Genomic DNA, 56,502 nt, shown 5'->3' with positions numbered 1-56,502 from the left:
ATTGGCCGACCTGCATTTGAATTACGAGACGGTGCAGCCCTATCCCCTGACCATCGAGGCCAAAGGGCCGCTGGCCGATGCTGATTACCGCGTGGAGAAGATGAAGTTCGCAAAAAAAGGCGACAAGACAACCGTCATCTACAACGGCAAGATCACCCTGCGCGCCATCCCCGAAGCAGCCTGGGACTACGTGGTCAACGGCAAGGCCGCGCTGGACTGGGTGATGGAGCGCCAGTGCGTCAAAACCGACAAAGCCAGCGGGATCGTCAATGATGCCAACGATTGGGCCATCGAAACCATGGGCAATCCAAAATACCCGTTGGAGCTGTTCCAGCGCGTGGTGACGGTGAGCCTGGAGACGCAGAAGATTGTTGCTGCGCTACCCTCTTTGAACATCTGAGCGGTACGTGGCTGTTCAAAATGAAGCCAGAGGCAGAAACAAGGTTCGCGGCGCGTCTGGCAAGGCAATAAAGCCGTGATGCTGGTAGAAATCCGCTGCCGCCTCGTCCTTGGCATCCACCATCAGGGCGAAGGCGGCAATCTCCGAACGGGCGGCACGGTCGAGCGCATCGGCCAGCAGCGCACCGCCAAGACCTTGCCCCTTGAATGCCTGATCGACAGCCAGGCGGCCCATGCGAACTGCAGGTACGGTCGGGTAGCGTGGCAGCTTCTTGCCCGTGCTGGCCGGAAGATCGGCCAGCAGAAGGCTTGCCGATGCCAGGGTGTAGTAACCAGTGATGCGCTGCCCGTCCGCCAAGGCCACGAAACAGGCAGCCACGCGACGGCGAATGTCCTGCGTGACTTGCTCGCGCAGGTAGCGATTCAGCGGCTCGGAGTTACTATTGAATCCGCTGCGGTCATGTGCCACATCGAGCGGCGCGAGTAGGAACGGTGCGCGGCTCATTCAGTGCGCAAGAGCTTGCTACGGCGAGCGAAGGCACGCTTCAAAGCCGGGGCCGGTTTCGGTGGCGACAACAGGGCTTGCGCAAAACATTCCTGATCGGCCAGAGACAGGCGGATGACTTCGGCTTGCTCGATAGCGCGCTGCGCGGCGTCCTGCACGGCAGACACCACGAAATCGGTCATGGTCCGCCCCTGAAGTTCGGCGGCACGCTTGAGCATCGAGTGCAGATCGGTACTGATTCGGGCTTCGAGACGAGCGGTAGAGACGGCGACGGGCATGGTTTTATCCTCCTGATGCAATCGTACGGCGAATTGCCGTACATATCAAGGCGAAATTTTCGGTGGTTCTGGCTCACATGCGGCTTTTGGCGCACCCAAAAAAAAACCACCCCCCGCTTGCGCGAGAGATGGTTCAAGGCTGACGTTTCAACCGTGCAGCAGCTTCCTGGCCAGTGCCACTTCCAGGCTGTCGCCCGAGTCGTTGAGCACGTCCAGGCCGCTGTCCGGCATGTCGCCCGACGTGGACTGTGACACGGCGATCTTCTTGCCCATGAGCCTGAGGCAGTCCATTTGCGTGGTGCCCGCATAGCCCAAGTACAACACCTTCACGGGCAGCTTCTGACCAATGCGCCATGAGCGCCTGGATGCCTGCTGGACGGTATAGACGTTGTAGCCCGACTGCATGAACACGATCGTCGGGAATTCCAGCAAGTCCAGGCCGGTTTTCACGAGCTCGGGGTTGCAGATCATTACGTCGATACCGCGCTCCACCTGGTCGGCCACCCAGTCCTCGCGGCGGGCAGCGTCCACACTGGCGCGCAGCACGCCGACCTTCAGGCCTTCCTGCTCCAGTTGCGACTTCAACCGGGCCGTGGTGTCACGGGTGCCGGAATAGATCGAGTAGGCCAGGACTCTGCGGCCATTGGCCTTTTCTTCCTTGCAGATGCGCAGCAGCTCCAGTTCCTTGGGCGAAGATTCACCTTCAGAAAACACGGCCGGCTGCGAGTACAGCACCTTGCGGGAACGCGGATGTTGCACGCTTTCAAAACGGAACGCGCAATCTGGCCAGGCCAGCAGCACGTTCATCACGACACCCAACAGGCTGTTGTCGTGCAGTACGAGGGCATGCTTCAACTCCTGCACCAGAATGCTCTGCATGCGGCGATAGGCCTCGCCCTGCACTTCCGCCATGGGCACCTCCAGGAACTGCTCTTCGTAGGGCGGCAAGACCTTCTGGCCAATGTCGCGCAGCTTAAGGAACACGGTGGTCGGCAGCACGTAGCGCATGATGCCCACCGGGCCGAAGCCTGGGGCCTTGCTGGTGCGAACCGTCATCTGCTTTCCCTTGGCCGTGCGGTGCGAGGGGCCGCTGGACTCCTTGTACACGTCCTTGAGCACGCCATGCTCACGCATGAAGGCCATGGCCGCATTGCCCATCGAGCCGGTCTTGGCGGGTTTGAACCCGTCTTCGATCATGCTGCCCGGATCGAGACGCCACAGCAGGTGAAACAGATCGTCGGCATAGCCGCCCATGAGGGTGCCGGTCAGCAGCAGTGTTTTTTGACACTGGCTGGCAAGCACCCCCATGGCCTGGCCCTGGGCCGAACCCTCGTTCTTGTACTCGTGCCCCTCATCGACCACCAGCAGGCCAAAGTAGCCCCGTGGCAGGTAGCGCTTGATGAACTCGGTGGCCTGGTAGCCACCCTCCCCTATGCTGAACTCAAAGTTGGCGAGGCTGCGCTCCATGCGCGCGGCCTGCCGGTCACTGAACACCAGCTCACCGTTGTCGTCCATCAGGTTGACGAACTCATAGACGTTGTCACCGAGCATGTCGCCCAGCGCCTTTTCCCCAAAGATGGAGAGTAGGCGCCGGGCGGTCTTGTCGCCAATGGTGGGCATCTGCTTGAGGGCGGACAGCACCAGGTCGTACATGGACTCGATCGGCTTGCCGGCGCGCATCAGCGTCCACAAGGCGCTGCCGCAATGGCTGCACTTGAGACGCCGGTCGCCTAGCGTGGCCTGCGCAAACTCGGACGACACGGGCATGGGATGCCCTTCATCGTCCTCGCGCGTGATCGGCGCCATGCAATCCGAACAGGCGGCCACCGTGAACGTCTGTCCATCGACGTGCTGCTTGCGCGTGATGAACGACGGCTTCCAGTGAAAACCCATGCGCATGCGCACCCGTCCCAGGATGAAGAACTCGGGCTTGCCGGTTTTCACCCCCAGAGCGTCGCGCAGCATCAGCAGCTTCCTGAGCGTATCCGCACCGTTCAAGATCCAGACCTTGGCATTCGGCACGGTATCGAGGATCTCGCGCCGCCACTTGTAAACCAGGTGCGGCGGCGAGATGACCAGGGTACGCGGGTGCGTGCGTTGCATCACGGCCGCCGCGCAGATGGCCATCATGGTCTTGCCCGTGCCCATTTCCGCGTTGATGACGGCTGCAGGCCGGTTCTCATCGACCAGCAGCTTCACCGTGGCATGCACGGCATCGGCCTGGGCCTTGAACGGCTGGCGCTTGAGTCCGTCAAGAATGGCCTGGCGCGCGTTCCAAAGTGTGGTTCTCTCATCGATGGCCGGATCGAACACCGGAGGGTTCTGCGACTTGACCTGCTCCAGCAGGCCGTCGCCAAATTCTTCGATGAACTGTGCCAGTGCCAACTGCGGCCCGGATTCACCGTTTCCGGTGTCCTGGAGCTGCTGCTGTGGATCGGACAGGGCCTGTTCGAGTTGGCCGCCGACAGTTTCACATTCCATGTTTTCCATTTCGACTCTCCTTCAGTTAAAAAAACGGAGAGCCAGCACGGGGCCGGACTCCCCGCACGGGTTGATGAAAAATGCACCCACCTGCGTGGGCGCCGATGCTCAGGCGGCGATGGCCTCCTGAATTCGAGAGGCCTCGACCGACTGGTGGCCGAGGCTTGCCTGCAGTGCTGCACCGCCCTCCTCCAGCCGCAGAACGCCCATGCGGACGCTGCTGCTGATGAAGGCGGTGAAGTGGTCGCTGAGACTGACGCGCATCGCGGTCATGTTTCCAAGGGCTGGATACAGCCTGCTATCCAAGGCCTGGATGGCCTGCTTTTCCCGGCACCACTGGAACACCGGCTCGCGCCAGTGCTCTTGCAGCGCCACGGGCGAGAGCAGGTTGACCAGCTGCCACAGTCGATGGCGATAGTCCTCGGCCTGCTCAGCACTGCGCCTGGCCGCCGAGGATGAGTGCAAGGCCCAACCGATGCGATTGGCGCGGTCGGGTGAGCGCATGCCTCTGTCAAACAACCACATCTGGTTCAGCGGGCCAAACAGGTTCTGCCGAGGCAGCTTGCCGGCGTGCTTGTCCAGGCGCTTCACATCCCCCACATCGACACGGTGGCGCTCGCCATCCTTGCCGACCAGGTGAATCTGATTGACGCCACGCTGGGAGGCCCCCAGCTCGAACGCGGCGAGCATCTGCATCAGCACACCATCGCGGCCATAGACCGACAGGAACATCAGCCGCCCCTCGCTGTCGCGCAGGCAGGCATCGGCCCAAATGTCGGAGAACTCCTCGATCTGATAGAGCGTGTGGTTCAGCATCTCAGGCTCCTTGCGCTGCCTGCTGCAGGTAGAACTGCTCGACCTTGGCACGAATCGTGTGCAGGTTTTCAAGCGCGCGCTCGTGCTGCTCGGTCACCCGGGCCTCGGTGATGCGCGGAGGGTTCGATACGGCGATGACCGCGCTGTAATCAACGCCTAGGCGGTGCTCCAGGATGGCGCCTCGGCGCAGGTGGACACTTGCACAGGTTGCCAGGCCATGGCGCGCCTCGCGCCTCTCGGTAATGATGCGCAGCACGCCGTTGTTGCCCAGCTCGATCAGGGACAAACCCGCCCAGCCATAGGCATCGCGGTAATAGGACGTTTTGACTTGCATGGTGACTCTCCTTGGATTGCAGGCGAAGTCACCTCCCCACGGGGAAGTGATCCCCGCCAGGGTTGATGGAAAAATTCAGGCCTTGCTGTAGTAGGCCTCGACCTTTGAACGAATGGCGTCAATGCGTGCAATGACGGCCGCGTGCTGCTCACGCACGGCTTTTTCCGTGATGCGCTTGGGGCTTGTCAGCTCCAGGCGCTCGTAGAAATCGCCCGTACCGGCCAGGCCGGCGGCGTGCGATTTGAAGCCACGCCCGTCGTGCCGCCAGACGGCGGCCCGAGTGGACAGGCCGTTGCCGAATGCACGCCGGCTGGTTTCGATGATGAGTTCCTGGTTGCCAGGCATCTCGACCGTGGTCTTGCCGTTCCAGCCTTGGCTGTCGCGGAAGTAGGTGGTTTGCATGAGGGCTCTCCTTCAAAAAAATGCCGGATAGCCCTGCCCCATCGGGGAAGGAATTCCCCGGCGGGTGGTGGTTGCAGAAGTACCCGGCCAGCTTGCGCCGGCCTGCGCGTTTTCAGGGTTGAACGCGCGTTGAGACCATCATCCTTTTGGTCAGATGGTTTCCCCGAGCGTCCGCCATGCGGCGGGCGCTCGGGGAACCCATCGGGTTCCCAGTGGGTTGAAAGGAAGTTGAAAGGAAGGTTCAGCGGCTGACGCTCAGGGACGACTGCAATGCCTGCAAGCCATCCCTTACCATCCAGAACAGGGTTTCATAGTCATGGCCATCGGGCACCTTCTCCGAGCGATTGAGTTCGTCGTTGAAGGCCTGCACCTGGCGCAGCAACCTGTCTGCCCGGTGCTGCGGCGAGTCGGCCGGGCTGTCGCTGTCGGCCTGGGGTTCGGATGAAGAACCGGAACGCTTGCCGTATTTCGCGCCCATGCGATCACGGATTTCCTGGGCGCAGCGCACCCAGGCATGGCCGGAAATCAAAGGGCGGTCGATCGTTTCGGGATCGACCTCCGCCACTGCCTCGGCGCGCTTCATGATGGCGTCGATGATGAAGACCTGCGCCAGCGCCCCGCTGTTGTTGAAGTTCATCAAATCCACGATGAATTCGACGTTGGTCAGAGAAGTACCGTTGTTCATTTGCAAGCTCCAAAAATGCGTGTGAAGCCTGCTGCCCTGCGGGGAAACAGGCCCCACGGGGTTGAAAGAGAAGTGCGTTGTGCCTGCCGGTCAGTCGGCGCGATCCACCAGCTTGTCCGCAAATGCTGCCAGCGCCCTCGCCTTCGCAGCCTCACGTTCGCCATGCAGCACCAGCGCGTGGTGCCTGCGCACCTGGTCGCGCCAGGACTGGCATTGCACGGGAGTCATGTCCAGGAATTCCAATGGACAGCTGTAGTAGCAAGGGCCCATGGCTTCCTCCATGGACTTGCAACCCCAGCCATATTGGTCACGATCCAGCAGGTCACACCTGATGAAGTCGAGGTACTGCCCGGCCTTCAGGTGGGCAACACCATCCTGTAGCGCGGTGATGCGCACCACCGACCACAACACGTTGTCGCGATCGGCGGAGTCGAGCGTTTCCCGGCGGGCATACTCGGACTCGCGCGGTTGCAACAAGTCATTGATCAATGCCGTGCGGCTCAAATCGGTAAATAGCCATCCCATGGCGGTTCTCCTTTGCAAAAAAATGCCGGAGAGCCGCCCCTGGCCGGGACAGACTGCCCCGGCGGGTGGTTGACGAAAAATACCCGGCCAGCTTGCACTGGCCTGGCGCGCTTTCAGAGTTGAGCGCGCCTTGAAACCGTTCCTTGGTTTGATGCAGAAGGTTTCCCGAAATGGCCTGGTGCAAGCCATTTTGGGAACCCCTCCAAGAGGGGGGGGGATGAATCAGCGTTGCAAAGCGCTCATCGCCAGCATCGGCTCCTGAGACACGATTTTCAGCAGTGCCGAGGCCGGCCCCGTGGGGGTTCGCCTCTGTTGCTCCCAGTTTTGAAGTGTCTTGATGCTGACATGCATGAGGTTGGCAAAATCACCCTGAGACAAGCCAGTGCGCTCGCGCACCTTCTTGACATCCAGAGAACTCATCGTGAAGCGGCGCGAAGCCTCGGCTTCGCCTCGCTTGATCTGGCCAGCTTCTTTCAAGCTCTGCACGAGATCGCCAAATAGCGTGCTATCCACGGCACAGCTCCTTTACAAGTTCCCGCAAAATCGCCGTTTCGCGGTCGGTTAGATTGTCTTTCTCCGATTTCGGATAGACCAGCAACATGAAGATCTGCCCATCTTCTTTAAGCCAGTAGTAGATGACACGAACGCCGCCACTTTTTCCCTGACCGTCCAGTCCAAATCGCATCTTCCGAATTCCGCCACCAGCTTTGATGAGTGCTCCCCGCTGAGGGTCGTCGAGCAGCTCACGTTGCATGGCCGCGTACTCATCGTCGGACATGAGTTGCACAATCTGGCGGGTAAAAACCGGCGTTTCGATGAACTCCAACGAGTTCATATTGTACGCCAGTGGCGTACTTGCATGAAAAGCATCATGGCTCCTTTCAAGAGAAGCCACGCCCCGGTGGGGGATGGCCCCACGGGGTTGATAAAGATGGGTACCCGACCAGCTTGCACTGGCCTGGCGCGCTTTCAGAGTTGAGCGCTCCTTGAAACCGTTCCATGGTTTGATGCAGAAGGTTTCCCTGAAGGGCCAAGGTCAAGGGCCACTCAGGGAACTCATCTGCGATGAGTTCTTTGAGCCTGCATTGTGCAAGCCCTCTTTGGTGCCGGTCAACTGATCTTCACGATCTGCCCCAGCCGGTCGCCCGGCGTGAAGTCGATCGCGTTGATCACAGGCACAAACCTGTCGAGCATGGTGATGGTCTCCGTCACGTTGCCGTTGTCATCGACCTGGGTGGCCACCGTGCGCTCCTTCTTTTTGAAGGTGTCGCCCTTGATCAGAAACACACGGCCGTCCTTGCTCTCGATGCGGCCAGTGACCTGTCCGGCGGCAAGCGCCAGGGCCAGGTGCCACTTGGTCATATCGCGCAGGGGCCTGCGGTGCTCCGATTTGGCCTGGCTGAACGTGGTGTCGAACCCCGTCCACAACAGGCTGTTTTGCCACCGATCGAGCTCTTGCGCGAGCTGCGGCCCATCGAGACGCACGGCACGGAAGTCGAACTCCGAGCCATAGGCCACCGATGGAACCACATAGCGCTCCTGCGTCCACTGCCTGGGCAGCTCCTGGTCGTTCAGCTCGCCGGCCTGGGCGCGTGTCAGCATGTCCAGCACGTCTTTTCGGGGGTGCCCAGGCTTGCACTTGGTTCCCACGATGACGCATTGCTTGAACTGCTGCTCGGGTGCCATGAAAAACCGCAGGTCGGTGAAATTGCGCGCCAGGTAGGTGCGGATTTCATCGTCCAGGGCGTAGTGCGGAATGATGTACACCAACACCCCACCGATCATCAACAGCGGTGCGGTTTTCTTCAGAAAAGTGCGCTCCAGCCGTTCGGCCCGCTCGTTGGTGTCCGAAGCCACGGCTCCAGTGGCGTTGTCCTTCAATCCAAACCCATAGGGCGGATTCAGGAACAGCAGGCCCACCGTTCTCGGCTTGATCACCACGTCATGGATGTCCGAATGGATCACGCTCTGCACGATAGTTTTCGCATGCCAGGCACGTTCCTGGTCAAACTCGACACCGTAGGTTTCGATGAATGGCCCGTTGGGCCAGCTGTTGCACAGGCCCTGACACAGGTCAGCCAGGGCAGCACCCTCGCCGCAACACGGATCGAGCATGCGGATCGTCCGGCCCTCGCATGGCACACCACCCGACAGGTCGGGAATGAGCATGGGGAGGATGCGGCTCAGGGTCTCCCCGTCGGTCGGGAAGTAGCCGTTCTTGATGAAATTGCGCGCCAGGCGCTGGAAGATCAAAGCCATGGGGTTCTCCTTGGGTTGTGGACGGGAGACACCCCTGACGGGGAGTTGCCCCGTCCGGGTTAAAAAACTGGAACTTCAGTTATCCGTCAATCGAAAACGGGGGCGTCCTCAGTATTGAAGCCGACGACTTCAAGGGCTAGGCGAAAGGCTTCATCAAGCCCTTCCCACGCAACGCTTCCGCCTCTGGCCTCGCCTTCTTCATAGGCGGCGATCAGCGCCTCACAGGCTTTGATGGCCTTGCGCTTGCGCCGTAGTTCCACGACTGAAAAACGAGGAACGAAGTCACCTTCGATCTCGATCGCCTCGAACTCCAGCACGCCGCCATCGACTTCTTCGAAATCGTCACAGAGCAATGGCATCTCCTCACTGTCGTCCCAAAGTGAGCCGTCTGTGGCAGCCGCGTCGGCGATGCAAATCGCTTCCTCGGCGCTGTTGGCAGAGATCCCTACGGTCACGTCATGACGGTAGGGCAAGGTGTAGCTAACCTCAAATTTCTTCATGTTGATCTCCTGGTTTGAACAAGCGGAGACAGCACCCCATGCGGGATGCCTGGCCTCGCAAGGGTTGGTGGTAGAAAGACTCAATACTCAGATGGGAGCAGCAAGGTGGTCACCGAGCGATCCCATTCGGTGATGATCCAGATCTTGGTAGTGGCGTTGATCTGGTAGGACGACATGATGCGACCGCCATGCTTGACGGCACGGTTGTTGGTCGCGCAATCCTCGGCGTCCATCTCGCCCCAGTCGCCCGAGACATGCCGGAGCACTAAGGGGGCGGGCCTGAGCAGCCCGTTTCCGACGAGGTCGCAGACGCCTTCGGTCATGCAGATGCTGCCGAGCTCAAACAGCGGACGCCCGAATGCAAAAGACGCGTTCATAGAAGCGGACATGGTTGTCTCCAAAAGGAAAGTGGGATGCCCGCACCCGTTCGGGGCAGGAACACCCCGGGGGTTGAAAGAAAGGAAGGCCCGTGCAGCGCCGAAGCGCCGCGAACGGGCAGGTCAGAACGACTTGGGCAAGCCTGCCTGTTTGAGCACCGCGTTGGCGGTGTGGCGAGACTTGATCTTGTGGTCAACCGGGAAGCGAGTCCCGGTATGTGGCGAGTACCAGATGTCGTGATCGCCCTTGCCAGGACGCTCGAAACGACAGCTGGCAGCGCGCAGCAGCCGGATCAGCTCCGGCGTAAAGCTGGCGCCCATGGACTCAATGGAGCGCGCGTGAAGTGATGCCCCAGCGACGCGCCATCAGCTCATAGGTAACCGCATCATCCATCGCTACGCCATTGGCTTCGAGCAGCTCAGGCACCAGGTGGTGGAGCTTCTCTGCCAGGGCTTCGAGTGAGGCACTTTCGGTGGCAAGACCCGGAACATCGTCCGAGGTTGCCACCCAAACGCCCGCCTCGTCGTCCCACTCGGCGTGAATGAGATAGGGCTTTTGCATGGGGCCAGTATAGGCCGGCATGCACAGTGCAAGTGCCATAAAGCACCTCCTTGAACAGGTGGTGGACAGGTGCCCCGGAGGGGCAGCCCATCCGGGTTGATGAAAGCGAAGCCAGTAACGCTAGAGCGGTTGCCAGCAGCGCGACCACATCTCAAAGCCGAACGGCTGCCTAAAGTTGGGCAGCTGCTCGGCCTGTGGCATCTCGGCCTGGAGTTCGGGCACAGCGCTTTCGCTGGCAAGGCCCGGAACAGTGTCGGAACCAGCCACCGATGCACCAGCGCCGTCCTCCATGCCATCGGTGAGGCAAGATTTCTGCGTTAGATCAGTACTCATGAAACACCTCCTTGGTGCAGTGGATGGACAGGTGACCCGGAGGGGCCAGCCCGTCCGGGTTGATGAAGTTGGAGAATTGCCTCGATCGCCAGGGCGACCGGCTGTGTTTACAAGGCTGAACACAGCGCAAAACCATCTTTCGGTTGGAGGGATGGTTTCCCACAGCACCCTGCTCTGCCTATGTGCGGGCCTGGCGCTGTGGGAACCCATCCGTGGGTGGGTTCCGGGTTGAGGGTTAGACCAAGCCTTGCTCTGCCAGGCTCAATACCTGCATCGGCGTGACGATGAAGTGATCGAGCAGCCGGATGTCCAGCATCGCCAGGGCAGTTTTGAGGGTCTGCGTCAGCACCTCATCGGCGCGTGACGGAGTTGGATCGCCACTGGGGTGGTTGTGAGCCACCATGACGGCCGCTGCTTCGTGGCGTAGCGCCCCGATGGCAAGCTCGCGCGGATACACAGAGGTCTGTCCCAAGGTGCCGCGAAACAGCGTTTCAGCATGCAGCAGTCGGTAGTGGCTATCCAGATACAGAACCACGAACTCCTCATGTGGCAAGGTGCCCATGCGAATCCGTAGATACTCCTTGACCGCCGTCGGCGTCTGCAGGGCCGGGCCGTGATGCACCCTGGCCAGCAGCCGCAGCTCGGCGGCGCTCAGGATCTCAACGTCCGACGCCGGCCTATAGCAGCCACCGGCCTCGGCCACCAGCAGTGGCGAGTTTTCTTCGCGTGCGCGAGAGTCAATCGGATTGATGAACATGGTGCTCTCCAGTCAAAAATGGACGGAGAACACCCCCGGTAGGAGCGTCGCCCCATCCGGGTTGTTGAAATGAGTGATACGGGAATCGGCCCATGCGATGGCACACTGTCGGCCATGGCCGATCGCACGAAACTGATACCCATCCAGGGTGGCAATGCCGCCCAGCAGGTCGATTTGACCGAACTGCTGGAGGACATGGACTTGAGGCAGGCCCTGCCCCGGCTCAGAGCGCTATCGCGCCGTCGCAAGCCGGCGGCCAATTCCGTTCTTGCAGTAGTTGGCGCAGGGACTGCGGAAGCTCCCGCGCCAGATCCCGGCGAGCCAGACAGCGGCGCACCAGCCTGACGGCCGAGCACACTTCGTTAGGTGCAAAGCGCTCGCGCGCCTGCTCCAATTGCTGCCAGTCCTCGTCGGATGCTCGGCTCAGCCACTCGTTGAAGATGCTGTGAAACAGCATTCGCTCTTGCGCGTCGGCAGTCAGGGCAAAGATGTTGAAGGTCATCGTCGTCTCCATGAGAAAAAACGGGGACGACCTACCCCGCACGGGGATTGGCTGTCCCCAGGGGGTTGATGAAAATGCATTCCGGCTGCAGTGCCGGACGAACTCAGCGGGAACGCAGTCGGTGTTCCCAGCCTTCTTCACGCAAGTCCCAGAGCAGTTTCTGAAACTCGCCTTCGAGCTTGTTGGCCATGTCGGGTGGTGTGCCCAACTCGGTAAACGCCTCGAAGATGTGCAGCTCAGGCCAGGGCATCTCGCGCCTGAGCATGACGGGCCTCAGATAGTCGAGCACTTCATGAAGTGCCCTGTCCACCTTGTAGGCTGCATCGTGGGGCTTGCCGGCCGCCACCAGGGTTTTGTAGAAATCGACAGCCATGTCATGCCGCCAGCTTGATCACTACGGCGATGATGATGCCGGTCGAAGCAAGCATTGCACCGAACATCTTGATCGTGAGGTCGTTGATGGTCTTGTGAAGCTCGGTCACGATTTCAGCCCGAAGCACTTGCCCGTCCGCTTTGCTCAGAACTTGCTCTCGCAAATCCCGAACATCGCCGCGCACGCCTTCGACGCCGTTATCGACCATCTGTTTCATGGCTTGTTCCACCTCGTTGGCGTTATCGGAGGGGATGCCCGCTCGCGACAACGAACAGTAAACAGTCAAATGAGACACGCTCATCAGTCTACTCCTTGCATCGAAAAATGCAGGGCCTGGCCCTTGCGAACAGGCGCCCGCAAGGGTTGATGGAAATCACAGTTGTACCCGGTAGGCTTGCGCCGGCCCGCGTGTTTTCAGGGTTGAACACGCCTTGAGACCATCTTCGGTTCGGGTCAGATGGTTTCCCCCAGTGTCCGCCACGCTGCGGGCACTCGGGGAACCCATCGGGTTCCGGGCTAGAAACGATTGCTTGAACTGCACCCCCTCACTGCGGCCCGTCATTGCTCCGAGGAGCTGGGGCGGCAGGTGGATCACCGAAAGCGGGGGTCGAGGTGACCAATAAAAGGCGCGAGGGTCAACGGTGCGGCTTGGCTTTCACCGCACACCGCCCATTCGCAAAGCTGCGGACGCATGAGGTCGCCGCCACCCTGCTAGGACATCATCCCGCGGCATGCCGGGAGGCTGGCCTCTACACCCAACGAACGATGTAGAGGTCAGCCCACCGTCAGGCGGGCTGGAGGCGGAACCCTTGCGGGCTCCCCTTCCTGTCAACTGGTAAAGAGCCAGATCTGCTGCTTGGCATCGAAGCGATAGCCACGCTGCCTGAGCATTCCTGCCTGCTGTCTCAACAAGGCCCGATCCACGGAGGCATCGAGCTTGACGGGCATGGCCCGCTCCATGGCCGACCAGGTTTCTTCATCGAACAGATCGTTCGCAGATTCAGATTCATCCGCGTCCTGTACGGGTGCGGCTTCCTCCTTGGATTTCTTGAACTTGTCCCAGCGCTTGTCGCGGGGCTCTTCCTGGACGGGTGGCTTCTGGATGACGGGTACCGGCTGCGGCTGCTCTTCCAGGGGATCGGGTTCAACGATTTCCTCGGTCACCGGGCGTTGATCTTCGGTCAGCACCTGCACATCGCGCAGGCGTGCCCGAATCTCCGTGACGGCCTTGCCGTAGGCGACATACTGGCCCATGTAGATCTCGTCGATCCACACGGTCGCCTCGTAGGTGCCCTCGTCGAACTGGTCGAGCAGTGATTCCTTGACCTTGAACTCACCGAAGTCGGTGGACAGGTCGGCAATACAAAACGGGCCATTGCGGCCGTTGATGCGCTTGACGCGCAGGGTGGCATTTTTGACGGTGATCATGGTGGTGTGCTCCTGGTGAAAAAACACGGAAGCACTCCACGCACGCCCCTCGCGGGACATGAGGGCTGTCCCGTGAGGTTGAAAAAAATAGAGAAGATACCCAGACCGCTTGCGCGGCCTGGGCTCTCCGAGGCTTGAAGTTACTGACAGGCTTGCGACCTGGCAGTTCTGGCGACGCAACAGCGAGTGTGTGTGCAGTTCGAGGAGGCGTGCCGAGGGTACCCCGGCGCTTGCGCGCGTGCCCACTTCAGGGGTTGATGGGCCTCATACGCCAGCAGTGCTGGCCCTGGTTATTCAAGTGACACCAGTAAACACTCGCAAAGCGCTCTAAGGATATGCGCTGGGCATCAGAAAATCAAGACTGGCTGCATGCACGGCAACTCTAGGGTTCCATACGTTGCGTCCATGCGCGGCTGCGATGCGCTGCACGCGCCTGGTCAGCGGTCAGGAAATACTCCTCTGACTCGCGGGACACTGGCCCATCCTGATCGCAAGTGCCAAGGTAGTAGCCCGCCCGCGACTGCAGCACCTGCAGTGGCAGGTACTTGTTGCAATACTGCCGGGCCAACAGGCCATGCGCAGGGGTCTGTGGGTGTTGTGACTCTGTCATCTGGTACTCCGTTCGCTTCAAAAAGCAAACCCCTCGATCCGCCACGAAGGCGAATGCGAGGGGTCTGGTCGTGGCGCTGAGTTTCAGGCTACGGCACGAGCAACATAGTCGGCGCCCTGGCGGACGGTACGACCGGCAGCGTATCCACCGTTGTAGGCGGGACGCTGGCTGGCAGGACGTGCTTGTGGCGGACGAGCCGCCGGCTGGATACGTTCCTGGATGCGCTCTGGACGCTGGCGTTGAGGTTCACCCTCGGCCACCTGCGGCGCAGTATCGCGTTGCAGCTCTTCACCCTGTTCAACCGGTTGCGCCGCTGGCGAACCCTGCTCCAGCTCCGGGGGAGCGGATTGCAGGTCGTCAACGGGCTGGTCGGCTTCGGGATCGCGCCGGTACACGTTTTCACCATCGATGGTGATACTGTTGATCAGGAGCAGGCGACCCTTGATGAGTGCTGCCATCTCCTTCTCGCCAGTTTTGCGACCATCGCGCTCACGTACATCGCGTTCGTACATGTGGGGATAGATGTCCCCAATGCGGAATGCGATGAACACCTTGCGCTTTTCCTCGACATCCACCTTCAGGCGCTCGACCATCTCGATGGCCTCGCTGCCACTGACCCGCAGGTCGAAGTAGGTGTAGTCAGGGCTCTCCGCATTGCCACGAATGGCAGACACGGAACAGGCAAGGAAGGGATCGGCACGGCGGCCGGCGTTGCGACGAGGTTCAACCCAGCGGACACGGTTCACGTATCCGACGCCATTGACATGCAGGTTGAAATGGTTGGTTTGTGCGGAAGCAGTCATCATGATCTCCAAAAGAATGGACTTAGGAGATCACGCAGCCCGACACGGACCGTGAGGCCGAGGACAGGGATACGCAAAATCCCTGTCCGGGTTACAACGAAAATACTCTGGCACCGACCTTGGGAATCAGTGCGTGCGCCTTTCAAGAGTTGAGACGCTGCGTGGTGCCTTGCGGCATGTCACAGGACGAAAGCTATATGGTTCGGGGAGCGATGTCAATAGTCGTCATCGCCGCCGACACCGTGGAAGCCACACTATGAACGGCACCCCGCACCCCGCACCCCGCACCCCGCACCCCGCACCCCGCACCCCATCAACAGTGACACCGAAGCCGGCTGTCGCGCTGCACTCAAGGCAGCAGAGAGTTTCTTTGACCTATAGGTGCCACTCGGCATCTTGCCGTTGGTGCAGCACGCGGATAACGTCCAAGTGATCGGGGTAGTCCAGAAAATAGACCACGTGCGAGCCGCATAGGTATTTCTGCAGGTTCGGCAGCACGGAGGGGCGGCCTTGCTTTGCTCCTCGGGCTAGCGCATAGCAGGCATCCCGAATTGTGTCGGTGTAGCTGTCGGCCTGGTCTGGCCCCCACCTGTCCGCGCTGTAGTCCCAAATCTCGCCAATGTCCGCCTCCGCCGCTGGCGAAAACGCGATGACCTTCATTGCGCTTGAAACCCTGCTCGCTTACGGGCCTTAAAAGCCTCAAAGTCGAACGGGCGCGGTTCGCCAGATTCAAGGCCGGCGCTCAGCGCATCTTGCAGCGCCTTCACCCTGGTTTCATGCTCTTCAAGCAGTCGCAACCCTGCCCGGATTACATCGCTTGCGGAACCATAACGCCCGCCCTGCACTTGGGAATCAATGAAGCTGGTGAAGTGTTGTCCGAGGGATACGGAGGTATTTCTCATAGATTTTCTCCTTGGCTCGGTACCATTTTATACCAATAATTGGTATTTATCGTACTGCCACACCTCCAACAGATCAAGGATCAACAGCTGTAATCCAACCCTGGCGTGAGCGTCCGTGGATACTCGACCCCGCCAGCGAGGAAGGCGCATAGATCGAAGCGCTCATCGAAGCCTGGGAGCGCAAACACTGCCCCCTGGAGCCACTCGAGCCCTTCGAGGCCATCAAATTCCGCATGAACCAGTCGGGCCTGACGGTGGCCGACATCGCGCCCTACAGTGGATCACGTCTGCGGGGGTATGAAGTGCTCAATGGCAAACGTCCACTCACAGTGCTCATGATCCGACGGATTTTGACGCTGGGCATGCAGGCCCAGTCACTGGTGGGAAGCCCAGAGCCCGTTCGGGCCTGACCCACCCCCGCCCAGCCCGCCCTACCGCTCTTTACTATGCCCCACCTCGATCCTGCGCAGCCGCAGTGCATCGCGGCGCAGTAGTTCAGGGCTATGCTTCATATTCCAGTGCCAGTGGCTCGGCGTCCGAGCGCTCGCGCGAGCGCCTGCGCAACTCGACGGCGTCGGTTTCAGCATGTGTGCGGTCTCCACGACCAAGGCGAAACACCTGGATATTGTGGCGGGCCTGCCTGGCTTCGGCATCCATGAGCTGGGCCGCGCCCGCCAGCTGTTCCACCAGGGCGGCGTTTTGCTGGGTGATGCCGTCTATATGCTGCACCGCTTCACTGATCTGAACCACACCCTGGGCTTGTTCGCGCGCAGCCTGGTCGATTTGCTGCAGCATCTGAGCGACTTTTTGCACCGACTGCATCGCCTCCTCCATGCGCTGACCTGCTTGTGCGGTGCGTTGGCCGCCCGTCGCTACTCTCTGTTGGGACTCGCGAATGATGTCGTTGATCTCCTTGGCCAGGCCGCTCGTGCGGTGCGCCAGCGAGCGAACCTCGCTGGCCACCACAGCGAAACCACGCCCTTGTTCACCGGCTCGCGCAGCTTCCACCGCCGCGTTGAGCGCCAGAATATTGGTCTGGAACGCCACGCTTTCGATCACCTGGATGATGTCCCCGATCCGCTTGGACGACTGCGTGATTTCCTGCATGGTGTCGGCCACACTGCGTATGGCTTCCTGGCTGCGTTGGGCGTTAGCGGTGGTTTCATGTGCCATATGTACGCCGCAGCTGGCCAGTTGCGAGGTGTTCTGCACCGTGCTGTTGATCTCATCCATCGCCGCAGCGCTTTGCTCTAGGCTGGCCGCCTGAGCCTCGGTGCGCGCGGACAGATCGTTGCTGCTGTGTGCAATTTCCTGCGCTGCCGTTTGCAGACGTCGCAGGTCGTCGCGCACGTCGCCCATCACGGTTCTGGTGGACAGGCCCACCTGAATCATGGGCAGCAGCAGACTGCGAGCAACACCATTGCCCTGAACCGCAAAAAATTGCGACAAGTCGCCACTCGCCAGCTGCCGGGAGACGCGAATCACGTTTTTCAGCGGGCGCAACGTGACGCCTGCCAAGCCATACCCCGCCACACACGCGCTGACGACGCCGGCCAGCCAGACGCCCCACAGTGGACTGCCCGTGTTTGCGACGACTACCGGCCCCGCCGCAGCCAATGCCATCCAGGCTGCGTATTGCCCCCTGGGCCGCAGGCGCAACGCCCCTGCCAACCGCCCCAAGGCATCGACACGCATCAGCTCGCCGTGGCGGAAGGAATACACCTTTTTGCCGGCCTCGGCATGCGCGCTCATGCGCGCGTACAACTGTTCGGCTTCGCGGATTTCTTCGTTGCTCGGACGCGAGCGTACCGACAGAAAACCGACAATGCGCTCGCCATCGCGCATCGGCGTCGCGTTGGCACGTACCCAGTAATGGTCGCCATTCTTGCGCCGGTTCTTGATCACGGCGCTACACAGCAGGCCTTTTTGGATGGTGTCCCAGAAATCCCGAAACGCTTCGGCAGGCATATCTGGGTGGCGCAGCAGGTTGTGCGGCTGGCCCAAGAGCTCATCCTCTTTGTACCCGCTGACAGCAATGAAGTCCGCATTGCAGTAGGTGATGCGACCCTTGGTGTCAGTGATCGAAATCAGGGTTCGATCCGCAGGAAAGTCAAAGTTGGCCTGTGTGACGGGAAGATTCTTGCGCATCGCAGAAGAATTTGTAATTAGTTGAAAAAATGTTACCCCCCCCCGGAAAACGTCAAGGGAAGTGACTGATTAATACAACTAGTAAAATGTCGCGGTGCTAAGGAAATCCTGCAAAACCTCCCCATTTGTCTGGTAGCTGTCAGCCACCGCTGGCATCCTCAGCATCTATGAAGCAAATTAGCCTCGCCTTGAACCTGAGCACGCGCCAGACCCGCAAGCAAGTCTTCCTCGAACAGATGGAGCAGGTCGTGCCCTGGCAAGAGCTGGTGCAACTGATCGCCCCGTACTACCCCCAGGGCAGGAACGGGCGCCCGCCCTTTGAGCTGCAGACCATGCTGCGCCTGCACTTCTTGCAGCAGTGGTTCAAGCTGTCGGACCTGGGGATGGAGGAAGCCTTGTTTGACACGCCCCTGTACCGGGACTTTGCCCAGCTCGATGCCCACGGGCGGCTGCCTGACGAGAGCACCATCTTGCGCTTTCGCCACCGACTGGAGCGCCACAAGCTGGCCGAGCAGATGCTGGCCACCGTCAACGACCTGCTGTGCGCCAAAGGCCTGCAGCTCAAGGAAGGCACCATCGTGGATGCCACCTTGATTGCCGCGCCGAGCTCAACCAAGAACAAAGACAACGCGCGAGACCCCGAGATGCATTCGAGCAAGAAGGGCAACCAGTGGTACTTCGGCATGAAGGCCCATATCGGCGTGGATGCCGACAGCGGCCTGGTGCACACCGTGCGCTGCACCTCGGGCAACGTCGGCGACGTGGTCGAAGGCAACAGCCTGCTGCACGGACAGGAGGTGCAGGTCTTTGGCGACGCTGGCTACCAGGGAGCGGACAAACGCGCCGATGCGCCTAACGACGTGCCGTGGCACGTTGCCATGGGGCCGGCCAAACGCAAGGCATTGGACAAAGAACACAGTGCTGTAGATGCTCTGGTCGATCAGCTCGAGCGCGTGAAGGCGCAAATCCGCGCCAAGGTGGAACACCCGTTTCGCGTCATCAAGCGCCAGTTTGGCTACACCAAGGTGCGTTATCGAGGCCTGAAGAAAAACACCCTGCAGATCGTGACGTTGTTTGCGCTCTCGAACCTGTGGATGGCGCGCCATCAGTTAATGCAGCAGCAAGGAGCACGGGGATGAGTGCGCCCGAAAACAGGGCGCGGGCCGCCAAAAGCGGCAAAAAGCCCTGTTTCAAGGGCAAAAGGCAGGGGAAACTGCCGAAATCAACTCAAGTTTGCACCATCTGAAAAATAGCCCAGGCGTAGCACGCCTGGGAATGAGTTGTTCAGGGCATCCCTAACGCTATGCTTTGTGTTAATAGCGCCTTGGTCGATCTGTGCCGTGCGAGGTGTGTCCTCTCAATGGGACTGGCGTTCGACCGATGTCCGATGCCTGAAATCCTCCTCGGCTTTCGTCCAGCAGCGCTGACAAGCGCCCCGATAATTTACTCAATGACCGCTTGCGGTACACGTCCTGTGCTTGCGCCCATGCGCTGAACCAGGCCGGGCATCCTGGAACATGCACACGACGGCGTAAGCGGTCATTTTGCTTCCAGGCGCCCGCGCAGGTGCGCGGCCTCCTGCTGGGCCTTGGCCAACTCCTGGGCCTGCTGCGCGGCCAGTGTCTCGGCGCGCGTGGCGCGCTCCAGCGTGGCCTGGGCCTGCGCCTGCGCCACGGCTGCGGCCTGCTGCGCGGTCTGGGCCTGTTCCCGCGCCGCATCCAGGGCAGCGCGCAGGCGCTCGCCCTCGGCCTGCAGGGCATCGGCCCGCCCCGCGAGCTTGTCGCGCTCCCCGCGCAGTGCCTGTGCCTGTGCCTGTGCCTGCGCTGCCAGATCGTCACGCTCGCCCTCCAGCACCTCGCCCGCTGCGGCCAGATCCGCAGCCTCGGCCTGCGCCTGGTCTATCTCGGCCTGGGCAGCGTCACGCGCTGCAGCCGCAGCGCCTGCCAGCTCGGCGGCAATGGCCGCGGCCAGTGCCTGCGGTAACTCCTGCCCAGGTGCTGCTGCTGGGCGTGCCTTGCGCCACGCGGCCAGGTGCCGCTGGATGGTGTTTGGGCTGCCGGTGTCGCCCAGCCGCTCGCGCACGGCGCGAATCGTGGGCTGCTGGCCCTCGGCTTGCAGCGCCTCGGCGGCGGCTGCGACGTGGGCGGCGGTAATTCCTGGACGAGTCATATCACACCATTTCATATCACTACAGATATGATATTCTAATGTGATACGATACGATATGCAAGTGATTTTTAACCCATCTGCAGAACACGATCGCAGCAAACTGAAGATGGTATTCGCAGCAATGAGGGCGATAGCGGGCCTGGTTCAGAACAGGAACCTGCGGCAGACAACCAGGCTCAGGCAGATATCAAAACCGGGGGGGAGGAGCCGCCCCGTGAAAGTGGAGGAATGCGATACAATGCATCTCAATCAGTCGCAATAGGAGGCCGTCATGGCTGCAACTACCACCATGGTTCACGTTCGCGTGGACGAGCACATCAAAACGCAGGCGGCGGAAACACTGGCCTCGATGGGCCTGACTGTCTCCGATGCGATCCGCGTGTTCCTGACCCGTGTCGTCGCAGACAAGGAACTGCCGTTTGCCCTTAAGGCACCGAACGCCACCAGCCGCGTCGCCATTGCCGAGGCCGACGAGATCATCAAGAGCCGTCGTGCTCGTTTCGCAACCGCCGACGCGTTGCTGAATGACCTCGAAGAAGCCAGCAGCAAGTAAGCGGACAAACCTGCCTCACGCATCGGACTACACCAAAGAGTTCCGGAAGGACTGGGTGCGCCTGTCCCACTCCGGCCGGTACGACATGAACCGGCTGAAAGAGGCCATGCTGCTACTCATCGCCAATGACGGGCCGCTGCCGCCTGAATGGCTCGACCATCCGCTCACGGGTGACTGGGCGAACCATCGCGAGTGCCACATCGGCGGCGACTTCCTGCTGATCTACCGGCTCGACGATTCGGGCAAAAACGGCTTGGTCGTTTTCGTGCGCAGCGGAACTCACTCCGAGCTGTTTACATAAACCAAGACGAGAGCAGTGAGCAACCAGAACGCAAGATCACCTGCACGCTGCGCCGGCCGCGGCAGCTCGACTGGGCAAGCGTGGTGCCGGACTGGCACGCAGAGGGCTACAGCGAGCATGCCACCCGCTTGGGTGCACCACTGATCCGGTTGCCGCAGTGGTTTCCATGAGCAAGAGTTTTGGCTGGCGCTGCAGCATCAAGCGGAGCCTGCAGCGGGGCCGGTCAATATGTCCGCCGCCTCCAGGTATTCCTGCAGGTAGCCAAACAAACTGAGGGCGGTGTACTCATGCAAGAAAATGCTTTCGGTACGGCCGTCACCAAAAACGGCGCGCAACTCCAATGCCGTGCCCGTGACTGTGTATGTAGCGCGTTCAATGACCGTGACCCGGCGGGCTCTTCCCACCTCGTCTTCGGTCAGCTTTGGCACTTCCGTCAACAGCGTGTGGTAGGGGTGCCTCGCAGGAAGGTTCTCCACCAGCGAGGGATCGGCTTTGGCACGCAGCATGAAGGCATTGCTGCCAAGGTGGTTGCAATAGCCAGCCAAAGACCTCATAAGCAAGGCGTAGGCCTTGGGTGGCGGGAGTGTCAGGATTTCTGTGTGTGAGGCTGTTGAATCCGTCACTCAATCGTGAGGCGGTTTGGTGATCTTACTGGCCCGATCTGGTAAATCGGTCCTCGTAGAGGATCGCAAATTGGTTCATCGCTGATTTCCAGTGGTTGGCCGCCCGCCCCCAGTCCGCGGTGATGTTGCGCAGCGCCAGCCAGATCAGCTTGGTGGCCGCCTCGTCGCTGGGGAAGTGGCCGCGCGTTTTGATGATCTTGCGCAGCCGTGCGTTCACGCTCTCGATGGCGTTGGTGGTGTAGATCACGCGCCGCACCTCGGGCGGGAAGGCGAAGAACGGGATGACCTTGTCCCAGGCCCGGCGCCAGGCGCTGACCACGGTCGGGAACCGCTGCCCCCAGGGGCCGGCCGCAAACGCATCCAACTCGGCCTCGGCCGCCTCGGCGCTCACCGCGGTGTAGATGGGTTTGATGGCTGCGGCCAGCGCCTTGCGGTCTTTCCATGACGCAAAGTCCAGGCCACCCCGGATCAGGTGCACGATGCAGGTCTGCAGCGTCGTCGCCGGGAACACTGCGCCCAGCGCCTCTGGCATGCCCTTGAGGCCGTCGGTGACGGCAATCAGGATGTCCTGCACCCCGCGCGTCTTCAGATCGTTGAAGACCTTCATCCAGAACTTCGCCCCCTCGGTGTTCTCGATCCAGATTCCCAGGATGTCGCGCGAGCCGTCAGGCAGTACGCCCAGCGCCAGGTAGACGGCCTTGGAGCGCACCACCGCATCCTCGCGAATCTTGACCCGCAGCGCATCGAAGAACACCACCGGGTACATCGCCTCCAGCGGCCGTGTCTGCCAGGCCGTGACCTCGCCCATCACCTCATCGGTGACACGGCTGATGAGCTCGGGCGAGACGTCCACCGAGTACATCTCAGCCAGGAAACCCTGGATCTCGCGCACCGTCATGCCGCGTGCGTACATGGCGATGATCTTGTCGTCGAAACCCGTAAAGCGCCGCTCGTGCTTGCCAATGAGCTGCGGCTCGAAGCTGCCTTCGCGATCGCGTGGGACATCGATGCGCAGCGCCCCCACATCGGTCAGTACGGTCTTGGTGCTCTTGCCGTTGCGGTGGTTGGCTGATCCGCCTGTGGGCTTGGCTTGGCCGGGCGCATAGCCTAGGTGATGACTGACATCTCGGCGCCCAGCGCCCGCTCAAGAATTGACTTCTTGAACTGATCGAACAGCCCTTGGACTTGGCCCGGCGTCATGGGCCCGGTCACCAGCTGGTCAAGCAGCTCGGCCGGGATGTGAAATTGCGGCTGTGCCGCCTGGTCCGCCAAAGCGGTGGGTTTGGTCTTGCGTGGCATTCATGCTCCTTGTCGACATGCTATGCCTCACACACAAAATTTCTGACAAGCTCTGGGTGGCCAATGCGTGAGCTTGGTGCGGTGGTCATACATCGCAAACTTGATGCAGATGCCGACCCATTCGCCCTTGCGTGCCATGATGCCAGTCTCGAAACTCGTGACATAGTTGTCTGATTCCTGACTGGTGCGTTCAGAATTTGCGGTCATGGTCTATCTCCAAAAAATGACGGCCATCATGGGTTGTTGCCGGACAGCTGGGATTTCACAGCCTCCACGACATCCTGCTCCGTGGCCTGCTTGGACTGCAGCAGGCTCCATATACCTTCATCAATCGAGCCGGCCACCAGCGGCACGATGACCAGCACATTGCGTCGTTGCCCCAACCGGTAGGCGCGATCTTCTGCCTGGCGCATCAAGGCCGGCGTCCAGGGCAAGGAGGCAAATGCCACATGGTTCGCCGCCGTCAACGTGATTCCCACGCCTGCCGCTGACGTGGTGCCGATAAATACCGTGACGGCCGGATCATTCTGAAAGGCGTCAATCGCCTTTTGCCGTCTGGCGCCCGAATCCGCGCCCACCAGGGTGACACAGGCAATGCCGGCCTGTGCAAACGCATCCTGCATGGCCTCCACCGTCGCCATGTACTCGCAGAAGATAAGGATCTTGTCGCCCTCGGAAAGGCTTTCCACTGTTTCGATGAGAAATGGCGTCTTGAGCGCTTCCAGCTTTTGCCGCAGGCGAGTGATCTTGGGCATGGTTTGCAGGCTCATATCGCCATGGATTTCCTTGTATCCACCCAACCCTTCCGGTGGTGAAACCCAACGCAACTGGCGTGTCTTGTCACCCAGATCCTTGAGCACGTCCTTGCGCCGGCGCAGCATCCAGCCACGCAAAGCCGCCGCCAGCGCCGCACGCTTTTCACCGGTTCCGGTAAATTCCTTGCGAAACGCTTTCATTGGCAGTTGCCCCATCGGATGGCCTGTCAACCGCAGTAGCGTATGCAGCTCGATCTCCCGATTGAGCAAGGGTGTACCGGTAATGACGTAACGGCGTGGAATGCGCGTGGCCATCACAAAGGCATTGCGGGTGCGTCCGGCCTGGTGTTCTTTCAGGTAATGCGCCTCATCCACGGCCATCACCTGGAATTCGAGCTGGATTTCACGCACCAGTCCGCCAAGACGCTCGTAGTTGGCGATGACCCAGTGGCATCCATACAGCGCCGAGATGCGATCCTCGCCAGCCATGCCGACGATGGTGTCGGGATAGACCATGCGGATTTCGCGCTCCCAGTTGATGCGCAGCGAAGCCGGGCACACGATCAACACCCTGCCCTCGCCCGCGGCCAGACGTGCAGCCACCACGGTTTGGCGACTCTTGCCCAACCCCATGTCATCGCCCAGGCAGGCGCCGGTTTGGCCCAGCAGATGGCGCACGCCGATGAGCTGGTAATCACGCAAGCCCGCACGCACACCCTCCGCTGCCAAAGCGGCCTGGTCGATTGCCAGTGCCTCGCTGGACAGCTCAGCAGAGAGGAAACCGCTGCCGACCCGCTCGTCGCTGCCTGCATCGCCAGGCAATGGCGATGCTCCTGGAACCTGAATGGGTGAGACATCGGGTGCAGGCGCAATCAGCTCTTCGAGCACCACGGGATGCTCATGCACAAAAGCGAATTCGGGCGCCACACCAGCGAGTTCGCGCAATACCTCCAAAATGCGCTCAGTGCCCCCGGCAACCTGCCAGGCCAGGGCCGGCTTATGAAAACTCCCTCGCAGTGCCCGCATGGCACGAACACAGAACAGGTCGTAGGCAAAGCTGACGGCATGCTCGCCCTGGGCCAGGTCGCCCCGCGACAAGGGAAACACCTGAACGTCCAGCACCTGCGTGAAGAAATCACCCTCGGGCGCCGCGATAGCAGACTGCAAAATGCGTTGCGCATCATCCAGCTCGACATGCTGGCCGGCGTAAAGCGTTCTGAGCCACTCCAGGCTGCGCGCGACGTTCACCAGCTCGATGGCCCACATCCGGCGGCCAGGCACCCACCAGGCCCCGGCCCTGGACAGGGCCCGACCCATGCCGGCAATGCTGTGCAGCTGCAAGCCAAGACGCCGACCGTCGCTCACCGCATGGATTAGCAGCGGCGGCGGCCTCAAGGTCACAGGCGTCAGCATCCCTGCGTTCCCACCCTCATCGGAAATGCTCCGGCAAGGCCGCCACGGCCTCGATGCGCTGCCCCAGATCGGCCTTGAGATAGATGCCGGTGGTGCTGATGTTCTTGTGCCCCAGCAGCTGCTGCGTGACCGGCAGATCGGCACCGGATGCCTTGAGGATTTCGTGGGCAAAGGTGTGTCTCAGCCAATGGCAGGAGGCCCGCCTGAAATCTTCCTGCAGATCCCCTGTCTCAGGCTCACCAAGCCCCTCCAGGTGCTCGGCAACGCCCTCAAAGAAGCGCTTGAGCACCCGATGTAGGCCGGCTTCCGACAAGGCGCCGCAGGACGCATGCATGGTGCCCACGGGCGGTTGCTCCAGGATGCTGATCAAAGGAGTCTCGGCCAGGCCCACATCAGGCAGCTCGCCGGCAGCCACGAGCGCCCTGCGATCCCCGAGGTGGCGCTCCAGGGCGTCAATCACGGAGTCCTTGACGGGTAGCTTGCGCTCATGGCCCCCCTTGCCACGCACGGTCAACACATACCGGGCACCTGCGGCGTCTCCGCCATGCTTGCGCAGATCGCCCCAGGTGTGGGCACTCATCTCCTGACGGCGCATGCCGGTGGTCTCGCCCAGCATCAGGATGGCCAGCAGGCGACGCTTGTGGGCGCTGCCCACCATGGCATCGAGCGCTGCCTTCATGGCGCCCAGGTGGCGCAGACCAAACGAGCGCGTCGTGTCCATCATGGCGTTCGCCATGCCGGCACCAGCGGCGGCGCGCACGCGGGCAAAGGGATTGGCTGTCAGGTAGCCGCTCTCCACCAGGAATCCATACAGGTGACCGATGGCGGCCAGGGCGCGCCTCGCGCTACTGCGCGAGAGCGGCCCGCGCATAGGGCGCCAGTCGCCATCCTTGCGCGTAGCCGGCAAGGCATTCACCCAATGCGCCGGGGGACTGACCAGGAAGCGCGCGTGCTCGATGGCGTCGGCCACGGTCAGCGTGGACAGGCCTTGCCCACGCTCATGGGCCCACATCAGCAGCCGCTCCACATCGCGCCGGTAGGCGGCCAGGGTATGCGGGGATTTGAGGGTCAGGGTGTCCAGCCAGACCCGCAGGGCCTGTTGATCCGACACGGCGCCCAAGGCATTGAACCCTGCGCTCCGCAGATCGGTACCATTTGGCACTGCGGGCCTGCACGATCCCGGTTCCGCGACAGCCGCCATGGCAGTGCCCACACCTCTCACCCTGGGCGACAGGGGTCGCTCCAGCCACGTCTCATGATCGCTCAGCCATTGCACCAGGCGCTCGGCCCGCTCCCGGCCAAGGCCTGGCACTGCACGCCACCAGGTGCGGCCGTGACAGTTCACCAGAGTCACCAGGTCGGACAGTTGCAGTACGCCAAACGGCCGCAACTGGTGGCAAAGCCGCTCGGACAGCCATTGCGATACGGAATCATGAGCCTTGGGCATCTGCGCGCTGTGTAGTTGAAGCGTATTCAAGCCACGCAGCGCCAGATTCAGGTCGTCGGTTAGTGCCGTTGTCAAACCGGGTTGCGCCGAGGCACCGTACTCCTCCTCGTAGAGTGCCAACAGCTCTCGTTCGCCGTAGAGATCGGCATCGAAGCGGTCGGTGAACTCCTGCAGCGACGGAGCGCTGGCTGGCCGGCACGCCACGACCGCATCGAGCCGCAGGGCGCGCACCAGCGACCCGGCGAGACCGCCCTCCCCCAGGCCCTCCAGGTGCGCGCGTGCCTCACGCACCAGCGCCAGCAGATACGAGCGCACCACCCTGGCATCGGCATGCAGCTCAGGCAGATAACGCCCAGCCGCTGCAGACGGATGCATTCCCTGCACGATGGCGCGCAGCAGCGCTAGATCATGCAATCGCAACCCGCGAACGCGCACTACCAATTCACGGCCTTGCGGCCGCCCCCGCTGCGCGTGCCCATTCAAGGCCGCCATATTCGTCACAGCGTACATAGAAGCCCCTTCGGCGGTGCCTCCACCGGCAAACCGACTTTTGCCGAAACGATGGCCGCCACCTCGTACCAGGCGTCCTCGAAACCGTGCCGGCCGACACTACGACTGACCTTGCGCTGTTTGCGCACACCGTCCACGGTCTCCATCCAGTAGCCGATGACCCGATGCGTCTGCCTTCGCGGGTCAAAAACACAACTGATCGGCAACGCGAGACCCCGAACGGCCCGCTTGCGCGTCAAGTAGGTTTGCGCCTCGGGTTTGTACTTCCGCCAGGCAAAAACCTCATCCCGGAAATACTGTGCTTCGATCAACGCCGCTTCGATGCCACCATAGTCCCTCGGGGAAAAATAGGTCTGCCTGGCGGCCAAGCCCTCGGCAAAGGCCGGCAGCTGCACGCGCCATAGCCCCGCATCACTCATCCAGCCGACGGACTTCATCGACGCACTCGGCAGGCGGCTACCCGCGCTGGCGATGCGCGCGCGCAGCCGCTCAAGCGCCTGCGGCTCGTACCCGGCCACCTGCCCCACATCTCGACCTTGATTGACTTCCTGCGTCAACATAACTTTCATTATCGTGACATACGAATAAATGCCTTAACTCGGTGCCTCAAAAAGTTCGAGGTACGTAATTTTTGAATTATTTCTTAAAAATCAACAATTTACGGGAACCTCTAAAAACCTCCCATAGTTGCCCTCATCGCCTCCCAACAGGTGTCGATTCCACTCGAGTTTTGTATTTTTCTCATTGAGTTTTGTACTTTTGGGGCGCGAAAAGATCGCGTAACTATTTGATTTTCAATGGGAAATTTCTTCCTGGTGACGTTTCGCCTATCTTCTCAGCCTTCTTTTGAAGCAAATTTCAGAAATTTTGCCCCACCCCTTAGAGCCGCGAATCGCGCGTTGATTGCTCCGCAATGCGGCCTAGCCACCAGTTGAATGCACATTGTTTGTGAGTGCTTGCTTTCTCTGTTCGGTCATTGGGAGGAAATTGGTGAGAAATTTCCCCTTTCGTTGCCGGCCCAAGAACTGGGAGCAACGGCGCCCCTACCCGTTTCCTACGGGTTGCTCGTTCGTGTGGCAAAGGAGTGACAGTGCGTGCCAGTGGACGAGTCGCGATCGGACAGGTTTAGGCTGAACTGAGTCGTCCGCTGCTGCCCGCTTGTTCGACAGCGGCGGCCGTGACCAGTCATTCGACTGTCGGCCCTGCGTGGGACCGCTTCAAGCGTAATAGCGGGTACTCGGCCATTGAACCGCCCCGGATTTGAGGATGATCTCAAGTGAGTCCCGCTGTCAAAGCGCCATGCGGATGCGGACTCCGCGTGTCAGTCAGGCTTCCAATGACCAGAGCGGCAGCGGGCCCAAGACGCCCCACTTCGCACATGCGACATCCCTCGCACACGCCCCTGGTGGCCACTGCGCTCAGCGTGTTCAACCGGGTCTGAATGTGCGCAGGACCCTTGAGGCGATAGACAAGCCTCACGATCGGATCAAGGCGCCAAGCCAAGCTCAATGGCATTGGCCTCTGCCAAGTTCAACCTGCAGAGGAGCCCGATTTACGTCTGCAACATCTCAACTGGGTACGCCTGCGCCATCTCAACGGGGTAGACGCAAATAGCCTCACCCCCGGAATCCTTGCGCGCGTCCTCGAGTTGTTGCTGAAACGCACTGGCAGAGATCTGCTTGTCCTGGAGGAACTCGAAGTGCGCCACGTTGGCGTCCAACACGCTGGCGCGGGCATAGAGCCCCTTGGCCAGTTCGATTGATCCTTCGGGTTCTCCTTTGATCAACCGCTTTCGCAGCGAATCGGGGGCCGAAGATGCCAGGCTCCCGAACAGGGTGCTGTGCTTTGAAGCTTGCAGGCGGAGCTCGTCGAACCACTCAATTCCGCGATGCTCGTCGTGCGCAAAATCCAATAGATCCACCAGCACCTTGGCGGGAAGCTGCTCGACATAGTCGCCGCCAATGAACCGCTCTGGATGCGCGCCAAGCACGATCGATTTTGCATGCCCGCGAGCCAGCGTCGTCCAGTCCTGGCAGTTGTTCCTGAGATCCAGCGCTGCGGCGTCTTGCAGTCCCAATTCGCTGGACACCATCGCGTAGCCCAAGATGGCCAAGGTGTACAACTCGTTGACGGTTTGGATTTCCGGCACAGTCTCGCTGCGGGCCCACTCTTGCTTGTAGTGGTGCATCAGTTTGTTGAACTCGCGCTTGCTGTCGATCAACAAGCCCCTGCGCACGGACTCATCGGTTGCATGCTCAGCGTGACGCGCACCGTCAACTGCCGTTTGCAACTCGGACTTGTGCAAGCCTTCCTGTGACAGCTTGATCTTCTTGACGTCCTTGGCCATATCAGCCAAGTTCCTTTCCAGCTGGTTCAGCCTATGCCGAAGGTACGTAAAACCAGCGACCGAGGTCACCAGCCCCAGGCCCGAAAGCACCGTTCCGGTCATCGCGACATTGAGCACCGTATTGACCGTTTGCTGAACCGCGGCAACATCTTTGCCAATCTTCCAGAGCTGCGCACCCTGAAGGGCCTGCCCCAGGACTCCGAGACCCGGAACGAGGCTGCTCATTGCTGCACTCCCGCCCGAGGTCACGAGGTGCGAGACGATTCGGCCTCCCGCGTCTCTGATCACGCCGCCATGCACGGTGTACATCCCGCTGACTAAGCCCGTGAGCGTTTCAATTGGAATCTGGCGGGCGACGGTAAGTCCAAGGTCTGCGAGCATGCTGTCATTCTTTCGTGGCACTGCGTCCGAGTTAGGAAAGAACTCAGCGCTCTGGGCACAGAGCATAGCGTGTGCTGGCACCGCCAATAGCCTGTCGCCGGCAGTGAACCGGTCGGCTGTCCCGCAGCATCGAAGGTCAGCTCTTGGCCGAGAGCACTGCTTCGGACGTGCTCCAAATAGCAGCCATTGAAGGCGGCCACACCCCTGCACTAGGACATGGCCGCTCCAATCGTTGAACTCAGATCTCTGTCTGCTCGGAGATCTCAAGGGCATCGTCGACCTCGATACCCAGGTACCTCACCGTGGACTCAAGTTTCGAATGGCCGAGCAGCAACTGCACGGCCCGCAGATTCTTGGTCCGGCGATAGATCAAGGTCGCCTTTGTCCTGCGCATTGAATGGGTCCCGTACTCTGATCGATCCAACCCAAGTTCGTCCACCCAGTGCCCAAGAATCCGCGCGTACTGCCTGGTTCCCAAATGTGGTGAATCGTGAAGTCGGCTTGGGAAGAGGAAGTCATCTGACTTCAGCTCGGACTTTTTGATCCAAGCTTGCAGGGCATCACGGGTGACTCCTGTGATCTCGAACTGGACCGGTCGTTTGGTCTTGTGCTGCATGACGATGGCCCGCGTAGCCACCTGGTCACCATGTGTCACGTCGCGCACTTTAAGTGCAACGAGATCGCATCCGCGAAGTTTGCTGTCAATGCCTAGGTTGAACAGCGCGAGCTCACGAACCCGCCCTTGCATCTGAAGGCGTACGCGCAGTGCCCAGATGTCTTTCACCTTAAAGGGTGCCTTCTGCCCAACGATCTTGTCTTTGTTCCACGGCTCGCGGTGCGCGGTTTGGCCTTCGGTATCCATGATGGTCTCCTATCGAGTTGAGGGCTCGACAGGATGCGCGTCCAAGGCGCCGAGGCGCCAGCCTAGCGAGGCTGCAAGGATGTCGGGCTACGACGACGAAGGGCAGCTTCCAGACACGCAGCCAGTTTCACGCTCTCGGCCAGGAACTGCCAGTCGCATCGCCCGCTTGGCGACGGCGTCAGGCTGATTGCTGCCGGTGCGGCTGGGGCCGCCCATCGATGGCGGTTGCCAATACCCGACATTGGCCGAAGTCTGCCGCGAGGACCCACTGTCACTTCAAAAGCTCTCTTCGAAGGACGGTTGGCTCCAGGTCGGCGGCCGCGACTGGCGAACGGCGGCCCGCCCGCTGCGAAGTGTGATCCTCTCCCTATGCGGCCGAGCGCTACAGGAAAGCAGCATTTAAATGCCTTTGTCTACTCACGGTGTTAAAGCTCGTTTGCGTCACGCGATGACGCCTCACTGAGGCGCACTACCGTCGTGGAGCGGATAGCACCGGTACAGATCCAGCTCATGCGCGCTCGCCCCGAACAACGGAGTTGGAAATTGAACGAGAATTGCTCACTTCTTGCTGAGGCACTCCGCTGTGATGCTTCCGTTGAATTGACCGCTGACTTTAAATCCAGATGATTCACTACGCCGACGCCAAGATAACGGAAGCATTCAACTCCATGCTCCGCACCGACTACATATCGCTGAACGATACAGAGCGGCTGGGTCTTCTCGCAAAGTACTACGTCGATTACTTTGGCCTCATCCCAGAGGTGTTGTCCGACACCGACCAACTGATCGTCGGCCGACGTGGAACTGGCAAGACGACGCTCTTTTACCGAGCATTCGTAGGATGTATGCAATCCTGGCGAAACGATCATCCAGAACACATCGCTCCCAAACAAAGGACGCTAGGCATCTATGTGGATCTGAGTAAGTGCCAATACATCGAGGATGTCGCTGATACAGATTTTGTAGCGTTTGAGCATGCTTTTGTCAGTGATGTCTGCGACGCTATTACGGAGCAACTTACTCGTTTCTGGCCTGCTTTGGCTCAAGAGCCAGGATACTTCTCCAAATTGTTCAAGGCAGCCGAGAGCAACCAAGTCGCCGAAGTGAGGGGTGTCCTTGATGGCATTGCACGACTGTTGCGCGAAGGCCTACCGCGAGTGATTGATCGTTCCTCCGCGGTCGACTTTAAGGAGTCGTCTGGGTCGACGCAGACAAAGGGCGCTGAGCTCGGAGCAACATTCAGCGAGGGTGATCCATCAATCGCAGCAAAGCTGAATGAGGGGCGTACAGAGTCGCGTGCAAGCGAGCGCTCGTACACCACGCGAACCAGCTATCGACTCACTGTTGCCGACATTCTTCGCATTCTTGGCGATTTACGAGAGAAGGCCGGGATATCTGCGACGTACTTATTCATAGATGAGTTCTCCGCGCTCTCGACGGACTTGCAGCGCCGATTTTCTACTCTCTTGAAGAAGCTGTTGGGCTCTCACGCTGGCGTGTTTATCAAGCTGAGCGCCATCACCGACAAGTACGCCCTGGGAAGTGCCATCATTTTGCAGCGTGACTTGTTTGAGCTTTCACTAGACCTCGACGCATTTGTCGAACGATCCCATTCACTTAATGATGCAATGGAAGGATTGGCGGATTACTCTGAAAAGATTGTTCGCTCTCGTCTTTCTGCCTACTCCTGTCCTCCACCCGATGAGATCTTTGAGGAACCCGGAGAGACGTACGCCCTTCTGAGCAAGTCTGCGATGGGGGTCCCGCGAACTCTTGGCATTGTGCTGAAGCAGAGTTGGAGTCGATCGCGACAAGGTAGTGCGCGCAAGATTCGTAAATCCGACATCAGTTTTGGAATCCGCTACGCCTCGACCGCGTACCTGAACCAACTTCTAGGCGCAGCGAGAGATGGCGTCGCGATACCGTCGTTTCACGAAGACATGTGGAACGCGTTGCTTACGCGTGCGCAGGCAGAAAAAACAAAGGTGCCTGACGTGGCGGCAAGTCACTTTCTGATCTTGGTTCGGAACGAGCAAATGCTATCGATGTTGAACATGTTCTTTCTAGTCCATTTGTTGACGAAAGGACGCACAACGAAAAAGGAGCGGTCATCGCGGAACTTGTACTGCTTCGATTTTGGAGTGTGCGAGGAGAACAACCTCGGATTTACGACTGACAAGAACGTGATAAGGCAGCAGCGCTTTGCGTATGACGATGCGCTTACCCGATTTGAGAAGTACTTCGGAGTGACCGCAGAAGCGACATTCCGGTGTCCACAATGCGGCACGATATATGCGGAAAGCGAACTCATAGTTGCAGGGACCCAGCTGATGTTTTGTCCGAGAGATAGAGCTGATCTGGTCAGCCAACAATCGGCTGATTCGAGACTCCAGTACACCGAAGAAGAGACCAAGATCATCGGTTCCATACGTTCAGCAGCTCGCGAAGACCAAGTTTTTGCCAGACAGATTGCCGATGATGTTGGCTGCTACGTGCAGAAGGTTGCCAAATTCGGCGAGCGCTTAGAAAAGGTCGGTGTTGTCAAGCGCGAGACTCACCCGACGGAAAACAAGCTTTTCTATTACGGCGGTAGTACCAGTGGGTCTCCTGAAACGAGTGGAACTTAAATTTAAAGTAGCCGAGGAGAGATCACGGAAGCTGCCGGGCGTCTTGCGCTCCATGTCGAGGTTGTCCGCCCCTTCCCGTCATTCGCGTATCTGCAGATCAGCGCGGCTCAATGACCGCCTTGGAGCGAGGACCGCAAGCTCGGCCCTCACCGTCGAACGGCCGCAACCGCTGCGGAGCTGACTTGACCGCACTTCGGCAGCTTCAGGCTGGTTGGAGCCGGTCGCGGATCTGATCCGGCTTCATGATGCCGGGCACCAAGCTGTCATCGGTTCACCAAGCAGCGCGGCCGCGACAATGACCGGTATCGAGGGAACTTCGGTCCTCCGGGGTAGTGGGCTGCACGTCTCCTAGCCAGCTCACTGCCGAATGTCCGCTGTTCGCGGGAGCCAACTCACGCTCTCGACCCATTGCCGCCGCTCGCTTGGAAGCCACGAGCAGCCGGATTGCAGCGGTTGCGGTCGGTCGGGGTCAGCGTGCGATCTCACTGTCGGCGCCATGAAGCCGACGTTCGGTTCGGCCGCCGTGGTTGACATGAGCGGCAGCAATGTGAGGTGTTGCTGACATAGCCGGCGCCTTCATCATGCTACTCTCGTCGCGACCTAGCTAATGACCGCTGTTCACTGCGCTGAACTTACGTAACCGGGCCCAATGGAGTCGGTCAGTATTTCAAGCAGCCCAGCTCGAAAGCTGACTCTTCGAGCGGGTCGGACGCTTCTTCAGCCCCCCGCCGTCGGCGCCGTTTTCGTTCCGATTTCTAACACCGGTGTTGTGAACAACCCCCCGCCTTCGGGCCTACCAGGAAAGGTACATTATCCCAATCTCTAAATCTCTCAAGGATGCCTAGGAATGGCCAAGCAGGGGTCGCAGTTGCCACCCACCTCGCCGACGCAGGCGAGAGCCAAGCCCACGCACGTCATGACGGCCGCTGAAGTGGGGCATAACGCCAGCGGTGTCACCACCCCAGTCGTGCCAAAGGCTCGTCAGATTCACAAGGCGGGCGAGGTCAACATTTCGGCCTACTTCCCGGCCGAAGTGAAAGCTTCCCTGCGCATGGTCCAAGCCAAGACGGGGTGCAACATCAAGGACTGCCTGGCCGAGGCCCTGCGCGACCGCTTCACGAAGCACAACGTGCCTGTATCCTTGAAACTGGGCGAAGGTCAATGACATGGCAGAGGTGAAAGAAGGCCTGCCGATCACCCCCACTGTCGTGCAGTGGGCGCGCGAACGGTCAGGATACTCGCTCGAAGACGCAAAGCGTCACTTCAAAAAGATCGCCGCCTGGGAAGCAGGCGAGGCGCTGCCGACCTACGTCCAGGTCGAAGACATGGCCGAACGCTTCAAGGTGCCTGTGGCCGTCTTCTTTTTCCCGAAGCCGCCCGAGGTTCCACCGCTCGAAAAATCGTTCCGCACGCTTACGCCCGAAGACTTCGCCGCCATCCCCCGCAGGGTGCGCTTCTTCCTGCGCCAGGGACAGGCGATGCAGCTCAACCTGGCCGAGCTGAACGACGGCAAGAACCCTTCGCAGCGCCTTATCACGCGGGATCTCAAGGTCACACTCAACTCGTCGCTCGACAACATCGCCGTCGATGTGCGCAAGTATCTCGGCGTGAGCGTCGACCAGCAGGTCGGATGGAAGAACGTCGATCAGGCCTTGGACAAGTGGCGTGAGGTCTTCGCCACGAAGGCCGGGATCTTTGTGTTCAAGGACGCCTTTCGCGCGCCCAACTACTTCGGGTTCTGCCTGTACGACGACGAGTTCCCCGTCATCTACATCAACAACAGTTCGGCGAAGTCCCGTCAGATCTTCACGCTCTTCCATGAGCTGGGACATCTGCTCTTTCACACTAGCGGCGTCGACCTGCTCGACGATCCGTTCATCAAGCACCTGGGCGACGCTGAACAGAAAATTGAAGTCATTTGCAACGGCCTGGCCGCGCGCGTCTTGGTGCCCGACGACCTGCTTGACACGATGCTCAAGGGCATGAAAATCGGCCGGCTTGCCGCAAGCCAGCTCGCCGACCACTTCAACGTCAGTCGTGAAGTGATCTATCGGAAGTTTCTCGATCGTGGCCTGATTGACGCTGACGAGTATGTCGCGGCCGCCAAAGAGTGGACGGCACAGATGAAGAAGCCCGACAGCAAGGAGTCATCGGGTAACTACTACAACAGCCAGCACGCTTACCTTGGGCAGCGCTACATCGACCTCGCGTTCACCAGGTACTACCAGCAGCGCTTTGACCGGAGGCAGCTCGCCGAGTACCTGAACATGAAGCCCAAGAGTCTGCCCACCTTTGCAGAGAAGTTTGCGGGGGGAGGGCTCTGATGTATGTCCTAGATACGGGAGTGATCTCCAACCTCCACAAAAACTACTACCGCAAGCGCTTCGTATCGCTGTGGAAGGAGTTCGACCAGCTCGTCGCCGACGGCAAGATCACGTCGACCCGCGAGGTCTTCCACGAGCTCGGCGACGGATCGCCTGGTGCCGATCTTGAGTGGGCTAAGGCCAACCCCAAGCTCTTCGTGACGCCGGACGCGAAGGAGGGGGCCTTTGTAGCCAAGATCTACGCCGTGGCGCACCTCCAAGCCAACATCGAAAAGCAGAAGCTCTACAAGGGCGGCCGCAACGCCGACGCCTTCGTCGTAGCTCGCGCCTTCGCGAGCGGCGGCACCGTGGTGACCGCAGAGCACTTAAAGCCGAACGCCGCGAAGGTGCCCAATATCTGCAAGCACTTCGGTATCCCGTGCCTGGACCTTGAAGGCTTCATGGAGAGCGAAGGCTGGGAGTTCTAGCCAGCAGGTAACCGCATAGCGGGCAGTCGGCTATGAACCGCCCCGGGGCGGTTCACTTCGCGGCCAAGAACTCGTCCAGCCCCCTCCCGGCTGCGAGTGCGTCCTTGACCCACTTCGGCCTGGGTCCTCGCCCGACCCACGTGTTGCCATTTCCGTCGTCGTACTTTGGCGCGCCTACGTTTTTCGCCTTGTCGGCAGCCCTGACAGCGCGGAAGTCATCCTTCGCTGTTGCGTCGATGCCGACGACACGCAAGAACAATCCGGAGTCAGCAGTTTGGAGCTCGCGCGCCTTTGTGCCGAGGATGTCAAGCAGCCCAGGGAAGCTCACGGTTCCGCCACTTGGCATGTTCCATCGCCGCTTCTTCTGCAACACAACAACGAAGAACCCTATCTTCGAGTTTGTCGACTGCATGTACTGCCCCTTCAGCTGGTGCTCGAGGGCCACCAAGTAGTCTTCGAGCGTCCATCGTATCGACATCTTGAGCTCGACCGTGGCTCGAAGATCCCCAATCTGGCAAAGCACGTCGCGACGGGTCGAATCAGGGAGGATGGGCTCAAGACTCACGCCGTAGCGGCCAACACTGGCATGGTTCAACTCGCTGCCAAGAAGCGCTTGAAAGTCTTCTTCAAGCGCCAGGCCCTCTGTGTCCGTTTTGACATGCTCAAAGGGGATTGAGTTGAAGAACCTCCTAAGGCTGAACTCGCCTTGCTCAACGCTTCGCTTGACGGCCAGCAGGTCGTTGTGAACTGTTTGCGCAAACGAAACGTAGTCGGTGACCGGCGGCGCAAAGTCATGCTCAAACTTGTCGTAGTTTTGCTGCGCTAAGGGAGGGGTGGCCGCCTCGTCTTCGCGCATGTTGAACTGAAGCTGGCGGATGTACTTCGCACGATTCCCATCGGTTTTCCCACGGAGGTCCTCAAGAGTCTCGTATGCGGCTTGTGATTTCGCGCTCGCGATGGCCGGAAGCAGCGCGTCTCTCAGGCCTTGCGCCTGGTCTCGCGCGCCTACGCTGTAAACGCGGCCGTCCTCGTGGGTGCGGTCTTCGGTCTCGGGGACCACGGAAAGGACCCACTCGTAAAGCGTCTTCAGAGTTTTCAGCCCCTGCGGTCCGTTCCCTGCGGCATCCCGAAGGCGAGCCTTTCGGTCTTCCCCCAAGCTAGCCGCTAGGTCAAACATGAACTCCTCGGACGCTGGCTTGTTGCTTGCGCGCCAAGCTTCCCAGTCCCTGCCGAACGAGTCTGGGAAGTGCCAAAGCCAGAACGAGCCCCACACCACCGCGTTAGCTCTGAGGCGACTGCGCTCCTTGAAGACTCCTTCGAGCGCCTGTTGCGCCCGAGCTTCGTCAACATCCATCGCCACCGGGACCTCCCCCAGTTCGGGCAACGCGACCTCGAATGCTGCAGTTATGCGCGCCCAAGCCTCCCTCTCGAAGGCTGTGCGGTCAACCGAGCCCCCAATTGCGGTCGCCACAGTCAGTGCAGCTTCGGTCGCGTACTCCTGAGTCTTGGAACTTCCCGTCACATACGCCCATGCCTCTTGGGCCAGCCCTTGCCGAATCGCATCAGGCGCCTCGTCCAAGTGGCGAATGAGGGTTTCGGCCTTATCAGCGGACACGGCCCCAAGGACGGCGCTGTTCAGGATGGTTCGAAACTCGTCAAGGGCGACTCGTTCGTGCGCCGTCACGACCGGCCAGAACCACTTGGGGAAGCCGTTGATTTCGAAGGGCGCATAGCGAATGGCTTGGCGAACTTCGTGTTCCGTCAAAGCCGGCAGCGCCTCCCCGTCGCCGAGGTCAAGGTACAAACCTTGGAGTCCAGCTACGGTTACGCAGCGTCATCGTCCGCGCTCAGTGCTTCGGCGAAGTCAACTTGCCCAAGTAGCCTGTGAAGCGGGACAAAGACCGCGTGCTTCCCCTCGTCCCGAAGACCCTTCGCGCAGGCTTCAAGTTCAAACGTCTTTCCGAAGTTGGCACGAGCAGTTATGAGAGAGAGCCGTCCTTCGAGAACGCGGTCCCAGGTGAGGCGTTTTCCCAGCACGTCGGATGCGAGCAACTCCTCGACTGAGTACTTGGTCAACAGCCCGAAGCGTCGGTCAAGGTTTAAATATTCAGGCATGTGGGGGGAGTCATCTGAGGCAGCGTTATGGATGGCCATTCTCGCGCTTCGTCATCGCGGGCACATTGAGTCTGGAATTCCATCGATTGGCCGAGCGAGCGTCGGCTTTCGGGCAGCGGATGCGTGAGCGCCGAGTCTGCTTCGGGTCGAGAGCGTGCGGTCAGGCGCCCTTGCTGCGCGGACGACCGCTTACGGCCGGAGCAGTCGTTGGATCGACCGGCGGTGACGGACCGCCTTCAGCCTGAAGCTGCCACGCCGGAGGTCGGTTCAGCAGCGGTTGGAGCCGGTCGCGGATCTGATCCGGCTTCATGATGCCGGGCACCAAGCTGTCATCGGTTCACCAAGCAGCGCGGCCGCGACAATGACCGGTATCGAGGGAACTTCGGTCCTCCGGGGTAGTGGGCTGCACGTCTCCTAGCCAGCTCACTGCCGAATGTCCGCTGTTCGCGGGAGCCAACTCACGCTCTCGACCCTCAGGCGACAGTGGCTGGCATGGTCTCGTCATCGGGCAGCATTCGCCCGAATCAGCTGACATTGTCTGCTGTGTAACATTGGCCGGACTTACCAAAGGGCGCAGGTCTCTGCGGTTGCTATCCCGGTGACCAGTAGGCGGGAAATGAGAGAGATAGGGTCGCGGTCAACCCCCTCTGTAAATGGCCGCGACGAGTATAAATGAGAGGAGCCGACACTAATGCCTAGGTCCCCGCATATTAGCTTTACCGAATATTCCGACCCAATCGAAGTCGGAACGTTCGTCAGGCATCTTGGCAGGCTCGACGTCGGCGAAGGACGAATCACCAAAATCTATCCGGACGGTAATTGCGATGCTGAGTTCGCTGGCTGCACATTCAGTTGGATTCCCCCAGGTTGTTTCTGCTCGGTTGAAGAATTTAACCGTGAGCGGATGCGCCAGGAGGAACAGGCCCGCGTGGAGTTTGAGCAAGCCAGAGCACGAGAGGCTCAGATTGCTCGTGAGAAGGCTGCAAGACAGGAACTCGTTAGGAAAACTCGCAGCGGACGCCAGCTTAATGACGAGGAATGGGTACTCTTGCGCGGCCTCTCGGTGAGAGATCAACTGGGAATCTTTACCTCGGCCAAGTCAGTCGAGCACCTGATGGATGACCTAGTGCCACTTTTACGCAAGGCGTCGGCAGACAGCAGCTTGGATGATGCCCTTGCGGCATTTTGGAAGGCTCGAGCGCCGGCTACAGAGTGTTTAGCACTCATGCCCCTAGCGCCGAGTTGGTGGAAGGAGAGGCTCTGGCGAGTCGTACATTACGCGCATCTACCGCTTCAAAGGAAGCTTCAGGTCCTGTCTGATAACGCATTCCAAATCAGTGACGGACTGCGGCGAGAGCTGATTCAAGAGGTCGTGGAGAACCACGTGGACGACGTGTCATTCGACGAAGCACTGGCTCAAGCATCGATTGCTATCCAGTTAGAGGTTCTGGTCACTATAGACAGCGATCTCATGCCACGATTCATGGATCTATCCCTCCAGTTGCTGATCGATGCCGCTAGTGCAAATCTGAGAAATTTGTCGCCAGATTTGATTGATCAATTTTGGACAAGACACGAGGCTTCAGTTTCAAAAAACAGTCAGCTATTTTCGCTTGCGCCTCTTCATATCCAGCGCCGGATTCTTCGTAGGCACTTCCATGACCACCTAATGTGGCTCAATCGACTATTTCGCCACAACTCGGCGACAAGTGGAGACTGGCACTCAGCGGTGGTCTACGGCGAGTTGGACGATGATGACCGGAAGCTCGCTAAGTTGTGGAGCACTGGATCAGATAGCAGCCACGAATTCGCACGAATGCTTTCCGCGCGAGCCGCCGAAAAGGTCGCAGCATGGTTCTACATCCACCTCGGCTTTGAGACGGTCGACGTCGCGAAACACCAGCTATCCGGTAAATCTGATCATTGGAAGACGCATGATCTTCTACTGAACGGATCGCAGCCCGTGGACGTTAAGAACGCTCGCCTACCGGTAAATAGCAAAGCCTTCTATGTCGAACATACTATTCCTCGATTCAAGCGAAATAGGAGAGGACGCGATGTCACCATAGTGGCCGTTGTGTCTCCCTATTTGTCTTTGACCTACATGGAGGATCTGGAAAGTGCACCATTCCAGGTAAGCGACGTGAGGTATTTGGGCGAGACCAACCTCGAAAGAGTTTCTCGACTATGCGCGATGTTTAGCAGTAGTTCTCTTACCGTTCAAGATCCTACAGATGGAGCATTTTTGCCGCCGTGGTACTTCGACTTTCCAGACGCATGGTACCGCCAGTTCGAATCCATCAGCGCCCAATTGCGCGAGACTGATTCGCCTGTCGAAAACGAAACGCGCTTGCTGTATGGCGGCGATATTCATGCGTTTCCAATACCGACGTACCTTGCGGCTCAGATTGCGCTGCCAAATTGGGTGTTAGAAGGCATGACACCTTGGATGCGAGTGCTCGTCAGAAAAATTCAATCGGTCTGCACGCCAAGGCCAAAGCTCGCGCACCTATTCTTTTTGTTACTCACCGACTTCTTGAGCAAAATCCAAGGGAATCATATCGATTTCTATGAGCCTACTGCTTACCTTCGATTGCTGTTTGAGGAGCATGCGTCTCCCCAATCGCCGTCGAGCCGACGACCTCTTGGCATTGAAGACCCTTTGGACACGATCCGTACTCTGTGTGAGAGTCTCCAGCAACTCTGGATTGCCAGGGAGCACCTTGACCTCGGCAGATTTGCGCAATATCGTTTAAGTGGAGGGGGAATCTTGCAAGGGCGGGTCCGCCAAGACTCATCTTGGGAGACTGTGCTCGCGTATTGTGGGGGCCGCATTGATGGCAAAGGGCGTTGTGGATGTGCCCCCCTTATTCTGGGAGTCGAGTCCCAATGTCCGTCCTGCCGAAAACTCATCTGTCGGTGCTGCGGATATTGCAGCGAGAGTTGTGCTGCTCTTCCGGGCGAAGCCGGGCATTAAGGCTCAGTGCACTTACCACACTGGACTTCGGCAAGGTGCATGTACAGCCAAAGACCATTGGAGCGGTCTGAACCGAGTGACCGGTAATGGCCGAGAGCGTGAAACTGGCTGCGTGTCTGGAAGCTGCCCTTCGTCGTCGTAGCCCGACTGACCTTGCCCCTGTTTCGTGTAGCTCTTAACCCACGGTTCACGCGGCCTTTTTACGCTGTGCCTCGTACCAGCGCTGCTCGTACTGCATCGGGCTGAGGTAGCCCAGCGACGAATGCAGCCTGCGGTGATTGTAGAAGGCCATCCAGTCCATCACCGCCTGCCTGGCCTGCTCACGGGTAGCGAATTTGCACCCATGTACGCTGGCTGTTTTCAGCCGACCCCAGAAGCTCTCGGTCGGTGCGTTGTCCCAGCAGTTCCCCTTTCTGCTCATCGATGAACGCATGCCCCAGTCCTTCAAGGCATCCTGGAACTCATGGCTGCAATACTGGCTGCCCCGGTCGCTGTGGAATATCAGTCCAGGAGGTGGCCTGCGGCGCCACCACGCCATGGCCAGCGCGTCCTTGACCAGGCTGGCCTGCATGTGCGGCTGCAGGCTCCAACCCACCACCTGACGGTTGAACAGGTCGATGACCGCAGCCAGGTACAGCCAGCCCTCGTCGGTTTGGATGTAGGTGATGTCGCCACTCCACAGCTGGTTGGGCGCCTCGGGGTTAAAGCGCCGCTGTACCAAGTCGGGCGCCACCGGCAGGCTGTGGCGGCTGTCGGTAGTCACCACGAACTTGCGTTTGGTCTTGGCCCTGATGCCGTGCTGCTGCATGAGCTTGCGCACCCGGTGTGCCCACCCGGATGCCCCGGGCCAGCAGTTCCTTGTGCATGCGGGGCCAGCCGTATTCCCCCTTCACCTCGGCGTGGATGGCGCGCATGTACGCCAGCAGGGCTTCGTCGCTGTGACGCCGGGCAGGTCCACCGTGGCCAGACTCACGCCGGCGTAGCCAGTTGAAGTACCCGCTTGCGCTGACCTCCAGCACCCCGCAGGACACACTCACCGGGTACAGCTTTCTCATTTGGTGAATCCAGGCGTACCTCGCAGCGTGTCCTGCGCGAAGTACGCCGCGGCTTTTTTTGCGATGTCGCGCTCCATGCGAAGGCGAGCATTCTCTGCACGCAACCGGGCTATCGCCATCTGCTCGGGCGAAACCTGGATGCTCTTGTCTCCACCGCCCGCACCGTCCAATTCTCCCTTGGCTGACAGCCGTACCCAGTTGCCCAGGCTCGCTTTGGGAATGCCCAGTACCTTGGCCACCACCGCAATCGCCTGACCCGAGCGGACCTGCCGAACAGCCTCCTGCTTGAACTCTCGCGTGTACTGCGCACGCACCTGCTTGTCACTCATCTCTGAACTCCTTGTCGGTATTTTCAACAAGGGTTAAGAACTCCAGTTTTCAAGGGCAACCTCACGACATCCTTGCAGCCTCGCTAGGCTGGCGCCTCGGCGCCTTGGACGCGCATCCTGTCGAGCCCTCAACTCGATAGGAGACCATCATGGATACCGAAGGCCAAACCGCGCACCGCGAGCCGTGGAACAAAGACAAGATCGTTGGGCAGAAGGCACCCTTTAAGGTGAAAGACATCTGGGCACTGCGCGTACGCCTTCAGATGCAAGGGCGGGTTCGTGAGCTCGCGCTGTTCAACCTAGGCATTGACAGCAAACTTCGCGGATGCGATCTCGTTGCACTTAAAGTGCGCGACGTGACACATGGTGACCAGGTGGCTACGCGGGCCATCGTCATGCAGCACAAGACCAAACGACCGGTCCAGTTCGAGATCACAGGAGTCACCCGTGATGCCCTGCAAGCTTGGATCAAAAAGTCCGAGCTGAAGTCAGATGACTTCCTCTTCCCAAGCCGACTTCACGATTCACCACATTTGGGAACCAGGCAGTACGCGCGGATTCTTGGGCACTGGGTGGACGAACTTGGGTTGGATCGATCAGAGTACGGGACCCATTCAATGCGCAGGACAAAGGCGACCTTGATCTATCGCCGGAGAGCTTGTCAGAAATTTTGTGTGTGAGGCATAGCATGTCGACAAGGAGCATGAATGCCACGCAAGACCAAACCCACCGCTTTGGCGGACCAGGCGGCACAGCCGCAATTTCACATCCCGGCCGAGCTGCTTGACCAGTTGGTGACCGGGCCCATGACGCCGGGCCAAGTCCAAGGGCTGTTCGATCAGTTCAAGAAGTCAATTCTTGAGCGGGCGCTGGGCGCCGAGATGAGTCATCACCTAGGCTATGCGCCCGGCCAAGCCAAGCCCACAGGCGGATCAGCCAACCACCGCAACGGCAAGAGCACCAAGACCGTACTGACCGATGTGGGGGCGCTGCGCATCGATGTCCCACGCGATCGCGAAGGCAGCTTCGAGCCGCAGCTCATTGGCAAGCACGAGCGGCGCTTTACGGGTTTCGACGACAAGATCATCGCCATGTACGCACGCGGCATGACGGTGCGCGAGATCCAGGGTTTCCTGGCTGAGATGTACTCGGTGGACGTCTCGCCCGAGCTCATCAGCCGTGTCACCGATGAGGTGATGGGCGAGGTCACGGCCTGGCAGACACGGCCGCTGGAGGCGATGTACCCGGTGGTGTTCTTCGATGCGCTGCGGGTCAAGATTCGCGAGGATGCGGTGGTGCGCTCCAAGGCCGTCTACCTGGCGCTGGGCGTACTGCCTGACGGCTCGCGCGACATCCTGGGAATCTGGATCGAGAACACCGAGGGGGCGAAGTTCTGGATGAAGGTCTTCAACGATCTGAAGACGCGCGGGGTGCAGGACATCCTGATTGCCGTCACCGACGGCCTCAAGGGCATGCCAGAGGCGCTGGGCGCAGTGTTCCCGGCGACGACGCTGCAGACCTGCATCGTGCACCTGATCCGGGGTGGCCTGGACTTTGCGTCATGGAAAGACCGCAAGGCGCTGGCCGCAGCCATCAAACCCATCTACACCGCGGTGAGCGCCGAGGCGGCCGAGGCCGAGTTGGATGCGTTTGCGGCCGGCCCCTGGGGGCAGCGGTTCCCGACCGTGGTCAGCGCCTGGCGCCGGGCCTGGGACAAGGTCATCCCGTTCTTCGCCTTCCCGCCCGAGGTGCGGCGCGTGATCTACACCACCAACGCCATCGAGAGCGTGAACGCACGGCTGCGCAAGATCATCAAAACGCGCGGCCACTTCCCCAGCGACGAGGCGGCCACCAAGCTGATCTGGCTGGCGCTGCGCAACATCACCGCGGACTGGGGGCGGGCGGCCAACCACTGGAAATCAGCGATGAACCAATTTGCGATCCTCTACGAGGACCGATTTACCAGATCGGGCCAGTAAGATCACCAAGCCGCCTCACGATTGAGTGACGGATTCAACAGCCTCACACACAGAAATCCTGACACTCCCATCGCCGGACCAAGAATCTGCGGGCCGTGCAGTTGCTGCTCGGCCATTCGAAACTTGAGTCCACGGTGAGGTACCTGGGTATCGAGGTCGACGATGCCCTTGAGATCTCCGAGCAGACAGAGATCTGAGTTCAACGATTGGAGCGGCCATGTCCTAGTGCAGGGGTGTGGCCGCCTTCAATGGCTGCTATTTGGAGCACGTCCGAAGCAGTGCTCTCGGCCATCAGCGGACGCAGGGAGGACTTTCCGCAACCGGCCGTTCGATGCGGCACCGATGGCCTTCGCGCAGGGGTAGTGAATCCGCCAGGATTGACATGCGCTGCCCTACCTCTCACTAGAGAGGGGCGGCAGCGCATCAAGCGGTGAGCGCACTCCGGCGCCACCCACTTTCAGCACATGCGTGTAAATCATTGTCGTGGAGACGTCGGAATGGCCGAGCAGATCCTGCACGGTTCGAATGTCGTAACCGCTACGGAGCAAGGCCGTCGCGAACGAGTGGCGCAGGGTATGCGGTGTAGCAGGCTTCGCGACACCTGCTTCTTCCACGGCACGTTTGAAGGCGCGCTGAAAGGTCTGGTCATACATATGATGGCGACGCACGACACCGCTCCGTGGGTCGGTCGAATGCGTGTGCTGCGCAAAGACCCAGAACCACGGCCAAGAATGCCCGGCGCGCGGATACTTCCGCTCAAGGGCGTCGGGAAGCGCAACGCCGCTGCGGCCCTCGGCCTGGTCCTTCAGCCACCATGCCCGGGCACGCGCCATCCGTTTCCACGGTGTGCGTCACCCGGCAACCCTGGGCGGCAGCGAAGTCGAGGCATTCCTGTCCTGGCTGGCAAACGAGCGTAAGGTTTCGGCATCCACGCATCGGCAGGCATTGGCGGCCTTGCTCTTCTTCTACGGCAAGGTGCTGTGCGCGGATCTGCCTTGGCTTCAGGAGATCGGAAGACCTCGGCCGTCGCGGCGCTTGCCGGTCGTGCTGACCCCGGATGAGGTGGTTCGCATCCTCGGTTTTCTGCAAGGGGAGCATCGTTTGTTCGCCCAGCTTCTGTATGGAACGGGCATGCGGATCAGCGAGGGTTTGCAACTGCGGGTCAAGGATCTGGATTTCGATCACGGCACGATCATCGTGCGGGAGGGCAAGGGCTCCAAGGATCGGGCATTGATGTTGCCCGATAGCTTGGCGCCCGGCCTGCGCGAGCAGCTGAAGGCACGAACCCAGTGGACATAAGCCTGTTCGGTTCGTAAGCTGTTATGCAAGTAGCGTATTCGCTCACGCAACTGGTCCAGAACCTTGACCGAACGCAGCGGTGGTAACGGTGCAGTGCTGGTTTTCATGGCTTGTTATGACTGTTTTTTGTACAGTCTATTCCTCGGGCATCCAAGCGGCAAGCGCGTTATGCCGTGGGTCGATGTGTGATGTTATGGAGCAGCAACGATGTTACGCAGCAGGGCAGTCGCCCTACTTTTGCAGCCCGACGTTTGCACAGCCGGCCGACGTAGTCGTTAACGCCGGCAATCGGGCGGCGTTCCTGGGAAGCGCCTACAAGTCGGATAAGGAAACTTTTGTTGGATTCGGCTGCGTGCAGGGAACCGGAGAACCAAGCGGAGGGTCGACCAGCTCTTTCGCTTTGGACCAAGCCATAAGCGAAAGCGCCTTATCAAATGAGCTTGGCTTTTCTATCGGTGCCAGGGCCCGGTATGGCGTTATCGATGGGTCACTCGCGGCCGACTTCTTGTCCCGCTCCATGGCAAGTTCATACTCGGTGTCCTCTATCTACAAGGCAACTTACTTTTTGCCCGTTGAGAAATTGGGATCTGTGGAACTTTCCCCGATCGGTGGCAGCGTCAAAAATGCGCCGTTGAGGTGGGCTGCGTCATGCGGGGATCGGTTTGTCTCCGAAATCACGCGGGGAGCGAAGCTATTCGTATCCGTAAGGATCGATTTCTCGTCGCAACAAAAGAAGGAAGAGTTTTCTTCAAAGTTTTCAATTTCTGGTCCGCTTGCGAGTGCAAATGCTGACCTCAAGAAGGCTTCTACCAGTATCGACAAGAACGCCAAGGTCACCATCAGCGCATTCCAATATGGTGGCGATGTTACGAAGGTCACTCAGATCTTTGCCAAGAGCGACGAGTCACGGGCTGCGTACATTGAGTGTGGATTAGGCTCCTTTGACAAGTGCGCCGCTCTCCTAACGGCAATTTTGGACTACGCCGGGAACACGACAACGGGTTTCCCTTCCCAACTGACAACCACAGCAAAGCCCGGACCGGCCGATCTTAGTTACAGTGTTGTCTCTTATGAAGCAGCCGGAATCTTCATGGAATACCGTGCTTTGGAGAAATCTGTGCAATCGGTTCGCGAGAATCTGGCGGAGATCTTCGAGAAGAATTTCCAAACTCTGACCGTGTCGAAGCGTCTGCTTAGCGGAAGGCTTCATCCCAGTAGACGCGGACGTATAGAGCAAACACGTGCTTCCGCGCAAGAGAACGTTGACAATATTCGGGGGGCTGCGACGTTTTGCTATGAGAATCCGAACGAAGATTGTCTTGAGAGGGCAAAAAATCTAAGGCTCGCGGCCGTCCCTGCCGGAAGTTTAGCCCTGGATTCATTTGAAGTCTTGTGCATCGACTCTCTCTTACTGCCGAGGAGCGATCCTCTGAAGAGGTCGATTGCTTATCTGGGGGGGATCGCTGAGGAAAAGAAGGACATCGGTATAGCAGTGCGAGATGCTGAGCATTGTCACCAACTTCGTGAGAAACTGGCCGCCAGAAACAGCATGGACGTAAGCGGCTTGCTGAGAGAGAACTTTGGAATTGTAAGCGAGTTCACTCAACTTCGATGGTTGCTCGCTAATCAAAACGAGATCGACGACTTGAGCGTGATTCGCGATATGCGTGATCTGGAGATTTTGGAACTGAACAACAACAAGGTTTCAGATCTTAGTCCTCTTTCCGGACTTTCCAAATTGGCGGATGTTCAACTGAAGAATAACAATATAGGCGATCTGGCTGGCTTGGCGAACAATAATTCCGTAATCCGCTTACTTTTGTCCAAGAATAACATATCGGATATAAGCATACTATCTACGTTGCCACGCTTGACGACGCTCGACCTCAGTGGTAATTTGGTTAAAAGCCTACAAGCACTGCACCAGAGCGAACGGCTCTCGTACCTCGATATTCGTGGTAATCCGATACCGTATAGGGACGCAGAGGCCTTTGCAGCCGCAAACGCGGGCGTCAAGTTCGCGCTCGACGATAAGACGTTCGGTACCTTCAAGGAATACGCTGTCAAGCACTACGGCGTCACTAGGTGAGCGGCTCTAAGACTGCTTCGCGAGGGCAGCCGAACAACTTGCATTGGAACATGGTGAGCTGCTCATGACCTTGGCACGCGATATTCTTGAGCGTTGGCACACTTTGCGGGCGTAGCCAGAACGCTTTCCGCCCCCTGCATCCGGTTGCTACTTGTTAAAGGGGAGCGCTGCTTGACCGTGTAAAATCGCCCTCCATTAGTATTTCTGCAGGTAATTCGACTATCGGCAATGAGCCTAAGTAATATATCTTGGGTTTCTTTGTGCCTCCAGCCCGTGGCGCGAGTAAGATTTTCGAGTGTTTCGGGCTCCAGTGCAATGAGCTTGAATAAACACTCCGTCTTTTCGGATTGATGCGCTATATTCACGACAACCTCCATTGGGTAAAACTGGCGACGCTTCACGCATGGGGTTATTTGCTCAATGGAATATCAAACCTCGGCCGCTTCTGTTTCCCGTGCGCGTGATGGCGTGAACGTGATGGATTCAATCCGCGACAGTTGAAGCGCCACATCCTCGGCCACCACCTTGATCACCTGCACCTCATTGCCATCGTCATCCGTGGCAGTGAACTCTCGTTCCTCACCGATGACCAGCACTCGAGCACCCTTGCGCAGATGCTTGGCACAGGCCTCGGCCTTTGCGCCGTAAATCTCGACCTCACGCCAGAAACCACCCACCTGCTCTACCCCACCATCCTCGGTCTGGCCATAGCGTCCGAACATGACACGCATCGACGCCACCGTGAAATCGCCGCTCCTGCCGGCAACATGCTTCAACTTTGGCGAATCGCCGAGGTTGCCCTTGCCAATGAAAAGGTTCTGCATCACTTATTCCTCGTGGTGCGGTTCAAGGAAGGCCCAGCAGCTGCACCAGTGCCACAAGACCAGGGTATCCATGCCTCAGTTCATTTCGATCCCGGAATGGCCTTCGCATACACGGCACGCTCACTCCTGATCAATCGGCGCCTGATCATCCTGATCTCCTTGCGCAGGCGCACATGTTCATCGTTGGCCTTCATCGCCTGCTCGGAGAGCTGCGCGTACCAGCTACGGGTGCGCTGCTGGTACGCCGAATACATCTGCTGCGCCAGCTCCCAGGACAGGTGCCGCTTGGAGCCACCGGCCTCGCGCCAGCGCAGAAACGTGTAGCCAGTTGAAGCCCGCAGATGGCGTGCCAGGTAGATGTGTCCGCCATGCACCCGCTTGCTCGCCTCGATCAGCTCATCCATGTGCTGCTCCAGCCTGTCAAGCTCTGCCTCCAGTTGGCGCAGCTCGGGGCGGGTGCCCCTACCCGTAAGGGCCTTTGCGTCAACCCGTTCTTGACACGTCTCACTTTCCTGCATTGCGGCAGGGCGACCATGGAAGTTGACATCACGGCCAGGTGCCCGCCCGTTGAATTCATCCCTTTCCATCACCAACCCTTTCCATCACCAACCCTTTCAACACAAAAGCCCTTTCACACACACCATGCCGGCCCTGCCGCAGCTTCCTCACATTTGCCTCACACCAGCCCTGCATCAGATTGATCCGCCCCTGCGCCTGACCCACCCTGGGCTATATCGTCCAGGTGCGCTCCCAGGGTCTGTAGCAAGTGACGCTCTGCTGCCGTTAGATCCCCCGTGCGGCGACGCGAGTGGCGCGGATGCAGCTTGCCGGTGAAGACCTCGCTGGGAACGATACCGAATACTTCTGATGCAAACTCCACCCGCTTCTGCGCTTCTGCCCCAGATTCCGGGATGAAGTCACTGCGAGACAGGGCCTTGACTTCCTCACGGGTGAGCCATCGATCAAACCGCGCCGTCTCATTGAACACCCGACGAATGAACCGCGTCAGTTCAGAAATCGCCTGGCGTGCCTGGTCATCCGAGCGCAGCGTCTTGCGGGCCAGGGTCTTTTGCAGGCGCACGAAATAGTCGAACTCCACGATCAGCGTGGAAATCGCATAGCCATACGGAGAGCGGTAACCTAGGTTGAGCACCTTGGGTTCGGCGGACTGCAGAATCGAGAAGCTCAAGCCCTTCTTCTTGAGATCGGCAAGAAGTGATTCAGCTTCCTTGGTTTCGCGCCGCAGGCGCTTGCAAATCTCGTCGATGGTCTGCTCATGGCGCAGCAAGGCCCAATCGGCATACGGGTTGTCGTAGCCCGTCAGAACCCACAGCCCACGCAAGGCCGCAGCCACGCGCCGCCCGCCGATGATGGGGGCCGCTTCCTTGCCAGGCTCGCGCGTGCGGCCCATGAACATCCGATAGGCCTCCTTGGTGTGGATCGTCATCTGATCGACCTCCTCATCGACCAGTGCCCCCAGGGCGTCAATGGCCCTGGCTTCCTGACGCGTCACCACCGACTCAGCACCCTTGCGGCCGTCGAACTCCACCTTGCGCCGTTCCAGCCGATCCTTGCGATCTTCCAGCTCGATGTACCTGTCATACAAGGGATCGGTCTCACTCATTGGCCCGGCCATGTACTCGGCCAGAGCCGCTTCCTCCTTGGCGATGCTGTAGCCATCAGAAAACGGTGAATTGGGCTCGGTGGCGAAGGCGAATCCTACGGGCGCAGGAATGCTCGGCATTGCGGCAGCTTCCTGGCTGGTGGGAGCTGACGCTGCGGCATTCTTGGGTGACTTGTTGCGAGTGGTGGCCATGGTGATGAGGGTAGATTTCGGTTGTGACAGCGGGGCATGGGCAATGGGACGAACGCTGATCCAGGCGAATCAGTGATGCTTGATTGGTGCAGGTGGCTCGGGCTTGGCCTCAACGGAATCGTCCTTCCTGGGTTCAGATAACGTCGGTGAAGGCCAGCCCCAGCCGGCCGGCAGCACGCCGCTCTCGGCCTTCCTCCTGGCATTCAGGTCATCCAAAAACGGAAAGCTGTCGCTATTCAGGCCTGGCAGGTAGTCGCTCACCGGGGTGCGAAGCAATGCCTGCACCGCTTCACGATCCACCGTGATGTGGGTGCGGTAGTTGGGGTGCGCTTGGACTTGCAGAAGGCCCATGTCAGTCAGTCGATCCAACGCACGCTGTACCTGCTTCTTCTGAACGCGATTCCCAAGAAAGTCCAAGGCGATCCGAGTTGCAGAGGTTCGAAGTTCGGTAACGTCTGCCTGCTGCTGAATCACCGCATGCAGAACCATGGAATCGTCGTAGCGTTGAAGGCGGTGAACCAGCTCCGTGAAAAGTTGCTTGCTATCCATTGCTGTCTCCTTTGCTAAATATTGACTAGCCGGGACAAAACGTCCCACGTGGTAAGGCTTACCACGTGGGACAAACTGTCCCGGTTCATCGAATTGCGTATCGCGCTCATGCCGCCCTCCCCTTCCCCGCAATCTCGCGACGCAGGGTCAGCAGCTTGCGGCGCGCCTCAACCACGGTTGGCGAAGGTTGAGTTTCTTGCGCCTCCTGGGTGACTGCTGTAGGTCGAGGCTGTTCCGTTTCCTGCCTTGCCTTGCGCATGACCTGCTCATGGTGTGCTCGCTGGGATCTGTCGGCCGCCACCTTGTCCGCCATCGCCAGATCCAGCGTGCCGCTGGCATGGCGACGGATCAGCGCGTGCAGGTAGCCGGGAGGGTTGTGGATGGTCTTGCCCTGCAGGCCGAGCTGGCCCTCCAGCTCATCCAGCAAGGCCTGGTGAATGGCCGCAGGTGCAGTGGCCAGGGTGCGGCGCACGCCCTCGTGCCATTCCTGGCCCAACGCCTTCGGCAGAGTCAGGCTGCCGAGTTCTACAGGTGCTGCTGGCAGGGGTGCGGTGGGCGATACCTGTTGCGCCGACCGGGCTTCGGATGGGGAGGTTTCAGAAATCCGACGACGACTTGCCGTTTTGTCGAACCCCGAGGCATCCTCGCGGGCGCACGCGGTAGTCGTTGTAGGTTGATTGTTATGTTGTTGTATATGGGTTTGACAAAAGGGCGAGGTAGATTCGACAAAACGGCAACCATGATTCGACAAAACGGCAGGTGCTTGCCCTTTTGTCGTATGGTCATTGGATTCATGGTTCGACAAAAGGGCAGAAGGTTGACACCTTATTTCCGACAAGTTTCCATGGTTTTGATTCGCGGGATGTAAGCTACCGACGGGCACCGGGCTCGCGCTTGTATTGCCGAACATGCGTGTCACGACGTGCGTGGTCTGCTGCCCCTGCGGTGTGTCGGTCAGCCAGCGCCCAAAAAGATCCAGCTGTAGCTGATCCTGAACACGATGCTCATACAACACGGGATCAGTCGTTGGGCGTCGATCGGCTTCTGCCAGCCAGCGCACCGCGTCGGCCAGGCCTTCGGCGGAAGGTGCCACTGCGGCCGGCGGCCTGGCGACCGCATGCAGTCGGGCAGGCTGCGGGAGCTTCTCGACATGCCCAATGGCATCCTGGAGCGCATGCAGATTCACATGACACAGGCCGCCAGCTCGTTCTTGCAGGAAGCCCAGCGCCTTGAGGCGTTCACGCGCATTGCGCTGGGTCTTGGTGCCAAGACACAGGGCGATGCGTGCATCCTCGTGCGACAGTCGGAAATATCCTTCGAAGGTGGCTTCACCGGAGCGCACTGCTGCGCGTTGCTGGCGCAAGAGATAGGACAGCAGCAGGCCGCTGGCGACTGACCCGCTGATGCGGGCCAGGGGCCGGTAGAAGCTGATCGAGGTTTTCAGCCAGGGTGCGAACGCTTCCCAGGTGATTGCTGGCGCCCCATCAGCGTGGGCTTGCAAGCCGCTCCACTGGGCCAGCCTGGCGAGATCGACCCGGTAGTGCAGGCGGGCAGGCCTGCCGGCGACACGCTCCAACAGCAGATGGTTTTGCAGCAGCAGCTCACGCACGCTGGCCTGCTCCCTCGCTGTCAGGCCCGTGGCATCCTCCCATTGACGCGCGGTCATGAAGAACCAGCCACCACGTTGCGGTTCCTTCTTGCCGAGATGGCGGCTCCAGTACAGGGCATGCCCGAGGAACAATGCCGCCTTGAAACCTAGTTGTTCAGCCAGGGCTAGATGGAACTGAATGAAACCGCCTTGACCCAGGTGCTGCAGGGCGGCGCCTTCATCTACAAATGGCTCCATAGAGGGCCGTGGGCAAGCCATTGGACTTGCCGTGGTTGATGGTGCGAGCACGGGATAGGCCACGATATGGCTCCGTCTCAGGCTTGGCGTTCCCATGCCGCAGGCAACTCTGGCAGTGGCTCATATGCAGCCAGGTGCTCGGCCAAAGGCGCGGACTGCGCCAGCAGTTTGCGCGCCAGGCAGTCGAGGTGCAGACGGTAAACGGGGGGTGCAGGCGGCAGACTGTTCACGCTGATCAGACCTGATGCAACCAGGTCACGCCGACATTTGTGCTGCTGCGAGCGGATCAATCCGATGGCAGCTTCGCATTCCGCCTCAGACATGGAAAAGACAAAATCGCCATTGACCTCGAACTCATGAGCCTTGGCGTTGGAGACGCGCTCCATTGCGGCCGACAGCCACAGGGCTTGCAGCACGCCGCCCGCCAGGCCCACATAGGCCCGGTTGAAGCTGATGGGCGCCTGTCCCAGCCATTCCAGGAGCGCAGCCTGTCCGAGGACGTTGGGCAGTCGCCGCAATTCGCCGACCTGCAGGCCGGATCGCGGTGTTTGCTCGGGGTCGTTGATGCGCTTCTGGCGACGGGAAACGCGGTTGCGGCTGAGCAGAGCGAGCTTGGTCATGGTGCGGCTCCGATGGCGTTCAAGAGAGGGTTCCAAAATCGGTCACAGGCCATGACGGCTCGGCAGAAAACTCGTCGATGGTTCGGCACAGCGAGTCGATGCGACAGTCAGGAAAGGACTGATGCAGGCGATACAGCCTGTCGCGCAGCGATCCCCGGGGATCGTCCGCCTCAAGTTCAGCCCAGCGGGCGTGGATCTGGTCGCGCACTGCGGGCGCCGGCATGCGATTGCGTCCTAACGGCTGATCGGGGGGCAGCAGCTGAGCGCGCAGGCTACGCACCTCTTCGGCAGAGATTTTCCAAAGCATGCAGACCACCTGAACGGCGGCACCGTGGCGGATGAAGTATTCGCACATCTGGGCGTCGCGGCGCATCATGTCCAGGCGAGCGAAGTATTCGGTGATGGCGCGCTCCTTGATCGTGACCCGGAACTCGATTGCTGGCACTTCGGATGCCTTGATCAAATCGCGCGCAGGCCTATGCCGCATGCGATCCAGAAACTCTGGGCTGAACCCGGCCTGCAACAGATCGTCGATGCCGCCGGCGTCAATGCGGGCCACGATCTGATCGAGCAGCATGCGTTTGAGGGTAGGGTCGGTGATCTGCAGCATGGTTTCTCCCGGTTCTGGTTTCTTCTTCAGGTTCAGGTATCGAACAGCGGCTGGAATCCCACAGGCATGCGATCGGGAAACTTCAGGCGCATCTGCTCCATCGCGGCCAACAGCTTGATCACGCTGTAGCCCAGCTTGGGCGCGGCCAGCACAAGACCCAGCTCGTCCATGCCCATCTGGTAATAGTTCCCCGAGACAGGCATACCGGCCTTCTGCGCACAGGCGTGTTCAAAGGCCTGACGACCATTGGTGTAGGTCGTTGTCCAGATCGTTTCGGTGACATGCTGGGGTGGAATCGCGCCCGGAATGCGTCGGTCGTACTGGTAGGACAGCGCGGCCAGTAGCTTCCAGACCGCGGCGCGCAGCGGTACCAGATCGGAGCGGACAGGCTCACCGTTGATGTGCGCCATGTCTTGCGGCGGGAAATCGACCATGAAGCCGAACGGCGCAAGAGGCAGGTTGCACAGCACGTCGCTCAGGGGAACGTCTGCGTTGATCTCACCAAGCAGGTCGCGGATACCCTTGAACGCCTCGCTCAAGGGGTCAGTGGCCACTGCATGCTGGGCTGCATGCGTTCCAGCCTTGACCCTGCCCGGCTGTGCCTGGGCGGATATGCCTGCCAGCATTCCGGGTAGCGGAGCTTGCTGGATCCCATCGGGTGCCGATGGTTGCGCCGCTGACTCTGGGTCTGCCCGGGGCGTGAATGGCTCCGACGGGTCGGTATTCTCTGGTGCAAAGGTCAGCCGTTGTGGAGGCGGGGCCACAGCAACAGGACGTTGCCCAACGGCACGAAGATCGTCGCGCGACAACTTGGGATCGGCCTCCATGGCGGAGAGAGCGGCCTCCAGCTGCGGGCGTCCGGCAAGGCCCAACTCCTGTACTGCAGCCAACTGCAGGTCGGCCAGCAGCGCCGCATCGTCGAGTTCCACCGGCAGACGCTCGGCTGCTTCCAGGTCTTCGTTGCTCTTGGCACGCAGGCGCAGAGCGTCGCCGTACTGGTGCATGACTACCTGAAGCTGTTCCCGCATGGCCTTGCCCTGCCCCAGCTTGGCGCCAAGTTCGAGCAGTGCCGACACCTTGGGCCGCGTGACTTCATTGACCTGGGTGGATTTGAGCCAAGGCCCGACCGGAGCCAGCTCTTCGGTCGCGAAGGTGAAGTTCTGGATCGTCTTGACGCCGTAATTGAGCCCGCGCGCCCGCAGTTCACGGTTGAGCTCACCAGCGGTGAGTGGTTTTTGCTGCTCGCGTTCGAGTTCGATACGGAACTGATGCACGCCCCGGGCTTTTTCCCAGAAGGTGATGTCTGCGCGCAGCTCGTTTTCTACAAGGTGCGCGGTGATCACCTGGGCGTCGCCGGGCCACTCCTTGACGATGACGCGCAGCTGCGCGAAGCGCTGATCGCCTTCGGCAAACAGTTCTTTGGCAATCTGCAGGCGCGTGTTTCCTCCGCCATAGGGCGTGTACTTGTCATCCACACTGCGCCGTGTGACGGTGAGGATGTTGGTGATGCCGTCGGCCTTGATGCTGGCCTTGAGCTCGTCATATCGCGGGTTCTGTCCCTGGCGCGGGTTGTGGCCATAGGCCACGATTTCCGAGACAGGAAGGATAGAAAACGACAACTCGGCATCGCTGCGAGGGTCTAGGTTGGCGGTCGCACTGGCGCGCGGGCCACTCAGGGGCGGCAAGGACTTGCGCGCCTGCTCCATGATCTTTCGCTCTTGCTTGCTTGGTTTCACTACCATGGGGTTCTTGTCTTGGTACGCGTGCGCGTGGCCTGCATCGGATTCAGCCAACGCGGGCGGCGGGTGGAGGTTCAAGCGCTGTGCCCGCTGTACGGCGGTCAGCGTTTCAGGGGTTCTGGAGGGGGTCATGGCTCATGCTCCCCTCACTCATCGTCTGTGCCAGCACTGGTGTGCTCACCATCGGCACCCGTCTCCGGTGCCGGATCGGCTTTAGGCACCACCAGAGAGGGGTCGATCTCTTTTCGGTGATTTGGGGCAAACGTGCCCTCAAGGTGTGGCAACAGCTCCCACAGCAACGCGTGCATAGTGTCGCCAGCCTTGACCGGATCGATCCAATGCACGGGCACCTGGGAGGTTGCAGCCTTCTTGTAGGCCACAGCAGCCGTCACCACAGTATTGAGCACTGTCACTCGGCCGCGCAACGTCATGAATTGGTCGCGGATGAGACCAGCCATGGATCGGCTATCGACGGTTTTTTCTGCCCGATTGATAATCGCACGCATCGCCGGAACGGTAAATCCCATATTCGCCGACGATTCGTGGCGATCTAATAGGGTAAGCGTCCCATCTACGAATTCACGGGCGCTGATAATAT

General features: G+C 59.9%; 57 protein-coding genes and 5 pseudogenes (2 of these 62 only partly in view). 15 read left to right on the top strand and 47 right to left on the bottom strand.

Going from position 1 to position 56,502, the window contains the following annotated elements; translation table 11 throughout:
- Positions 1–400: the 3' portion of a type ISP restriction/modification enzyme gene (locus tag P4826_RS03755; RefSeq protein WP_317702601.1), read on the top strand. The gene continues 719 nt to the left of window position 1, outside the view; 400 of the gene's 1,119 nt are visible here — the last part of the coding sequence; its start codon lies off the left edge, out of view; it ends in the stop codon at positions 398–400.
- A gap of 15 nt (positions 401–415) precedes the next feature.
- On the opposite strand, the gene P4826_RS03750 is transcribed toward P4826_RS03755, so the two are convergent.
- From P4826_RS03750 to P4826_RS03625, 25 genes are all read right to left on the bottom strand, one after another.
- Positions 416–904: a GNAT family N-acetyltransferase gene (locus tag P4826_RS03750; protein ID WP_317702600.1), complete on the bottom strand. Its 489-nt coding sequence runs from the start codon at positions 902–904 to the stop codon at positions 416–418.
- Complete coding sequence (locus P4826_RS03745; protein ID WP_317702599.1) at positions 901–1,182, bottom strand: type II toxin-antitoxin system TacA family antitoxin; 282 nt, start codon at positions 1,180–1,182, stop codon at positions 901–903. The genes P4826_RS03750 and P4826_RS03745 overlap by 4 nt, the downstream gene beginning before the upstream one ends.
- Positions 1,183–1,329: 147 nt before the next feature.
- Positions 1,330–3,672, bottom strand: coding sequence for a DEAD/DEAH box helicase family protein (locus tag P4826_RS03740; RefSeq protein ID WP_317702598.1), 2,343 nt, complete (start codon positions 3,670–3,672; stop codon positions 1,330–1,332).
- 99 nt (positions 3,673–3,771) lie between these two features.
- The gene (locus tag P4826_RS03735) at positions 3,772–4,479 is read right to left on the bottom strand and encodes a hypothetical protein (protein ID WP_302078889.1); all 708 of its coding nucleotides are present in this window, start codon (positions 4,477–4,479) and stop codon (positions 3,772–3,774) included.
- A gap of 1 nt (position 4,480) precedes the next feature.
- Positions 4,481–4,813: a hypothetical protein gene (locus tag P4826_RS03730; protein ID WP_317702597.1), complete on the bottom strand. Its 333-nt coding sequence runs from the start codon at positions 4,811–4,813 to the stop codon at positions 4,481–4,483.
- 75 nt (positions 4,814–4,888) lie between these two features.
- Complete coding sequence (locus tag P4826_RS03725) at positions 4,889–5,215, bottom strand: hypothetical protein (protein WP_123676654.1); 327 nt, start codon at positions 5,213–5,215, stop codon at positions 4,889–4,891.
- Positions 5,216–5,456: 241 nt separating this feature from the next.
- The gene (locus P4826_RS03720; RefSeq protein ID WP_123676653.1) at positions 5,457–5,900 is read right to left on the bottom strand and encodes a hypothetical protein; all 444 of its coding nucleotides are present in this window, start codon (positions 5,898–5,900) and stop codon (positions 5,457–5,459) included.
- A gap of 90 nt (positions 5,901–5,990) precedes the next feature.
- Entirely contained in the window at positions 5,991–6,425 is a 435-nt protein-coding gene (locus P4826_RS03715) for a hypothetical protein (RefSeq protein ID WP_317702596.1), read from the bottom strand.
- 222 nt (positions 6,426–6,647) lie between these two features.
- On the bottom strand, positions 6,648–6,938 hold the full coding sequence (gene nadS, locus P4826_RS03710; protein WP_317702595.1) for a NadS family protein: 291 nt from the start codon (positions 6,936–6,938) through the stop codon (positions 6,648–6,650).
- Positions 6,931–7,260 carry a type II toxin-antitoxin system RelE/ParE family toxin gene (locus P4826_RS03705; RefSeq protein WP_425605216.1) on the bottom strand — a complete coding sequence of 110 codons (330 nt, stop codon included), beginning with the start codon at positions 7,258–7,260 and terminating at the stop codon, positions 6,931–6,933. Before P4826_RS03705 ends, nadS begins: the two co-directional genes overlap by 8 nt.
- A 275-nt stretch (positions 7,261–7,535) precedes the next feature.
- Positions 7,536–8,684, bottom strand: a complete 1,149-nt coding sequence (locus P4826_RS03700) for a DUF6094 domain-containing protein (RefSeq protein WP_317702594.1) — start codon at positions 8,682–8,684, stop codon at positions 7,536–7,538.
- 86 nt (positions 8,685–8,770) lie between these two features.
- Positions 8,771–9,184, bottom strand: a complete 414-nt coding sequence (locus tag P4826_RS03695; protein WP_317702593.1) for a hypothetical protein — start codon at positions 9,182–9,184, stop codon at positions 8,771–8,773.
- A gap of 80 nt (positions 9,185–9,264) precedes the next feature.
- Complete coding sequence (locus P4826_RS03690) at positions 9,265–9,573, bottom strand: hypothetical protein (protein ID WP_302078882.1); 309 nt, start codon at positions 9,571–9,573, stop codon at positions 9,265–9,267.
- Positions 9,574–9,684: 111 nt separating this feature from the next.
- Entirely contained in the window at positions 9,685–9,882 is a 198-nt protein-coding gene (locus P4826_RS03685) for a type II toxin-antitoxin system HicA family toxin (protein WP_123676648.1), read from the bottom strand.
- Positions 9,883–9,886: 4 nt separating this feature from the next.
- On the bottom strand, positions 9,887–10,162 hold the full coding sequence (locus P4826_RS03680) for a DUF1902 domain-containing protein (protein ID WP_302078878.1): 276 nt from the start codon (positions 10,160–10,162) through the stop codon (positions 9,887–9,889).
- 81 nt (positions 10,163–10,243) lie between these two features.
- A complete protein-coding gene (locus tag P4826_RS03675) occupies positions 10,244–10,456 on the bottom strand; it encodes a hypothetical protein (RefSeq protein ID WP_148061019.1) in 213 nt (70 codons plus the stop codon).
- 235 nt (positions 10,457–10,691) lie between these two features.
- Complete coding sequence (locus P4826_RS03670) at positions 10,692–11,213, bottom strand: JAB domain-containing protein (protein ID WP_317702592.1); 522 nt, start codon at positions 11,211–11,213, stop codon at positions 10,692–10,694.
- Between the two features lie 223 nt (positions 11,214–11,436).
- A complete protein-coding gene (locus P4826_RS03665; protein ID WP_148061018.1) occupies positions 11,437–11,715 on the bottom strand; it encodes a hypothetical protein in 279 nt (92 codons plus the stop codon).
- A gap of 103 nt (positions 11,716–11,818) precedes the next feature.
- Positions 11,819–12,088 (bottom strand): hypothetical protein, encoded by a 270-nt coding sequence (locus P4826_RS03660; RefSeq protein WP_317702591.1) that lies wholly within the window; start codon positions 12,086–12,088, stop codon positions 11,819–11,821.
- Between the two features lies 1 nt (position 12,089).
- Positions 12,090–12,389, bottom strand: coding sequence for a hypothetical protein (locus tag P4826_RS03655; RefSeq protein ID WP_317702590.1), 300 nt, complete (start codon positions 12,387–12,389; stop codon positions 12,090–12,092).
- A 527-nt stretch (positions 12,390–12,916) separates the two neighbouring features.
- The gene (locus P4826_RS03650; RefSeq protein ID WP_317702589.1) at positions 12,917–13,516 is read right to left on the bottom strand and encodes a DUF3275 family protein; all 600 of its coding nucleotides are present in this window, start codon (positions 13,514–13,516) and stop codon (positions 12,917–12,919) included.
- A gap of 693 nt (positions 13,517–14,209) precedes the next feature.
- On the bottom strand, positions 14,210–14,932 hold the full coding sequence (locus tag P4826_RS03640) for a DUF3577 domain-containing protein (protein WP_317702587.1): 723 nt from the start codon (positions 14,930–14,932) through the stop codon (positions 14,210–14,212).
- A 372-nt stretch (positions 14,933–15,304) separates the two neighbouring features.
- Entirely contained in the window at positions 15,305–15,589 is a 285-nt protein-coding gene (locus tag P4826_RS03635; protein ID WP_317702586.1) for a type II toxin-antitoxin system RelE/ParE family toxin, read from the bottom strand.
- Positions 15,586–15,831 carry a type II toxin-antitoxin system ParD family antitoxin gene (locus tag P4826_RS03630; RefSeq protein ID WP_317702585.1) on the bottom strand — a complete coding sequence of 82 codons (246 nt, stop codon included), beginning with the start codon at positions 15,829–15,831 and terminating at the stop codon, positions 15,586–15,588. The genes P4826_RS03635 and P4826_RS03630 overlap by 4 nt, the downstream gene beginning before the upstream one ends.
- Positions 15,832–16,332: 501 nt before the next feature.
- Positions 16,333–17,979, bottom strand: a complete 1,647-nt coding sequence (locus tag P4826_RS03625) for a methyl-accepting chemotaxis protein (protein ID WP_317702584.1) — start codon at positions 17,977–17,979, stop codon at positions 16,333–16,335.
- Between the two features lie 167 nt (positions 17,980–18,146).
- Here P4826_RS03625 and P4826_RS03620 point away from each other — a divergent pair, with 167 nt between their 5' ends.
- The gene (locus P4826_RS03620) at positions 18,147–19,118 is read left to right on the top strand and encodes an IS5 family transposase (RefSeq protein WP_123676633.1); all 972 of its coding nucleotides are present in this window, start codon (positions 18,147–18,149) and stop codon (positions 19,116–19,118) included.
- Between the two features lie 400 nt (positions 19,119–19,518).
- Here the strand turns inward: P4826_RS03620 and P4826_RS03615 are convergent, their stop codons facing one another.
- Positions 19,519–20,148, bottom strand: coding sequence for a DNA-binding protein (locus P4826_RS03615; protein WP_317702583.1), 630 nt, complete (start codon positions 20,146–20,148; stop codon positions 19,519–19,521).
- 271 nt (positions 20,149–20,419) lie between these two features.
- Here P4826_RS03615 and P4826_RS03610 point away from each other — a divergent pair, with 271 nt between their 5' ends.
- Complete coding sequence (locus tag P4826_RS03610; protein WP_317702582.1) at positions 20,420–20,701, top strand: type II toxin-antitoxin system RelB/DinJ family antitoxin; 282 nt, start codon at positions 20,420–20,422, stop codon at positions 20,699–20,701.
- Positions 20,673–21,002: a type II toxin-antitoxin system YafQ family toxin gene (locus tag P4826_RS03605; protein WP_317702581.1), complete on the top strand. Its 330-nt coding sequence runs from the start codon at positions 20,673–20,675 to the stop codon at positions 21,000–21,002. The genes P4826_RS03610 and P4826_RS03605 overlap by 29 nt, the downstream gene beginning before the upstream one ends.
- Positions 21,003–21,199: 197 nt before the next feature.
- Here P4826_RS03605 and P4826_RS03600 read toward each other — a convergent pair whose 3' ends face one another.
- The 8 genes and pseudogenes from P4826_RS03600 to P4826_RS03565 form a co-directional block, all read right to left on the bottom strand.
- Positions 21,200–21,508: a hypothetical protein gene (locus P4826_RS03600; RefSeq protein ID WP_317702580.1), complete on the bottom strand. Its 309-nt coding sequence runs from the start codon at positions 21,506–21,508 to the stop codon at positions 21,200–21,202.
- A gap of 142 nt (positions 21,509–21,650) precedes the next feature.
- Positions 21,651–22,924, bottom strand: a pseudogene (locus tag P4826_RS03595) (IS256 family transposase).
- Positions 22,925–22,951: 27 nt separating this feature from the next.
- Positions 22,952–23,131, bottom strand: coding sequence for a hypothetical protein (locus P4826_RS03590; protein ID WP_317702579.1), 180 nt, complete (start codon positions 23,129–23,131; stop codon positions 22,952–22,954).
- A 26-nt stretch (positions 23,132–23,157) separates the two neighbouring features.
- Positions 23,158–25,092, bottom strand: coding sequence for a DEAD/DEAH box helicase (locus P4826_RS03585; protein WP_317702578.1), 1,935 nt, complete (start codon positions 25,090–25,092; stop codon positions 23,158–23,160).
- Positions 25,093–25,108: 16 nt separating this feature from the next.
- Positions 25,109–26,914: a phage integrase family protein gene (locus P4826_RS03580; protein WP_317702577.1), complete on the bottom strand. Its 1,806-nt coding sequence runs from the start codon at positions 26,912–26,914 to the stop codon at positions 25,109–25,111.
- A gap of 122 nt (positions 26,915–27,036) precedes the next feature.
- A complete protein-coding gene (locus P4826_RS03575; protein WP_317702576.1) occupies positions 27,037–27,618 on the bottom strand; it encodes a hypothetical protein in 582 nt (193 codons plus the stop codon).
- A 983-nt stretch (positions 27,619–28,601) separates the two neighbouring features.
- Positions 28,602–29,777: a hypothetical protein gene (locus P4826_RS03570; protein WP_317702575.1), complete on the bottom strand. Its 1,176-nt coding sequence runs from the start codon at positions 29,775–29,777 to the stop codon at positions 28,602–28,604.
- A gap of 238 nt (positions 29,778–30,015) precedes the next feature.
- Positions 30,016–30,639 carry a tyrosine-type recombinase/integrase gene (locus P4826_RS03565; protein ID WP_317702574.1) on the bottom strand — a complete coding sequence of 208 codons (624 nt, stop codon included), beginning with the start codon at positions 30,637–30,639 and terminating at the stop codon, positions 30,016–30,018.
- Between the two features lie 668 nt (positions 30,640–31,307).
- Between P4826_RS03565 and P4826_RS03560 the strand changes: the two genes are divergently transcribed.
- The 4 genes from P4826_RS03560 (at position 31,308) to P4826_RS03545 (ending at position 36,057) form a co-directional block, all read left to right on the top strand.
- Positions 31,308–33,266: an ORC-CDC6 family AAA ATPase gene (locus P4826_RS03560; RefSeq protein WP_157803918.1), complete on the top strand. Its 1,959-nt coding sequence runs from the start codon at positions 31,308–31,310 to the stop codon at positions 33,264–33,266.
- 847 nt (positions 33,267–34,113) lie between these two features.
- Complete coding sequence (locus P4826_RS03555) at positions 34,114–34,431, top strand: ribbon-helix-helix domain-containing protein (RefSeq protein ID WP_317702573.1); 318 nt, start codon at positions 34,114–34,116, stop codon at positions 34,429–34,431.
- A gap of 1 nt (position 34,432) precedes the next feature.
- Positions 34,433–35,590, top strand: a complete 1,158-nt coding sequence (locus P4826_RS03550) for an ImmA/IrrE family metallo-endopeptidase (RefSeq protein WP_317702572.1) — start codon at positions 34,433–34,435, stop codon at positions 35,588–35,590.
- 20 nt (positions 35,591–35,610) lie between these two features.
- A complete protein-coding gene (locus P4826_RS03545; protein ID WP_317702571.1) occupies positions 35,611–36,057 on the top strand; it encodes a PIN domain-containing protein in 447 nt (148 codons plus the stop codon).
- Positions 36,058–36,109: 52 nt separating this feature from the next.
- Here the strand turns inward: P4826_RS03545 and P4826_RS03540 are convergent, their stop codons facing one another.
- Entirely contained in the window at positions 36,110–37,861 is a 1,752-nt protein-coding gene (locus tag P4826_RS03540; protein ID WP_317702570.1) for an H-NS histone family protein, read from the bottom strand.
- 20 nt (positions 37,862–37,881) lie between these two features.
- Entirely contained in the window at positions 37,882–38,211 is a 330-nt protein-coding gene (locus P4826_RS03535; RefSeq protein WP_317702569.1) for a hypothetical protein, read from the bottom strand.
- Between the two features lie 652 nt (positions 38,212–38,863).
- On the opposite strand from P4826_RS03535, the gene P4826_RS03530 reads away from it, so the two are divergent.
- On the top strand, positions 38,864–41,149 hold the full coding sequence (locus P4826_RS03530; protein WP_317702568.1) for a hypothetical protein: 2,286 nt from the start codon (positions 38,864–38,866) through the stop codon (positions 41,147–41,149).
- A gap of 187 nt (positions 41,150–41,336) precedes the next feature.
- Here P4826_RS03530 and P4826_RS03525 read toward each other — a convergent pair.
- A pseudogene (locus P4826_RS03525) lies at positions 41,337–42,533 on the bottom strand (IS3 family transposase).
- Between the two features lie 149 nt (positions 42,534–42,682).
- Between P4826_RS03525 and P4826_RS03520 the strand changes: the two are divergent.
- The 3 genes and pseudogenes from P4826_RS03520 to P4826_RS03510 all read left to right on the top strand — a co-directional run.
- Positions 42,683–43,213 (top strand): site-specific integrase, encoded by a 531-nt coding sequence (locus P4826_RS03520; protein WP_317702567.1) that lies wholly within the window; start codon positions 42,683–42,685, stop codon positions 43,211–43,213.
- 27 nt (positions 43,214–43,240) lie between these two features.
- Positions 43,241–44,512: an IS256 family transposase gene (locus P4826_RS03515; RefSeq protein WP_047350851.1), complete on the top strand. Its 1,272-nt coding sequence runs from the start codon at positions 43,241–43,243 to the stop codon at positions 44,510–44,512.
- Positions 44,513–44,580: 68 nt separating this feature from the next.
- Positions 44,581–44,709 (top strand): annotated as a pseudogene (locus tag P4826_RS03510) (integrase); the annotation flags it as partial.
- Between the two features lie 195 nt (positions 44,710–44,904).
- Here the strand turns inward: P4826_RS03510 and P4826_RS03505 are convergent.
- Positions 44,905–45,342 (bottom strand): annotated as a pseudogene (locus tag P4826_RS03505) (tyrosine-type recombinase/integrase); the annotation flags it as partial.
- Position 45,343: 1 nt separating this feature from the next.
- Here P4826_RS03505 and P4826_RS03500 point away from each other — a divergent pair.
- From P4826_RS03500 to P4826_RS19705, 3 genes and pseudogenes are all read left to right on the top strand, one after another.
- Positions 45,344–45,805: pseudogene (locus tag P4826_RS03500) on the top strand (tyrosine-type recombinase/integrase); the annotation flags it as partial.
- A 199-nt stretch (positions 45,806–46,004) separates the two neighbouring features.
- Positions 46,005–47,900, top strand: coding sequence for a leucine-rich repeat domain-containing protein (locus P4826_RS03490; protein WP_317702566.1), 1,896 nt, complete (start codon positions 46,005–46,007; stop codon positions 47,898–47,900).
- A 376-nt stretch (positions 47,901–48,276) separates the two neighbouring features.
- Positions 48,277–48,372, top strand: a complete 96-nt coding sequence (locus tag P4826_RS19705; protein ID WP_162844558.1) for a sortase B protein-sorting domain-containing protein — start codon at positions 48,277–48,279, stop codon at positions 48,370–48,372.
- Here the strand turns inward: P4826_RS19705 and P4826_RS03485 are convergent.
- The 9 genes from P4826_RS03485 to P4826_RS03445 form a co-directional block, all read right to left on the bottom strand.
- The gene (locus P4826_RS03485; RefSeq protein ID WP_123676615.1) at positions 48,329–48,724 is read right to left on the bottom strand and encodes a single-stranded DNA-binding protein; all 396 of its coding nucleotides are present in this window, start codon (positions 48,722–48,724) and stop codon (positions 48,329–48,331) included. The two genes, P4826_RS19705 and P4826_RS03485, sit on opposite strands and share 44 nt — an antisense overlap.
- An 80-nt stretch (positions 48,725–48,804) precedes the next feature.
- Positions 48,805–49,128, bottom strand: a complete 324-nt coding sequence (locus P4826_RS03480; RefSeq protein ID WP_148061014.1) for a hypothetical protein — start codon at positions 49,126–49,128, stop codon at positions 48,805–48,807.
- A 272-nt stretch (positions 49,129–49,400) separates the two neighbouring features.
- Complete coding sequence (locus P4826_RS03475) at positions 49,401–50,540, bottom strand: PFL_4669 family integrating conjugative element protein (RefSeq protein ID WP_123676613.1); 1,140 nt, start codon at positions 50,538–50,540, stop codon at positions 49,401–49,403.
- Positions 50,541–50,609: 69 nt separating this feature from the next.
- A complete protein-coding gene (locus tag P4826_RS03470) occupies positions 50,610–51,089 on the bottom strand; it encodes a hypothetical protein (RefSeq protein WP_123676612.1) in 480 nt (159 codons plus the stop codon).
- Positions 51,090–51,195: 106 nt separating this feature from the next.
- The gene (locus P4826_RS03465) at positions 51,196–52,935 is read right to left on the bottom strand and encodes a hypothetical protein (RefSeq protein WP_317702565.1); all 1,740 of its coding nucleotides are present in this window, start codon (positions 52,933–52,935) and stop codon (positions 51,196–51,198) included.
- Between the two features lie 77 nt (positions 52,936–53,012).
- The gene (locus P4826_RS03460) at positions 53,013–53,555 is read right to left on the bottom strand and encodes a hypothetical protein (protein ID WP_123676608.1); all 543 of its coding nucleotides are present in this window, start codon (positions 53,553–53,555) and stop codon (positions 53,013–53,015) included.
- Positions 53,556–53,574: 19 nt separating this feature from the next.
- Positions 53,575–54,165, bottom strand: coding sequence for an STY4526/YPO1902 family pathogenicity island replication protein (locus P4826_RS03455; RefSeq protein WP_317702564.1), 591 nt, complete (start codon positions 54,163–54,165; stop codon positions 53,575–53,577).
- A 32-nt stretch (positions 54,166–54,197) separates the two neighbouring features.
- Positions 54,198–56,036, bottom strand: coding sequence for a ParB N-terminal domain-containing protein (locus P4826_RS03450; protein ID WP_317702563.1), 1,839 nt, complete (start codon positions 56,034–56,036; stop codon positions 54,198–54,200).
- Between the two features lie 14 nt (positions 56,037–56,050).
- Positions 56,051–56,502, bottom strand: the final stretch of a protein-coding gene (locus P4826_RS03445) for a ParA family protein (protein WP_123676746.1). It continues 499 nt past the right edge of the window; only the last 452 of its 951 coding nucleotides appear in the window; its start codon lies off the right edge, out of view — the gene reads right to left on this strand; the stop codon is at positions 56,051–56,053.

The sequence above is a fragment of the Diaphorobacter limosus genome, from assembly GCF_033100095.1.
GTDB classification, from domain to species: Bacteria; Pseudomonadota; Gammaproteobacteria; order Burkholderiales; family Burkholderiaceae_C; genus Alicycliphilus; species Alicycliphilus limosus.
This window is presented reverse-complemented; position numbering and strand designations above follow the sequence as displayed.

Coding starts and splice junctions, on each gene's coding strand:
- P4826_RS03750 (WP_317702600.1), bottom strand. CDS start 904: ATGAGCCGCGCACCGTTCCTACTCGCGCCGCTCGATGTGGCACATGAC.
- P4826_RS03745 (WP_317702599.1), bottom strand. CDS start 1,182: ATGCCCGTCGCCGTCTCTACCGCTCGTCTCGAAGCCCGAATCAGTACC.
- P4826_RS03740 (WP_317702598.1), bottom strand. CDS start 3,672: ATGGAAAACATGGAATGTGAAACTGTCGGCGGCCAACTCGAACAGGCC.
- P4826_RS03735 (WP_302078889.1), bottom strand. CDS start 4,479: ATGCTGAACCACACGCTCTATCAGATCGAGGAGTTCTCCGACATTTGG.
- P4826_RS03730 (WP_317702597.1), bottom strand. CDS start 4,813: ATGCAAGTCAAAACGTCCTATTACCGCGATGCCTATGGCTGGGCGGGT.
- P4826_RS03725 (WP_123676654.1), bottom strand. CDS start 5,215: ATGCAAACCACCTACTTCCGCGACAGCCAAGGCTGGAACGGCAAGACC.
- P4826_RS03720 (WP_123676653.1), bottom strand. CDS start 5,900: ATGAACAACGGTACTTCTCTGACCAACGTCGAATTCATCGTGGATTTG.
- P4826_RS03715 (WP_317702596.1), bottom strand. CDS start 6,425: ATGGGATGGCTATTTACCGATTTGAGCCGCACGGCATTGATCAATGAC.
- P4826_RS03705 (WP_425605216.1), bottom strand. CDS start 7,260: ATGAACTCGTTGGAGTTCATCGAAACGCCGGTTTTTACCCGCCAGATT.
- P4826_RS03700 (WP_317702594.1), bottom strand. CDS start 8,684: ATGGCTTTGATCTTCCAGCGCCTGGCGCGCAATTTCATCAAGAACGGC.
- P4826_RS03695 (WP_317702593.1), bottom strand. CDS start 9,184: ATGAAGAAATTTGAGGTTAGCTACACCTTGCCCTACCGTCATGACGTG.
- P4826_RS03690 (WP_302078882.1), bottom strand. CDS start 9,573: ATGTCCGCTTCTATGAACGCGTCTTTTGCATTCGGGCGTCCGCTGTTT.
- P4826_RS03685 (WP_123676648.1), bottom strand. CDS start 9,882: ATGGGCGCCAGCTTTACGCCGGAGCTGATCCGGCTGCTGCGCGCTGCC.
- P4826_RS03680 (WP_302078878.1), bottom strand. CDS start 10,162: ATGGCACTTGCACTGTGCATGCCGGCCTATACTGGCCCCATGCAAAAG.
- P4826_RS03675 (WP_148061019.1), bottom strand. CDS start 10,456: ATGAGTACTGATCTAACGCAGAAATCTTGCCTCACCGATGGCATGGAG.
- P4826_RS03670 (WP_317702592.1), bottom strand. CDS start 11,213: ATGTTCATCAATCCGATTGACTCTCGCGCACGCGAAGAAAACTCGCCA.
- P4826_RS03665 (WP_148061018.1), bottom strand. CDS start 11,715: ATGACCTTCAACATCTTTGCCCTGACTGCCGACGCGCAAGAGCGAATG.
- P4826_RS03660 (WP_317702591.1), bottom strand. CDS start 12,088: ATGGCTGTCGATTTCTACAAAACCCTGGTGGCGGCCGGCAAGCCCCAC.
- P4826_RS03655 (WP_317702590.1), bottom strand. CDS start 12,389: ATGAGCGTGTCTCATTTGACTGTTTACTGTTCGTTGTCGCGAGCGGGC.
- P4826_RS03650 (WP_317702589.1), bottom strand. CDS start 13,516: ATGATCACCGTCAAAAATGCCACCCTGCGCGTCAAGCGCATCAACGGC.
- P4826_RS03640 (WP_317702587.1), bottom strand. CDS start 14,932: ATGATGACTGCTTCCGCACAAACCAACCATTTCAACCTGCATGTCAAT.
- P4826_RS03635 (WP_317702586.1), bottom strand. CDS start 15,589: ATGAAGGTCATCGCGTTTTCGCCAGCGGCGGAGGCGGACATTGGCGAG.
- P4826_RS03630 (WP_317702585.1), bottom strand. CDS start 15,831: ATGAGAAATACCTCCGTATCCCTCGGACAACACTTCACCAGCTTCATT.
- P4826_RS03625 (WP_317702584.1), bottom strand. CDS start 17,979: ATGCGCAAGAATCTTCCCGTCACACAGGCCAACTTTGACTTTCCTGCG.
- P4826_RS03620 (WP_123676633.1), top strand. CDS start 18,147: ATGAAGCAAATTAGCCTCGCCTTGAACCTGAGCACGCGCCAGACCCGC.
- P4826_RS03615 (WP_317702583.1), bottom strand. CDS start 20,148: ATGACTCGTCCAGGAATTACCGCCGCCCACGTCGCAGCCGCCGCCGAG.
- P4826_RS03610 (WP_317702582.1), top strand. CDS start 20,420: ATGGCTGCAACTACCACCATGGTTCACGTTCGCGTGGACGAGCACATC.
- P4826_RS03605 (WP_317702581.1), top strand. CDS start 20,673: ATGACCTCGAAGAAGCCAGCAGCAAGTAAGCGGACAAACCTGCCTCAC.
- P4826_RS03600 (WP_317702580.1), bottom strand. CDS start 21,508: ATGCTGCGTGCCAAAGCCGATCCCTCGCTGGTGGAGAACCTTCCTGCG.
- P4826_RS03590 (WP_317702579.1), bottom strand. CDS start 23,131: ATGACCGCAAATTCTGAACGCACCAGTCAGGAATCAGACAACTATGTC.
- P4826_RS03585 (WP_317702578.1), bottom strand. CDS start 25,092: ATGCTGACGCCTGTGACCTTGAGGCCGCCGCCGCTGCTAATCCATGCG.
- P4826_RS03580 (WP_317702577.1), bottom strand. CDS start 26,914: ATGCATCCGTCTGCAGCGGCTGGGCGTTATCTGCCTGAGCTGCATGCC.
- P4826_RS03575 (WP_317702576.1), bottom strand. CDS start 27,618: ATGAAAGTTATGTTGACGCAGGAAGTCAATCAAGGTCGAGATGTGGGG.
- P4826_RS03570 (WP_317702575.1), bottom strand. CDS start 29,777: ATGCTCGCAGACCTTGGACTTACCGTCGCCCGCCAGATTCCAATTGAA.
- P4826_RS03565 (WP_317702574.1), bottom strand. CDS start 30,639: ATGGATACCGAAGGCCAAACCGCGCACCGCGAGCCGTGGAACAAAGAC.
- P4826_RS03560 (WP_157803918.1), top strand. CDS start 31,308: ATGCTCCGCACCGACTACATATCGCTGAACGATACAGAGCGGCTGGGT.
- P4826_RS03555 (WP_317702573.1), top strand. CDS start 34,114: ATGGCCAAGCAGGGGTCGCAGTTGCCACCCACCTCGCCGACGCAGGCG.
- P4826_RS03550 (WP_317702572.1), top strand. CDS start 34,433: ATGGCAGAGGTGAAAGAAGGCCTGCCGATCACCCCCACTGTCGTGCAG.
- P4826_RS03535 (WP_317702569.1), bottom strand. CDS start 38,211: ATGGCCATCCATAACGCTGCCTCAGATGACTCCCCCCACATGCCTGAA.
- P4826_RS03530 (WP_317702568.1), top strand. CDS start 38,864: ATGCCTAGGTCCCCGCATATTAGCTTTACCGAATATTCCGACCCAATC.
- P4826_RS03520 (WP_317702567.1), top strand. CDS start 42,683: ATGGATACCGAAGGCCAAACCGCGCACCGCGAGCCGTGGAACAAAGAC.
- P4826_RS03515 (WP_047350851.1), top strand. CDS start 43,241: ATGCCACGCAAGACCAAACCCACCGCTTTGGCGGACCAGGCGGCACAG.
- P4826_RS03490 (WP_317702566.1), top strand. CDS start 46,005: ATGGAGCAGCAACGATGTTACGCAGCAGGGCAGTCGCCCTACTTTTGC.
- P4826_RS03485 (WP_123676615.1), bottom strand. CDS start 48,724: ATGCAGAACCTTTTCATTGGCAAGGGCAACCTCGGCGATTCGCCAAAG.
- P4826_RS03480 (WP_148061014.1), bottom strand. CDS start 49,128: ATGGATGAGCTGATCGAGGCGAGCAAGCGGGTGCATGGCGGACACATC.
- P4826_RS03475 (WP_123676613.1), bottom strand. CDS start 50,540: ATGGCCACCACTCGCAACAAGTCACCCAAGAATGCCGCAGCGTCAGCT.
- P4826_RS03470 (WP_123676612.1), bottom strand. CDS start 51,089: ATGGATAGCAAGCAACTTTTCACGGAGCTGGTTCACCGCCTTCAACGC.
- P4826_RS03465 (WP_317702565.1), bottom strand. CDS start 52,935: ATGGAGCCATTTGTAGATGAAGGCGCCGCCCTGCAGCACCTGGGTCAA.
- P4826_RS03460 (WP_123676608.1), bottom strand. CDS start 53,555: ATGACCAAGCTCGCTCTGCTCAGCCGCAACCGCGTTTCCCGTCGCCAG.
- P4826_RS03455 (WP_317702564.1), bottom strand. CDS start 54,165: ATGCTGCAGATCACCGACCCTACCCTCAAACGCATGCTGCTCGATCAG.
- P4826_RS03450 (WP_317702563.1), bottom strand. CDS start 56,036: ATGACCCCCTCCAGAACCCCTGAAACGCTGACCGCCGTACAGCGGGCA.